Below are 44,576 nucleotides of genomic sequence, written 5' to 3' on the forward strand. Positions count from 1 at the left end.
CGACGACCATCGCCTCGGTCCGGTCGATCACCAGCGAACCGCCGCTGGGCAGCCAGACCTTGCGGTCCAGGGCCTTGGCGAGCTGCTCGTCGATCCGGTAAGTGGCGAAGACGTCGACCTCGGAGGTCCACTTCGACAGACGGTCGGCGAGGTCCGGCGCGACGTGCGCGACGTACCCGTGGATCGTCTGCCACGCCTCGTCACCGCTGACGACGACCTTGGTGAAGTCCTCGTTGAAGATGTCGCGCACGACCCGGACGGTCATGTCCGGCTCGCCGTACAGCAGCGTCGGGGCGTTGCCGTTCTTCGCCTTCTTCTGGATGTCCTCCCACTGCGCCTGCAGCCGCTCCACGTCGCGGCGCAGCTCGTCCTCGCTCGCGCCCTCGGCCGCGGTGCGCACGATCACGCCCGCGTCCTCGGGGACGATCTTCTTGAGGATGGTCTTCAGGCGCGCCCGCTCGGTGTCGGGCAGCTTGCGGCTGATGCCCGTCATCGAGCCCTCGGGCACGTAGACGAGGTAGCGGCCCGGCAGGGAGACCTGGCTGGTCAGGCGGGCGCCCTTGTGGCCGATCGGGTCCTTGGTCACCTGGACCAGGACCGACTGGCCGGACTTGAGGGCGGCCTCGATGCGCCGGGGGCCGTTGGCCATGCCGAGCGCCTCGAAGTTGACCTCACCGGCGTACAGGACGGCGTTGCGGCCCTTGCCGATGTCGATGAAGGCGGCCTCCATCGACGGCAGCACGTTCTGGACCTTGCCCAGGTAGACGTTGCCGACGTACGAGGTCGACTGCTCCTTGTTGACGTAGTGCTCGACGAGCACGCCGTCCTCCAGGACGCCGATCTGCGTGCGGTCGCCGTGCTGGCGGACGACCATCACCCGCTCGACGGCCTCGCGCCGGGCCAGGAACTCGGCCTCGGTGATGATCGGCACCCGGCGGCGGCCCTGCTCGCGGCCCTCGCGGCGGCGCTGCTTCTTCGCCTCCAGACGCGTCGAGCCCTTGATGGACTGGACCTCGTCGGACGGCTCGGCGGCCTTGCGCGGCTCGCGGACCTTGACGACGGTCCGCTCGGGGTCGTCGTCGGACGACTCGGCGTCGGAGGCACCGTCACCGGCCCGGCGACGGCGGCGACGCCGACGGCGGCTGCCCGCGGTGGACGGGCCGGAGTCCTCGCCGTGCGCCTCCTCGGCGTCCTCTTCCTCCTGCTCGGCGGTGTCCTCGGCGTCCTGCTCGGCCTGCTCGGCGGCCTGCTCCTCGACGTCGGACTCGCCGTCCGCGCCCTCGCCGTCACCGTCGGCGGCGTCGCCCCGGCGGCGACGGCGGCCACCCCGGCGGCGGCGGCGCCGCGAACCGGTGTCCTCGCTGTCCTCGCCCTCGGCGCTGTCCTCGGCGTCGTCGGCGTCCTCGGGCTCGTCCGGCTCCTGGGCGGCGGGCTCGGGCGCGCGGGCGGTCTCCGGCGTCTGGAACGTGGGCTCGGGGGTCTCGTCGCCCTGGGCGGCGCCCCGGCGACGGCGGCGGCGCCGGGACCCGGCGCCCTGCTCCTCGGGGAGCTCCTCGGCCTCGGGGGCCTCGGGCTCCGCCACGGCGGCAGCGGCCTCGGCGGCGGCCCGCTCGGGCGTCTGGAAGCTCGGCTCGGCGAACACCGGCTGCTGGAACACGGCCACGGCGGGCCGGGCCGGACGGCGCGGGGCGTCGCCCTCGCCTCCGCGCTCACCGGCGCCCCGGGCGGGCTCGGAGAAGCCGGCGGCGGCCTTGCGGACGACCCGGCGGCGGCCCCGGCGGCCGGTCGTCTCCTCGGCGGCCTGCTCGCGCGCGGCCGGGGCCTCGTCGGCGACGGGCGCCTGCGCGGCGGTGCCGGCGGCTGGCGCCGGTGTCGCGGAGGTGTCGGCGGGCACGTCGGCGGCGGCCTCGGCGGCCTCCGCCTCGTCGGCGCGGGCGGCGGCGGTCTCCGGCGCGGACACCCGGCGGGTGGCGCGGCGGCGGGAGCGGCGGGGAGCGGCGTCCTCGGCGGCGGGGGCGTCGGCCTCCGTGACGGCGGGCGCCTCGGCGGACTCCTCCGGCACGGCGACGGGGGCGTCGGCCTGCGGGTCACCGACGGCCTCGGCGGTCTCGGCGGCCTTCGGCGCACCGGCGGGCGCGGACGCCCGGCGACCGGCGCGACGGCGGGTGCGGGCCGGGGGTGCCGCCTCGTCGGCGGCGGCCTCGGTGGTGGACGGCGTGTCCGCAGCGGTGGCCTCCTCGGCCACGGGGGCCGCGGGCACGACGGTCTCGGCGGCCTCGGCCGCGGCGGGGGCACCGGCGGGCGCGGAGGCGCGGCGGGTGGCCCTGCGGCGCGAGCGGCCGGCGGGCGCGGGCTCCTCGGCGGGCGCGGAGACCTCGTCGGCGGGCGCGCTCACGTCGGCCGCGGGGGCCGGGGCCACGGCGGGCACCACGGTCTCGGCGGCCTCGGCGGTGGCCGGCGCCCCGGTGGGTGCGGAGACGCGGCGCGTGACCCGGCGCCGGGCGCGGCGCGGTGCCGCCTCCTCGTCGGAGGCGACGGCGGCCGCGGGGTCGGCGGCCTGCGCGGTGTCGGCGGGTGCGGGGGTGTCCGTCACCGCGGCGGCAGCGGAGGCCTCCTCGGCCTCGTCCGTCTCGGTGTCCCCGTCGGCCGGTACGGCCGGCAGGGTGGTCTCCGCAGGCGTCCCCGAGGCCCCGGCCGGCGGACCGGCGGGGCGCGAAGCGGCCCTGCGCCGGCGGCGCGGCGGCAGGGTGCCGCTGGGGGTGTTGTCCTCGGAGCCCGTGGTGGACTCGGTGGGTTCGGTCGGCTCGAGCATGCGGGCGTTTCTCCCGTCAGGCTCCCGGGCGCCGCACCTGGTCCGGAGCCGATCCTGGGATCGGCCACCGTTGACGTCCGCGGCTCGCGCGATGCGCGGTGCCGCCGTCCGGGGCGCGGGCGCCGCACGGGAGCTCTCTGTGTCCTGTCTCGCCGGTTCCGTACGCCGATTTGCGTACGGCCTGGCGAAAGTCTTCTGGTCGGTGCGCTGCCCGACCCAGGTGGCTCCCGAGTCCGAGGGCGGCGCTACGACGTCCGTCCTTCGCGGGACCTTCTACGCCGGCGCCGACGCGGCGGCGGCGTGATCGGCCGTGTCGAGGGCCGTCGCCGCCTCGCGGTCGGGCGCGAGCGGGTCGGTCACCGTGCCGGTCTCTTCATCGAGCAGCCCCTGCGCCAGCCTGGTCACCGCAGCGGGGACCGGCGGCGCCAGGTCGGCCACGGCGCGGAGACCGGACAGGACGTCGTCGGGTCGTACGGCAGGCGTCACGTGCCGAACAACCAGCCGCAGTATCGCACAGGGCTGGTCGCTCGGCCTATCAGCCCGCGAACTGTGCGTTTCCGTCGCGGGCAGGCTCTGCAGGTCCACCACGGCGGAACGGGCGTCGAACGTGCGGACGCCGTTCTTGGTGAGGCGCTGCACCTCGACGGTGCCGGCCGCCCGGAAGGCGGCCACCGCGCGGTCGGCGTCGGCCGGGTCCACGCCGTCGAGCCGCAGCTCCCACACGGAAGCCGTCAGCCGGTCGGCGAGCCCCGACGTGTGCGCCTCGACCGCCTCGACCACGTCGAGCCCGGGGGGCAGCGACTCGTCGAGGAGGACGCGCAGCGTCTCGGGGTCACGCGCCGCGGTGAGCGCGATCTCCAGGTACTCCGCCTCACTGCCCGTGCCGGTGGGTGCGGCATTGGCGTACGACACCTTCGGGTGCGGCGTGAAGCCGGCCGAGTAGGCCATCGGCACCTCGGCACGGCGCAACGCGCGCTCGAAGGCGCGCTGGAAGTCACGGTGGCTGGTGAACCGGAGGCGGCCGCGCTTGGTGTAGCGCAGTCGGATGCGCTGCACCGCGGGTGCGGGCGGCGGGCCTTCGGGCTGTCGCTTGCCCAGTGTCCTAGTCCTTCGTGAGATGCGTGAGTGCGGTGGTACTGCCATCAAGAGTACGTCCCGCGGGCCGCCGGGGTTCCCGGGAGGCCGGGGCGTCCCTCTGCGGGAGTTCCCCGAACAGCGCGCGACGAACATCGGCGCGGGCCTGCCGGACCGTCTCGCGGGCCGCCGCGAGGGCCTGGCGTGCGGCCCGTCCGGCGCCGCGCACCGCCTGTGCGGCGGGCCGCAGCACGGCGTCCCGCACGACGTGGCCCACCGGGGTGAGCACAGCGCGGTACACCCAGCGGACCGGTTCGACGACGACCCACCGGAAGAGGGCCGCCAGGAACCGGCCGACGGCCGGCGAGACGTACCCGGCGACCCGCCACGCGTGTCCGAGGGCCTGTCCCAGCTCACGGCCGACGACCCCGAGGACCCGTCCGACGGGCACGAGCACCCACCGCCGGAGCGCCGCCGCGGGCGCCACCAGGAGGACCCGGCCGGACCAGAGAAGCGCGGCCGCGCCTCCGGTGAGGACCACCCCGACGAGCCGGGCCACGCCCCGCGCGCACGAGGCGAGGGCACGACCCGCCGGGGTGAGCACCCGGGCGTACAGCCAGAGGGCGGGCACGGCGACCAGGTAGCGCAGGAGCCAGCGCACCGGCACGACCACGAGATGGCGGCCGAGCCACACGGCGCCGGCCCACAGGCCGGTCCCGACGGCGGCGAGGACGGCTCCGCCACTCCTGAGCAGCCACCACCCGCCCTGCCCCAGGGGCGTCAGCACGCGCGCGTACAGCCACACCAGTCCCCGTCCCAGGGGCGCGAGCAGATACCGCTGCGCCCACCTGGCCGGCACCACGACGAGCATCCGCGCCAGCCACGCGAGCCCCCGCCCGGCCGGTACCAGCACCCACCGCCACAGCGCGACGAACGGCCACACGCACACCGCCCGCGCCAGCCACACCAGCGCCCGGCCGACGGGCCGCCCCACCGTGCGGTACAGGAACCGCCCGGCGGCGGCCAGCGCGTCCCAGGCCATCCGCACCGGCACGACCAGCACCAGCGCGACGATCCGCACGGGCATCCGGATCGCGACGACGAGGCACCCCTCGGGCGCCCCCGCCCCGCCCGGTCTTCGACCGGACGGCCCCTGCGACCGCTTCTCCAGCTCCACGTGGTCCATACCGACACAGACGCGGCGGGGGACGGGACGGATGCAGGTCGGCCCGGGTCGGCCGGGGCGCGGGCGGCGCCGTCAGGCCGGGGCGCCCGGCGCCGTCGGGCGCAGGGCGAGCAGGGCGATGTCGTCCGTGGTGTCGGCGCCGAACGCGATGACCAGCTCGTCGCAGAACACCTCCAGCGGGTCCCCGGCGTGGGCGGCGGCGTGCCGGCCCAGGCGGGTCATCGCGTCGGTGAGGGACTCCCCGCGGCGTTCGATGAGCCCGTCGGTGAACAGCAGCAGGGTCGAGCCGGGCGGCAGCGGCTCGCACGCGGAGGGGCGGGGCAGGTCGGGGTCCATGCCGATGAGCACGCCCCGGCCCCCGTCGAGGTAGCGGGCCTGTCCCGCCGGCGTGATCAGCAGCGGCGGCAGGTGGCCGGCGGAGGAGTGGTGCAGGACCGTCGCCCCGCCGTCGAGCCTGACCAGGGCGTACACGCACGTGGCCGTGGAGCGCTGGTCGAGGGTGTGGCTCGCCAGGTCGAGGCGACGCAGCACGTCGCCGGGCGGCTCCTGCCGGTCGACGGCGATGCCGCGCAGCATGTTGCGCAGCGCGCTCATCGCGACGGCCGCCTTCAGGTCGTGGCCGGCCACGTCCCCCACGACCAGCGCGGTCTCGCCGCCCGGCAGGAGGAAGGCGTCGTACCAGTCACCGCCGACCTCGGCGGTGCTGCGGGACGGCAGGTAGCGCGCGGCCAGCTCCAGCCGGTCGCAGCGGGGCAGGGTCGGCAGCAGGGCACGCTGGAGCTGTTCGGCGCTGGAGTGGACGGACTGGTGCAGCCGCGCGTTGTCCACCCCGAGCGCGATCCCCCGGACGAGTTCCGCGATCAGCGGGACGTCCCGCCGGGTGAAGGGGTGCTCGTCCCGTACGCGCACCAGGGTCAGGGCGCCGAAGATGCGTCCCTGCGCGCGCAGCGGCGCGACGACGGCGCTGCTCCCGCCGAGCTGGTCCACCAGCGCCCGTTGCCGTGCGTCCACGCGGCTGTGGCCCCGGCCGAGCGGCGGGGAGTCGGTCAGCAGCAGCGGGCCCGCACCGCGCAGCACCCGCGGCAGCGGGCCGCGGGCGTCGGCGGTCAGCGGCGGGAACCTGCCGAAGTGCTCCCCGGCGACCGTGACCCGGTCGTCGCGGTGGACGATGCAGACCCGCACCAGCCGGCCCTGCTCGTCCAGCAGGTCGGCCGTGCACCAGTCGGCGAGCGACCGGGTCAGGACGTGGCAGGTCCGGCGCAGCCCCTCGTCCAGGTCGAGGGTGCCGGCCAGTGCCTGGCCGGTGTCGGCGAACAGCTCCAGCCACTCCGGCGCCGCGGTGCCCGCGCGCAGGGCGGCCCGCGTCCGGTGCGGCGTGGCGGGCGGGAGCCCGGCGGACGCGGCCGGCCGGGTGGCGGGCCGGTCGTCGGACGGGCCGCCGGGCGGGGCGGGGGGCGCGGTCGTCGCGGAGAGCTGGGCGACGAACACGGTGCGCCCGTCGACCGCCTCCTGCGTCTGGACGGCGAGGCGCACGGGGATCTGCCGGCCGTCGCGGTGCAGGGCGGGCACCGGCACGGACCGGCCGAGGATGCGGGGCTCGCCGGTCAGCAGCAGCGAGGTGAAGGCGGTCACGTGGCGGTGGCGCAGGTGCTCGGGCATCAGCACCGTCAGCCGCTGCCCGACCAGTTCGTGCGGCTGCCAGCCGAGCAGGCCCGCCGCGGCCTCGTTCACCGCGATGATGCGGTTGCGGTCGTCGGCCGCCACGGTCGGCACCTGGGCGGCCTCGGCCTCGCTCGCGTCCCACGGCCCCAGGTCCCTGCTGACCGACCCGGTCACACCGGACGCCAGGGTCCACGCGGTGGCGGGTCCGCCGGAGAGCTGGCCGGCGATCTGGTCGAGCAGCCAGTGGCGGAAGGCCCGGATCTGCGGCAGGGCGGGCAGGGTGAGCAGGCTGCCCTGCTGGGCCAGCGCGTCGGCCCCGTCGAGGACCCGGCGCAGCGTGGCGACCGCGCCGGCGGAGTCGGCGGGGAAGGCGACGCGCAGGGAGAGCGTCGAGCTGTCGGGGGTCTCCTGTTCGACGGCGGCCGTCATGCAGGCGCCGATCGTGTGGCTCATGTCCTGCGCGACGACGAGGTCCCGCGGCGACACGCCGGTGCCGGTGCCCGGCGCCCCGTCGGTGGCGGCCCCGGCGAGGTGCGTCTCGCGCAGCAGCGCCTCCCAGTGCTGCTGCGCCGCCCCGTACAGGGCGTAGGGTACGTCGTTCAGCGTCACGGTCACCCGTGCGGCGGGTGGCGCCACCGTCTCCCAGGGGGACAGCGGAGGCACGGGCGCGCCGGGCCACAGCTCGAACCAGACCGTCTTGCGCTCCGCGCCGCTGTGCACCCCGTGACCGGAGGACAGCTCCTCCACCAGCGCCAGGCCCCGGCCGGTCGTGGCGTAGGGGTGGCGCTCGTGCGGCACCAGCCCGCGGTCCGGCCGCCGGTCGGCGACCCGTACGTGGGCCTGCCCGTCGACCTGCCAGGCCCAGACCTCCGCCTCGGTCCGCGCGTGCAGGATCACGTTGGTGACCAGCTCACCGGCCAGCAGGGCGGCGGTCTGCACCACGTCCGGGTCGACCCCGTCGAGCGCCGCCCGTACGAACGAGCGGGCCGCCGCGACGTTCGCCGGCTGGGGAGCCAGGCGCCGCGACGGCACGCCGGGAGGGATGGGGCTGCCCATGACGGCTGGGTGCCCAGAAACACCCGGACGAAAAGGGCACAAGCGGCAGCCGGGAGGCGGCCCTCAGTGCGTGTGCCCGCTCCCCGCCGGCTGCTTGACCGTCAGCGGCAGCAGCTTCTTGCCCGTCGGGCCGATCTGGATCTGGGTGTCCATCGCCGGGCAGACACCGCAGTCGAAGCACGGCGTCCAGCGGCAGTCGTCGACCTCGGTCTCGTCGAGGGCGTCCTGCCAGTCCTCCCAGAGCCAGTCCTTGTCCAGGCCGGAGTCGAGGTGGTCCCAGGGCAGGACCTCCTCGTAGCCGCGCTCGCGGGTGGTGTACCAGTCGACGTCCACGCCGAACGGGGCCAGCGCCTTCTCCGCGCACGCCATCCAGCGGTCGTAGGAGAAGTGCTCGCGCCAGCCGTCGAAGCGGCCGCCGTCCTCGTAGACCGCCTGGATGACCGCGCCGATCCGGCGGTCGCCGCGGGACAGCAGGCCCTCGACGATGCCGGGCTTGCCGTCGTGGTAGCGGAAGCCGATCGAGCGGCCGTACTTCTTGTCGCCGCGGATCTTGTCGCGCAGCTTGGCCAGGCGGGCGTCGGTCTCCTCGGCGGAGAGCTGGGGCGCCCACTGGAACGGCGTGTGCGGCTTGGGCACGAATCCGCCGATGGACACCGTGCAGCGGATGTCGTTGGCGCCCGAGACCTCGCGGCCCTTCTGGATCACGCGGGTCGCCATGTCGGCGATCTGCAGGACGTCCTCGTCGGTCTCGGTGGGCAGGCCGCACATGAAGTACAGCTTCACCTGGCGCCAGCCGTTGCCGTAGGCCGTCGCGACCGTCCTGATCAGGTCCTCTTCCGAGACCATCTTGTTGATGACCTTGCGCATCCGCTCCGAGCCGCCCTCGGGGGCGAACGTCAGGCCGGAGCGGCGGCCGTTGCGGGTCAGCTCGTTGGCCAGGTCCACGTTGAAGGCGTCGACCCGGGTGGACGGCAGGGACAGGCCGATCTTGTCGTCCTCGTAGCGGTCCGCGAGGCCCTTGGCGATGTCGCCGATCTCCGAGTGGTCCGCGGAGGACAGGGACAGCAGGCCGACCTCCTCGAAGCCGGTCGCTTTCAGGCCCTTCTCGACCATGTCGCCGATGCCCGTGATGGAGCGCTCGCGCACCGGGCGGGTGATCATGCCGGCCTGGCAGAAGCGGCAGCCGCGGGTGCAGCCGCGGAAGATCTCCACCGACATCCGCTCGTGGACCGTCTCGGCCAGCGGCACCAGGGGCTGCTTGGGGTAGGGCCACTCGTCGAGGTCCATCACGGTGTGCTTGGACACCCGCCACGGCACGCCCGACCGGTTCGGCACGACGCGGGCGATCCGGCCGTCCGGCAGGTACTCCACGTCGTAGAAGCGCGGGATGTACACGCCGCCCGTGCGCGCCAGGCGGAACAGGACCTCCTCGCGGCCGCCGGGCCGGCCCTCCGCCTTCCACTCGCGCACGATGCGCGTGATGTCGAGGACGGCCTGCTCGCCGTCGCCGATCACGGCCGCGTCGATGAAGTCCGCGATCGGCTCCGGGTTGAACGCGGCGTGCCCGCCGGCCAGGACGATCGGGTCGTCGACCGTGCGCTCGCGGGCGTGCAGCGGGATGCCCGCGAGGTCCAGGGCCGCCAGCATGTTCGTGTAGCCCAGCTCGGTCGAGAAGGACAGGCCGAACACGTCGAAGGCCTTCACCGGGCGGTGGCTGTCCACGGTGAACTGCGGGACGCCGTGCTCCCGCATGAGGGCCTCGAGGTCCGGCCACACGCTGTAGGTGCGCTCGGCGAGGACGCCCTCCTGCTCGTTGAGGACCTCGTAGAGGATCATGACGCCCTGGTTGGGCAGACCGACCTCGTAGGCGTCCGGGTACATCAGCGCCCAGCGGACGTCGCAGCCGTCCCAGTCCTTGACGGTGGAGTTGAGCTCGCCGCCCACGTACTGGATCGGCTTCTGCACATGCGGGAGCAAGGCTTCGAGCTGCGGGAAGACCGACTCGACAGACATCGCGGGATTACCTTCGTGAGCTGACAGGAGTGACCATCCAGCCTAACCCGCCCACGGGGCCCGCCCGACCGCCCGGCCGATCGGGCGTCACACCGCCGTCGCCCGCCGGACCTTCTCCCAGCGCTCGGGCAGCGCCGCCTCGCTCAGCGCCGCGCGGTGCTCCTCGCGGCCGTAGAGCACGCCGTACGTGAACGCGCTCTCCCCCGCCGCGTGCGCGACGGCGGCCAGCTCGCCCAGGGTCGTGCGGGCCATCACGCTGTCCTGGTGCTCGCCCAGCACCTTCTGCACCGACTTCACGGACTTCACCAGCTTGCGGGCCGGCGCACCGACCGCCGGCTCGGCCGCCTCGGCCGCGTACCGGGTGCGCTTGGCCCGCTTGCGGGCCTCGTGCAGCGCCACGTCGCGGTCCTGCCCCGCCGGCAGCCACAGGGCCTGTTCGACCAGCTCCGACAGCTTGCGGACGTCCTTGCGGACCGCCTTGGCGGCCACCTTCCCGGGCTTCGCGGCCGCCGCCCGGCGCAGCGGCGGGTCGGCGAGCAGGGCGTCCAGCGTGTCGAGCAGGGCCAGGTAGCGGGGGGACTCGAGGACGCCGACCAGGTGCCGCCGGGAGCCGCTGTGCCGCTCCCGGGCCCAGGTGCCCAGCCGGTCGCGGACCGGGCCGGCCACGAGGGTGCGGGGCAGGTCGTCGAGGGCGGCGGTGAGGTGCGCGGTCAGCACCTCGCGGTCGCGGTCCACGCCCAGCTCACCGGCCAGCCACTTCAGCTCCGCGCCGACCGGGTCGGTGACGGCGCGGTCGAGGACCTTGGCGTAACTGCGGAAGGCGCTGCGCGTGCGGCGGGTGGCGACCCGCATCCGGTGCACGGCGTCGGGCACCTCCAGCCGGACCGCCGGGTCGAGCGCGACGATCGCGTCCCGCTGCTCGCGCAGGTACGCCAGCACGTACTCACCGGCCGTGAGGTCACCGCCGGACGACTTCTTCTTGCCGCCGCCCTTGCCGGAGCCGGCGTCGCGCGGGGCGGGGTCCGTCTCCGCCAGGGCCCGTGCCAGCTTCGACGGGGACTTCGCCGGCCGTACGCCCGCCTTGCGCAGCCGCTCGTCGACCAGTTCCAGGAAGGCCGGGTCGCCGCCGTCGGCCAGCTCGACCTCGATCTCGGTCCACTGCGCCGTACCGCTGCCCCCGCTGAGCCGCTCGGCCCGCACCGCGTCCAGGCTGACCTCGGCGAGCAGCGCCCCGGAGCCGTCCACGAGATGGCGCACGTCGCGCGCGGAGCGCAGCCGCACCACGGGCACCGGCTCGCCGTCGCGGACGCGGGAGCGCACCAGCGCGGCCAGGGCGGGCGGGAGGGTGCCGGACAGCGGGGCCCGGATCTCGTCCCGGACGCCCGGGGAGACCGGGAGCTTGAGGTGCCAGCCCGCGTCGGAGCCTCCGGTGCGGCGGCGCAGGGTGACGGAGGCGGCGGCGAGCCGCAGGTCGGGGGTGTCGTAGTAGGTGGCGTCCAGTTCGGCGACGCCCTGGTCGAGGACGGCCGCCACCCCGGGGACACCGGTGAGGTCCGGGAGTCCGTCGTCGTCGGATGCGTACTTGCGTTCGATCTCGCGCTTCGTCTCCACCATGAGCCGACTCTAGTTCCGGCCGGCGGGCGACGGCAGTGCGCGGGCGGTGCGCCGGGGCGTCGCCGGCGCACCCGCCCTCAGGCCGACAGCGGCCGCTGCACCTTGATCGACTGCAGCAGTCCCACCGCCACCCACACGGCGAACATCGACGTGCCGCCGTACGACACGAACGGCAGCGGCAGGCCCGTGACCGGCATGATGCCGAGGGTCATGCCGACGTTCTCGAAGGACTGGAAGGCGAACCAGGCCACGATCCCCGCCGCGACCACCGTGCCGTACAGGTCGCTGGAGTCGCGGGCGATCCGGCAGGCCCGCCACAGCACCACACCGAGCAGCACGATGATCAGGCCGGCGCCGACGAAGCCCAGCTCCTCGCCCGCGACCGTGAAGACGAAGTCGGTCTGCTGCTCCGGCACGAACTGCCCGGTGGTCTGCGAGCCGTGGAACAGCCCGGCGCCGGTCAGCCCGCCCGAGCCGATGGCGATGCGGGCCTGGTTGGTGTTGTAGCCGACGCCCGCCGGGTCGAGCTCGGGGTTGGCGAAGGCGGCGAAGCGGGCGATCTGGTAGTCGTCCAGGATGTGCAGCTGCCAGACCGCGACCGCGCCCAGGGCGCCCGCGCCGAGCAGGCCGAAGATCCAGCGGTTGGAGGCGCCGGAGGCCAGCAGCACGCCCAGCACGATGATCACCATGACCATGACCGAGCCCAGGTCGGGCATCAGCATCACGATCAGCATCGGCACCGCGGCCAGGCCCAGCGCCTGCAGCACCGTGCGGTGGTCGGGGTGGGGCTTGTCGCCCGCGTCGACCCGCGCCGACAGCAGCATCGCCATGCCGAGGATGATCGTGATCTTCACGAACTCCGAGGGCTGGAGCGAGAAGCCGCCGCCCAGCACGATCCAGGAGTGGGCGCCGTTGACCGTGGAGCCCAGCGGGGTGAGCACCAGCAGGATGCCGAGGACCGACAGGCCGTACAGGACCGGCACCGCGTTGCGCAGGGTGCGGTGGCCGAGCCAGATCGTGCCGATCATCAGGGCCAGCCCGATGCCGGTGTTCATGGCGTGCCGGATCAGGAAGTAGTACGGGTCACCCTGGTTGATCTCGGTGCGGTTGCGGGTCGCGGAGAACACCAGCAGCGAGCCGATGAAGGACAGGGCGATGGCCGCGAGCAGTATCGGCCAGTCCAGCCGCCGGGCCATCGCGTCCCGGGCGAAGACCCGGGTCCAGCCGGCCCGCTCGGGTCCGTACCCGGAGACGGAGAAACTGTTCGCGCCGGTCATGAGCACGCCCTCCGGCTTCCTCGCCCGCGTCCTCTCCGGCGTTGCCGGCGCCGGGTGTCGCGGTTGGCTGTCCCGGTCGACCCCGTGGTCGCCGCGGGCTGGGTCCCGTCGGGTGCGGTGGTCCCCTGCGAGGTGGCCTTCTGGGCGGCCTCCTCGTCGGCCAGGGCGTCCTTCGCCGGGTCCTTGGAGATCTTCGGGGAGGTGATCGAACCGTCCGCCTGGATCTTCGGCAGGGCGGCCTGCGGGGCGGGGAGCAGCGCCTTCTTCTTGTCGATCGTGCCGTCCGCCTGGACGCCGTACATCGCGCTGTAGATGTTGCGCACGGCCTCACCGGAGGCGCCCGAACCCGTACCGGCCTGGGCGATGGTCATGATGACCGTGTAGTCCTTGGTGTAGGTCGCCAGCCACGACGTGGTCTGCTTGCCGTAGACCTCGGCCGTGCCCGTCTTGGCGTGCAGCGGGATCTGCTCCTGCGGCCAGCCGGTGAACTTCCACGCGGCCGTACCGCGCGTCACCACGCCCGCCAGGGCCTGGTCCATGCCCTTGAGGGTGGCCTTGGTGATCGGCAGCCTGCCCTGCTTCCTCGGCTTGATCTCGCTGACCGTCTTGCCGTCGGCGCTGACGATCGCCTTGCCGATGGTCGGGTGGTACATGGTGCCGCCGTTGGCGAGGGCACCGTAGATCACGGCCTCCTGGATCGGCGTGACGAGGGTGTCGCCCTGGCCGATGGAGTAGTTGATCTCGTCACCGGCGCGCATCTTGTTGCCCTCGAGGCAGTTCTCGTACGCGATCTTCTCGACGTAGCTGCCGTCCTTCTTGCCGGTCCTGCACCAGGCGTCCTTGTTGGCCTTCCAGTAGCTCTCCTTCCACTGGCGGTCCGGGACGCGGCCGGTGACCTCGTTGGGCAGGTCGAGGCCGGTCTCCTTGCCGAGGCCGAACTGGTGCGCCGCCTTGTAGAAGTAGTCCTTCGGCTCGCCCTTCTTCGGGTTGATGCCGCCGTCCTTCTTCCACTCGTTGTGCGCGAGGCCGTAGAAGACGGTGTCGCACGAGACCTCGAGGGCCCGGCCCAGCGAGATCGGGCCGAAGCTCTCGCCCTCGAAGTTGTTGAAGACCTGGCCGCCCACCGAGTAGGCGCTGGTGCAGGGGTAGTGGCCGTCGAACTCGTACCCGGCCTCGACCGCGGCGGCCGTGGAGACCACCTTGAACGTCGAACCGGGCGCCGCCTGACCCTGTATGGCCCGGTTGAGCAGCGGGTAGTCGGACTTCTTGCCGGTGAGCCGGGCGTAGTCCTTGGCGGAGATGCCGCCCACCCAGACGTTCGGGTCGTAGGTCGGCGCCGAGGCCATGGCCACGACCCGCCCGGTCTTCGCCTCCATCACCACGACCGCGCCGGAGTCCGCCTTGTAGTTGGTGCCGGTGATCTTGTCGAACTGCTGGCGGGCCTTCTTCATCGCGGCGTTCAGCTCGTACTCCGCGACCCGCTGCACGCGGGCGTCGATGCTGGTGACGAGGTTGGAGCCGGGCTCGGCCGGGGTCGCCTCGGCCTCGCCGATGACCCGGCCGAGGTTGTCCACCTCGTAGCGGGTGACGCCGGCCTTGCCGCGCAGCTGCTTGTCGTACTGCCGCTCCAGGCCGGAGCGGCCCACCTGGTCCGAGCGCAGGTACGGCGAGTCGGTGTCCTGCGCCTGCTGGATCTCGTCGTCGGTGACGGGCGAGAGGTAGCCGAGGACCTGCGCGGTGTTGGACTTGCCCGGCGCCGGGTAGCGGCGCACGGCCTGCGGCTCGGCGCTGATGCCCGGGAAGTCCTCGGCGCGCTCACGGATCTGCAGGGCCTGCTTGGGCGTGGCCTCGTCGGTGATGGGGATGGGCTGGTACGGCGAGCCGTTCCAGCAGGGCTGGGGGGTCTTGGCGTCGCACAGCCGGACCTTCATCATGACCTCGGCCGGGGCCATGCCGAGGACGGCGGCCAGCTTGGTCAGGACCGCCTTGCCGTCGTCCTTCTGCTTCAGCAGGTCGGTGCGGGACGCGGAGACGACGAGCCGTGTCTCGTTGTCGGCGAGGGGCACGCCGCGCGCGTCGAGGATCGAGCCGCGCATCGCGGGGTCGACGACCTGCTGGACGTGGTTGCCCGAGGCCTCCTTGGCGTACGCCGCGCCCTCCCGGATCTGGAGGTACCACAGGCGGCCGCCGAGGGTGCCGAGGAGGGAGAGGACGAGGATCTGGATCACGATGAGCCGGATCTGGACGCGCGGCGTCCGGCCGGTCTCGGGAATGTTGGTCACTGCGGCTGCCTCCCCCTCTCGACGCCGGACGGATGTGCGGTCGGTCGTGACCGCGTACGGATCGTGAACGAAGGGCCCGTGCGACCCGGTTCCGGCCGGGGCTCCCCCGTCCGGGTGAACTCCGCGCGCCTCACAGCCGCTTGACCCCCTTGATGCGCCCGGCCCGGGCGGTGCGCGCGCGGGCCGCCTTCGTGCGCAGGCCGCCGATGCGCAGTCCCGTGCCGGAGGCGAGCCAGCCGGAGGAGATGTCGGTGGCCTTGGCGGCGGAGGTGGTCTCGGCCAGCGGGTCGTTGTCGGCGCGGCGGGCCAGCGCCATGACGGCGGGCACCACGAACGGCGCGAGCAGCAGGTCGTACAGGGCGGCGCTGAACAGCAGTCCCGGCAGGCCCACGTGGCGGGCGGCGGTGTCGCCGACCAGGGCGCCCACCCCGGCGTACAGCAGGGTGGAGCCGACGGCGGCGCCGACCACCACGAGCATCGGGGCGGTCGCCGACTTCAGGCGGCCGTTCTCCGGCTTGACGAGCCCGGCCGCGTAGCCGATGACGCACAGCACCAGGGCGTAGCGGCCGGCCGCGTGGTCGGCGGGCGGGGCGAGGTCGGCCAGCAGGCCCGCGCCGAAGCCGACGAGGGCGCCGGCGACGTGACCGTAGACCATCGCGAGGGCGAGGACGGTGAGCAGCAGCAGGTCGGGGACGGCGCCGGGCAGGTGGAGGCGGGCGAGGACGCTCACCTGGACCACCAGGGCGACGACGACCAGCGCCGTGGAGAGCAGGATCCGGTTGACGCGCATGGGGGAAGTCAGCTCCTACTGCTGCTCTGGCTGGCCGTCTTGCTGCCCGCCGTTCACGGACGTCCCGGCACCCGGGGTGACCGTGACGGTGACCGTCGGGGTGGGCGTCGGCTTCGGCTTGGCGGGCAGGACCGTGTCGCGCGGGTCCTTCTTCGGGGCCTGGACGACGACGCCGACGACGTCGAGCTGGGTGTAGCTGACGTACGGCGTGACGTAGAGGGTGCGGGTCAGGTCGCCGCCGGAGGGGTCGACGCGGGAGACGACGCCGACCGGGACGCCGGGCACGAACGGCTTGTCGGCCTGCGAGCCGAAGGTGACGAGCCGGTCGCCCTTCTTCACCTCGGCCTTGCCGTTGAGGAGTTCGACGCGCAGCGGCCGGTCGCCCTGCCCGGAGGCGAAGCCGAGTTCGTCGGTGGACTCCATGCGGGTGCCCACGGTGAAGTCGGGGTCGTTGGCGAGGAGCACGGTGGCGGTGTGCGGGCCGACGGTGGTGACCCGGCCGACGAGTCCGTCGCCGTTGAGGACGGTCATGTCGCGCTGGATGCCGTCGTCGGCGCCGACGTCGATGGTGATGGTCCAGGAGAAGCCCTGGGCCGCTCCTATCGCGATGACCTGCGCGCCCTTGATGCCGTACTGGCCGTCACCGGCGATCTTCAGCATCTTGTCGAGCTGGGCGAGCCGGCTGCGGGTGCGGTCGTCGCTGCCGAGCTTCGCCTTGAGCGCGGCGTTCTCCTTCTCCAGCTCGGCGAGCCGGTCGTGGCGCTCCCCGGAGTCGCGGACCGCGGAGACGGCGTTGCCGACCGGGTCGACCGCGGAGGACACGCCGTTCTCGATGGGACCGAAGGCCGCGGCCGCGGCCTGCCGGGCACCGTCGACCGGCGAGTCCTGCCCTCCGCGGATGTCCACCGTGATCAGCGCGAACGCGACGGCGACCAGCAGCACCAGCAGCAGCCGGCTCTCTTTCGTGTCCCTCACGTGCGGCGGCCGTGCCCTTCCCTCTAGGAATTCGGGTGACCGGTCCCGACGGCGCGACGCCGACGGGACCGCGGGGTTCTGCGTGGGAGCTTATGCCTCGATAGCGACGATCCGCCGCACGAGAGGAGGTCGTCCCGTACGGCGGAATCGAAGCGTTACGTCATCTGCGCGGCGCGGCGTCCAGGACCTGCTGGAGGGCCTCGAACTCCTCGACGCACTTGCCGGAGCCGAGCGCCACGCTGTCCAGCGGGTCCTCGGCGATGTGGATCGGCATGCCGGTCTCGCGCCGCAGCCGCTCGTCCAGGCCGCGCAGCAGGGCGCCGCCGCCGGTCAGCACGATCCCGCGGTCCATGATGTCGCCGGACAGCTCGGGCGGGCACTTGTCGAGCGTGGTCTTCACGGCGTCCACGATGGCGTTGACCGGCTCTTCGATCGCCTTGCGGACCTCCGCGGCGGAGATGACGACCGTCTTGGGCAGTCCCGAGACGAGGTCCCGGCCGCGGATTTCGGTGTGCTCGTCGGTGTCGAGGTCGTACGCCGAGCCGATGGTGATCTTGATCTGTTCGGCCGTCCGCTCACCCAGCAGGAGGGAGTACTCCTTCTTGATGTGCTGGATGATCGCGTTGTCCAGTTCGTCGCCCGCGACGCGGATGGACTGTGCGGTGACGATGCCGCCGAGCGAGATGACCGCGACCTCCGTGGTGCCGCCGCCGATGTCCACCACCATGTTGCCCGTGGCCTCGTGGACCGGCAGGCCGGAGCCGATGGCCGCGGCCATGGGCTCCTCGATGATGTGCACCTGGCGGGCGCCGGCCTGGGTCGACGCCTCGATGACGGCGCGGCGCTCGACGCCGGTGATGCCGGAGGGCACGCACACGACGACGCGCGGCCGGGCGAGATACCGCCGCTTGTGGATCTTCAGGATGAAGTAGCGGAGCATCCGCTCGGTGATCTCGAAGTCGGCGATCACGCCGTCCTTCAGCGGGCGCACGGCGACGATGTTGCCCGGCGTGCGCCCGATCATCTTCTTCGCTTCGGCGCCGACCGCGAGGATGCCACCGGTGTTGGTGTTGATCGCGACGACGGACGGCTCGTTCAGTACGATCCCGCGACCCCTGACGTACACCAGCGTGTTGGCGGTCCCGAGGTCGACAGCCATGTCACGGCCGATGAACGACATTGAGTTCCCCATCAGGATTCGTCTGGCCTTCCCACTGGCTTTTGAGGGCTTTTCAGGTAGGCGAGGTGGGTGCTGTGACGTGAAGGCTTCCATCGTAAACGCGCCTGCACGAACACTGCGCGAGGGTCCTGGCCATTGTCAGCAGATGACCGGCCGGGCCGCTTGGTGAGACGACCCATCGGGGGCACGCGTTCCCCCGATCGGCACCGCATATGCCGAGCCACGGCCGAAAACGTACGCCCACCGCAGGTCAGACCGGCCACCGATCTGACGCACCCTCAGAAAGATCCACGAAAAATCCGTCCGGGGGGTGGGACGGCCCGGCCGTGTCGCCGGGACGGGGGAACCCGCGGGGCTCCCGGGGGCTCCCCGGGGCAGGGTCAGGCGTGGTGCGGGAAGAAGAGCTTGACCTCTCGCTCCGCGGACTGCTCCGAGTCCGAGGCGTGGATCAGGTTCTCGCGGACGATCACGCCGAAGTCGCCGCGGATGGAGCCCGGTGCCGCGGCGATCGGGTCGGTCGGGCCGGCGAGCTGGCGAACGCCCTCGATGACGCGCTCGCCCTCGACGATCAGCGCCACCACCGGGCCGGAGGACATGAACTCCACCAGCGGCTCGTAGAACGGCTTGCCGACGTGCTCGCCGTAGTGCTGCTCCAGCGTCGCCCGGTCCAGCGTGCGCAGTTCCAGCGCGGTGATCCGCCAGTCCGCCTTGCGCTCGATTCGGCCGATGATCTCGCCGGTCAGGCCACGACGGACGGCGTCGGGCTTGAGGAGGACGAGGGTGCGCTGGGTCACGGGGGGACTCCTTTTTCCTGCCAGGTGGTGCGGTGCGACGACTGGCCCTGAGGTTACAGGGCGTGTCGCCGCCGCTGTCACGCAGCGTCAGGACTGCCGGAGCCGGCCTGCGCCGCGAACCTCGCCTTCGCCTCCTCGACCTTGCGGCCGAAGTGCACCGAGGCCCACCACAGGGCCGCGAACACCACACCGAGGAAGAACATCATCGGCACGAAGAAGCCGGACGCCACCAGCGCGATCTGCAGCGCCCAGCCCAGCACCACGCCCGCGGGCCGGGTGACCACCCCGCACAGCGCGACGCACAGGAACATGGCGATCCCGCACACCGTCCACACCGTGCCCGTGGACAGGTCGGGGTCCTTCATGGCGACCAGACCGGCGAACCCGACGACGAAGAACTCGCCGATCAGCGTCGAGGAGCAAAGCGTACGCACTGTCGGACCTCAGCCCTTTCCCAGCAGCAGGCGGGCCTCGCCCACCGTGATGACGGAACCGGTGACGAGCACGCCCCCGCCGGCGAACTCGCCCTCCTCCTCGGCGAGCGTGATCGCCGCCTCCAGCGCGTCCGGCAGCCGCGGCTCGACCTGCACGCGCTCCTCGCCGAACACCTCGACGGCCAGCGCGGCCAGCTCGTCGGCGTCCATCGCACGGTGGCTGGAGTTCTGCGTGACGACGACCTCCGCGAAGATCGGCTCGAACGCCTCCAGCAGCCCCCGCACGTCCTTGTCGCCGCTCGCGCCGACCACGCCGATCAGCCGGCTGAAGTCGAACGCCTCGCCGACCGCCTCGGCGGTGACGCGGGCGCCCGCCGGGTTGTGGGCGGCGTCCAGGACGACGGTCGGGGACCGCCGTACGACCTCCAGGCGGCCCGGTGAGGAGACGCCCGCGAACGCCTTGCGCACGGTGTCGACGTCGAGCTGCCCGGCGCGCTGGGCGCCGACGCCGAAGAACGCCTCGACGGCGGCGAGCGCGACGGCCGCGTTGTGCGCCTGGTGGGCGCCGTGCAGCGGCAGGTACACCTCGGGGTACTCGCCGCCCAGGCCGCGCAGCGTGACGAGCTGCCCGCCGACGGCGACCTGCCGGGCGACGACGCCGAACTCCAGGCCCTCGCGGGCCACGGTGGCGTTCACCTCGACGGCCTTCTTCAGCAGCACCTGTGCGGCGTCGACCGGCTGCTGGGCGAGGACGACCGTGGCGTCCTGCTTGACGATGCCGGCCTTCTCCCCCGCGATCGCCGCGTGCGTGTCGCCGAGCCGGTCGGTGTGGTCCAGGTCGATGGGCGTCACGACGGCCACGTCGCCGTCGATGACGTTGGTGGCGTCCCAGGAGCCGCCCATGCCCACCTCGACGACGGCGACGTCCACGGGCGCGTCCGCGAACGCGGCGTACGCCATGCCGGTCAGCACCTCGAAGAACGACAGCCGGTACTCCTGCTGCGCGTCGACCATCTCGACGTACGGCTGGATGTCCCGGTACGTCTCGATGAAGCGCTCGGCCGAGATGGGGGCGCCGTCGAGGCTGATGCGCTCGGTGATCGACTGCACGTGGGGGCTGGTGTAGCGGCCGGTGCGCAGTTCGAAGGCGCCGAGCAGCGCCTCGATCATGCGGGCCGTGGAGGTCTTGCCGTTGGTGCCGGTGATGTGGATCGAGGGGTACGAGCGCTGCGGCTCGCCGAGGACGTCCATCAGCGCGGCGATCCGGCTGACCGAGGGCTCCAGCTTGGTCTCGCCCCAGCGGGAGGCCAGCTCCGCCTCGACCTCGCGCAGGGCGCGGTCGACCTCGGGGTCCTCCGGGCGGGCCGGCACGTCCGCCTGCTGCGCGCCGCCCTGGGTGCGCAGGGTGCGGCTGCCGGCCTCGATCACCGCCAGGTCGGGGTCGCGGGTGGTCTCCTCCGCGATGAGGTCCTCGAAGGCGTCGAGGGGGTCGACGGGGTCGGGCTGGTCGTCGGTGGGGTGGCTCACGGGGCCCAGTCTACGGACGTGACGGCGGTGTGCGTGCCGCGGCTCGGGTGCGCGGTCCGGGCGGGGATGTCGTCGTGGGTGCGCGGCTGTGGCCCCGTCGTGGCTGGTCGCGCAGTTCCCCGCGCCCCTGAGGCCGGCACGGCCGGGCCCGGTCACAAGTGGACCGGTTCTCCAGCGGAACTCGAGAAGGCCCCCGGCGTCTCGGTGCGCCGGGGGCCTTCTCGTGGGTGCCGTCGGCTACGCCGGGGGCAGCTTCTCCAGCTGGGACTGGATGCGGGCGATGTCCTCCTCCGCCTTGGCGAGGCGGGTGCGGATCTTGTCGACCACCTGGTCCGGGGCCTTCGCCAGGAACGCCTCGTTGCCGAGCTTGGCCGTCGCCTGGGCCTTCTCCTTCTCCGCGGCGGCCAGGTCCTTCGCCAGGCGCTTGCGCTCGGCGGCCACGTCGATCGTGCCGGACAGGTCCAGCGCGACCTCGGCGCCCGCGACCGGCAGGGTCGCCGTCGCCGTGAAAGAGTCCCCCTCCGGCTGCAGGCGCAGGAGCTGGCGGATGGCGGTCTCGTGCGGCGCCAGCGAGGTGCCGTCGAGCGCCAGCCGGGCCGGGACCCGCTGACCGGGCTGCAGGCCCTGGTCGGCGCGGAAGCGGCGGACCTCGGTGATGACCGACTGCAGGGTGGAGATCTCCCGCTCGGCCTCCGCGTCGCGGAAGCCGCTGTCGGCCGGCCAGTCGGCGATCACGATCGACTCGCCGCCGGTCAGCGTCGTCCACAGGGTCTCCGTGACGAACGGGACGACCGGGTGCAGCAGCTTCAGCGTGACGTCCAGGACCTCGCCGAGGACCCGCTGGGAGACCTTCGCGGGCTCGCCGCCGGCCTGGAAGACCGTCTTGGACAGCTCGACGTACCAGTCGAACACCTCGTCCCACGCGAAGTGGAAGAGCGCGTCGGACAGCTTGGCGAACTGGTAGTCGTCGTAGTACGCGTCCACCTCGGCGACGACCGAGTTGAGGCGGGAGAGGATCCAGCGGTCGGTGGAGGACATCGCCGAGGGCTCCGGCAGCGGCCCCTCGACCGTCGCGCCGTTCATCAGGGCGAACCGGGTCGCGTTCCAGAGCTTGTTGGCGAAGTTGCGCGAGCCCTGGACCCAGTCCTCGCCGATCGGCACGTCGACGCCCGGGTTGGCGCCGCGGGCCAGGGTGAAGCGCAGGGCGTCGGAGCCGTACTTGTCCATCCAGTCCAGCGGGTTGACCGCGTTGCCGAACGACTTGGACATCTTCTTGCCGAACTGGTCGCGGACCATGCCGTGCAGGGCGATGGTGTGGAACGGCGGGGTGCCGTCCATCGCGTACAGGCCGAACATCATCATCCGGGCGACCCAGAAGAAGAGGATGTCGTAGCCGGTGACCAGGACGGAGTTCGGGTAGAACTTCGCGAGCGACTCGGTCCGTTCGGGCCAGCCGAGCGTGGAGAAGGGCCACAGGCCGGAGGAGAACCAGGTGTCGAGGACGTCGGTGTCCTGGCGCCAGCCCTCGCCGCTCGGCGGCTGCTCGTCGGGGCCGACGCAGACGACCTCGCCGTCGGGGCCGTACCAGACGGGGATGCGGTGACCCCACCAGAGCTGGCGCGAGATGCACCAGTCGTGGAGGTTGTCGACCCAGTCGAAGTAGCGCTTCTCCATCTCCTGCGGGTGGATCGTGACCCGGCCGTCGCGGACCGCGTCGCCGGCGGCCTTGGCGAGCGGGCCGACCTTGACCCACCACTGCATGGACAGGCGCGGCTCGATGGTGGTCTTGCAGCGCGAGCAGTGGCCGACGGAGTGGACGTAGGGCCGCTTCTCGGCGACGATCCGGCCCTCGGCGCGCAGCGCGGCGACGATGGCGGAGCGGGCCTCCAGGCGGTCCAGGCCCTGGAAGGGGCCGTGGGCCGTGATCACGGCGTGCTCGTCCATGATCGTCAGGGACGGCAGGTCGTGGCGCTGGCCGATCTCGAAGTCGTTCGGGTCGTGGGCCGGGGTGACCTTGACGGCGCCGGTGCCGAACTCGGGGTCGACGTGCTCGTCGGCGACGACCGGGATGGAGCGGTCGGTCAGCGGGAGCTTGACCAGCGTGCCGACGAGGTGCCGGTAGCGCTCGTCGTCGGGGTGGACGGCGACGGCGGTGTCGCCGAGCATCGTCTCCGCGCGCGTGGTGGCGACGACGATGGAGTTCTCCCCGTCGCCGTAGCGCATGGAGACCAGCTCGCCGTCGTCGTCCTGGTACTCGACCTCGATGTCCGAGATGGCCGTCAGACAGCGCGGGCACCAGTTGATGATGCGCTCGGCGCGGTAGATCAGCTCGTCGTCGTAGAGCCGCTTGAAGATGGTCTGGACGGCCTGGGACAGGCCCTCGTCCATCGTGAAGCGCTCGCGGGACCAGGCGACACCGTCACCGAGGCGGCGCATCTGCCCGCTGATCTGGCCGCCGGACTCGGCCTTCCACTGCCAGACGCGCTCGACGAACGCCTCCCGGCCGAGGTCGTGGCGGGACTTGCCCTCCTTGGCCAGCTCCCGCTCGACGACGTTCTGGGTGGCGATGCCCGCGTGGTCCATGCCGGGCTGCCACAGCGTCTCGTGGCCCTGCATGCGCTTGCGGCGGGTGAGGGCGTCGATGAGCGTGTGCTCGAAGGCGTGCCCGAGGTGCAGGCTGCCGGTGACGTTCGGCGGCGGGATGACGACGGTGTACGGGGGCTTGTCGCTCTTGGCGTCCGCCTCGAAGTAACCGCGTTCCACCCAGCGCTCGTACAGCGGCCCCTCTACATCGGCCGGCGCGTACTGGGTCGGCAGTTCTGTGGTGGGCGCTGGCGGCTGCTGCGATGCGTTCTCGGTCACGGGGCTCAGTTTAGAGGTGTCACGACCCCGTCCCGAAACGCGTTTGTTCTGTAACGGTGGGCCCCCCGCCGCTTTGTGCCGCCTGTGCCTGGGTGAGGATGTCAGGAACACATAAGCTTTGGAGGGGAACGCAGGAATGAGTCACAACCAGCCGGGCCCGTACGGCGGGCAGCCCCAGCAGCCCGGACCGTACGGTCAGCCGGGCCCCTACGGCCAGCAGCAGCCGCAGGCCCCCCAGCCCGGTTACGGCTACCCCCAGCAGCCGCAGACCCCCCAGCAGCCGGGGTACGGCTACCCGCAGCAGGCGCCGCAGGGTGTGCCGCCGCAGCAGGGTCCGTACGGCCAGCAGCCCGGCACCCAGCCGATGGGCCAGCCCCCGTACGGCCAGCAGCCGCCCTACGGCCAGGCCCCTTACGGTGCCCCGCAGCCGCCGGCGTCCGGCGGCGGCAAGAAGAAGGCCGCGATCATCGTGGCCGCGGTGGCGGTCGTCGCCGCGATCGCGGTCGGCGCGACCCTGCTGCTGGGCAACAGCTCCGGCTCCGGCTCGGACATCGCCGACGACGGCCCGCACAAGCTGACCACCCCGGCGACGGTGCTCACCGAGTACAAGAAGTCCGACGACGTGGACTCCGGCGGCTTCGACGACAGCGACATCGAGGACGCCGAGAAGCACGGCGTGAAGAACGCCGAGGGCGTGCACGCCGGTTACCAGGCCGGGGACGAGAAGAACCCGCTCGCCATGAAGATGATCAACTTCATGGGCGTGTACGGCGACATCGACGACCCCGAGGCGGTCGTGGACGGCGTGTTCGCCGACACCAAGAAGGAGGCCACCAAGGACGGCGACGGCGAAGTCGTGGGCCAGCCGAAGGAGTTCAAGCCGGCCGGGCTCAAGGACGCGGTCCTCAAGTGCCAGGAGATGAAGGTCAAGGACGACTCGTCGTCCTCCTCCTCCGGGCCGAGCGAGATCAGCATGCCGGTGTGCATCTGGGGCGACCACAGCACGATCGGCGTGATCCTGCACGTCGACCTCGCGGACGCCATGGGCGGCAAGTCCGCCGACCTGACGGCGGCGGCCGACCTGACGGCCAAGTTCCGCAACGAGGTGCGCGTCAAGGCGTGACGCGGGACGGGCCGCCGGCCCGGAACGCGGAAGGGGCCCCGGTCGGTCGACCGGGGCCCCTTCCGTACGGGCTTCGCTACGCCGTCTTCTGCTCGCCCGGGCCGCGGCCGCGGGCGTCCCTCGGGATGAGGGTCGGGTTCACGTTGGAGTGGACGACGTCGGCCGTGATGACCACGCGGGCCACGTCCTTGCGGGAGGGCACCTCGTACATCACCGACATCAGCACCTCCTCCATGATGGCGCGCAGGCCGCGGGCGCCGGTCTGGCGCAGGATGGCCTGGTCGGCGATGGCCTCCAGCGCCTCACGCTCGAAGTCCAGCTCCACGCCGTCGAGTTCGAACAGCCGCTGGTACTGCTTGACCAGCGCGTTGCGCGGCTCGACCAGGATCTGCAGCAGGGCCTCGCGGTCCAGGTTGTGCACGCTGGTGATCACGGGCAGACGGCCGATGAACTCCGGGATCATGCCGAACTTGACGAGGTCCTCCGGCATGACCTCCTCGAACTGGTCCTTGGACTCCAGCTCCCGCTTGGAGCGGATCGTCGCGCCGAAGCCGATGCCCTTGGCGCCGGCCCGGGTCTCGATGATCTTCTCCAGGCCCGAGAAGGCACCGCCCACGATGAACAGCACGTTCGTCGTGTCGATCTGGATGAACTCCTGGTGCGGGTGCTTGCGGCCGCCCTGCGGCGGGACGGAGGCGGTGGTGCCCTCCAGGATCTTCAGCAGCGCCTGCTGGACGCCCTCGCCGCTGACGTCCCGGGTGATCGACGGGTTCTCGCTCTTGCGGGCGACCTTGTCGATCTCGTCGATGTAGATGATCCCGGTCTCGGCCTTCTTGACGTCGTAGTCCGCGGCCTGGATCAGCTTCAGCAGGATGTTCTCGACGTCCTCGCCGACGTAGCCGGCCTCCGTCAGCGCCGTCGCGTCCGCGATGGCGAACGGGACGTTCAGCATGCGGGCCAGGGTCTGCGCCAGGAGCGTCTTGCCGGAGCCCGTGGGTCCGAGCAGCAGGATGTTGGACTTCGCCAGCTCGATGGCGTCCTCGCGGCTCTGTCCCCCGCCGTTCTCACCGGCCTGGACGCGCTTGTAGTGGTTGTACACCGCGACCGACAGGGCCTTCTTCGCGGCCTCCTGCCCGACCACGTAGCCCTCGAGGAACTCGTAGATCTCGCGCGGCTTCGGGAGTTCCTCCCAGCGGACCTCGCTGGTCTCCGCCAGCTCTTCCTCGATGATCTCGTTGCAGAGGTCGATGCACTCGTCGCAGATGTACACACCGGGCCCTGCGATGAGCTTCTTGACCTGCTTCTGGCTCTTGCCGCAGAACGAGCACTTGAGCAGATCGCCGCCGTCACCGATGCGTGCCACGGTGTGCTTCCCCTTCGCCTGGGAGACGACTGGACGTCAGTCCAGCGGCTCCTGGTGCTGCCTTATGTCGACGGTACCTTGCCGGGCACCCCGTTCGGGCCCCCCTTGGCACGGTTCGCTTTGACGTGATCCGTGTCAAACCGTGCCAAGGGGCGTCAGACGCTTCGGTCTGCGCGTCAACGCAGGGACGCGTTGTTCATCTTCCGGGTGGAGATGATCTGGTCGATCAGCCCGTACGACAGGGCGTCCTCGGCCGTGAGGATCTTGTCGCGCTCGATGTCCTCGCGGATCTTCTCGATCGGCGTGGTGGAGTGCTTGGCCAGCAGGTCCTCCAGCTGGGCCCGCATCCGCAGGATCTCGTTGGCGGCGATCTCCAGGTCGGAGACCTGGCCGCGGCCGGTCTCGCTGTACGGCTGGTGGATCAGGACGCGGGCGTTCGGCAGGGCCATGCGCTTGCCCGGCGTACCGGCGGCCAGCAGGATGGCGGCGGCCGAGGCGGCCTGGCCCATGCAGACCGTCTGGATGTCGGGCTTGACGAACTGCATCGTGTCGTAGATCGCCGTCAGCGCGGTGAAGGAGCCGCCGGGGCTGTTGATGTAGACCGAGATGTCCCGGTCGGGGTCCATCGACTCCAGGCACAGCAGCTGCGCCATGACGTCGTTGGCCGAGGCGTCGTCGATCTGGACGCCGAGGAAGATCACGCGCTCCTCGAAGAGCTTCGCGTACGGGTCGTACTCGCGGATGCCCTGGGAGGTGCGCTCGACGAAGCGCGGGATGACGTAGCGGGACTCGGCCGTGGGGCCGGTGTACTCGGCGCGCGTGCGGTCGTAGAGGCCGGCGCCGGGGAAGTCGTTCACGGTGTCTCCTGGAAAAGGCTGGGGCGGTGGCTGGGGGGCTGCTGGAGCGCTGGGGGCCGTGCGGGGCCCTGCGGGGGATCCGTCGGGCCCCTGGGGGCCTGTCGGGCCCGCTGGGCCGTGCGGCCTCAGGCCGCCCCGGTGCCGCCGCCGCCCGGCATGCCGGCGGCCGTCGGGATGACGTCGTCGATGAGGCCGTACTCCTTGGCCTCGAACGCGTCGAACCAGCGGTCGCGGTCCGAGTCGCGGGTGATCTGCTCCACCGACTGGCCGGTGTGCTGCGCCGTGAGCTCGGCCATGCGCTTCTTGGTGTGCAGCAGCCGCTCGGCGTGGATCTTGATGTCGGAGGCCGAGCCCGCCAGGCCCGCGGAGGGCTGGTGGATCAGGATCTCGGCGTTCGGCAGCGCGAAGCGCTTGCCGGGGGTGCCCGCACTGAGCAGGAACTGGCCCATCGAGGCCGCGAGGCCCATGGCGATGGTCACCACGTCGTTCTTGATGAACTGCATGGTGTCGTAGATCGCCATGCCGGCCGTGATCGAACCGCCCGGGCTGTTGATGTACAGGTAGATGTCCTTGTCCGGGTCGGCGGCAAGGAGCAGCAGCTGTGCGGTGATCTTGTTCGCGATGTCGTCGTCGACCGGCTGGCCGAGGAAGATGATCCGCTCGTTGAGCAGCCGGTTGTAGACCTGGTCGCCGAGGCCACCACCGATGGAAGGCTCGCCGGCGGCGGAGGGCATCAGATTCGTCACGTATCCACCTGCTCGTCTTACGACGGCGCCGGGCCGTCTCACATTGTTCTGCCTTTCATGGACCCTAACGCGCGGGTCCCTTCGGCGAGTCCCGCAGAGTGAGGTGTTCGCCGGGGGCGTAGCGCCGTGCCGCGGGGCGGCCGGCGGGCCGCCGGGGGCGGGGACGCGAACGGGCCCCCGGTGAGGTCCGGGGGCCCGTTCTGCGTGCCGTCGTGCCTGGCTCCGTGGCCGTCCCGCGGCCCGCGGGGCGGGCGTCAGGGGGGCCGGGGGGCCGGTGCGGGGGGCGGTCAGCCCTCGGTCTTCTCCTCGGCGGCGTCGCCCGCCTCGGTGCCGGCGTCGGTCGCCCCGGCGGCGGCCTCGTCCTCTTCGTCGTCGAGGTCGATGACCTCGCCGTTGGTGTCCTTCACCGTGGCGGACTCCACGACCAGGGCCAGGGCCTTGCCGCGGGCGACCTCGCCGACCAGGAGCGGAACCTGGCCGCCCTCGACGACGGCCTGGGCGAACTGGTCGGGCGACATGCCGGAGGAGGCGGCACGGCGCATGAGGTGCTCGGTGAGCTCCTCCTGGTTGACGTTGAGCTTCTCGCGCTTGACGAGCTCGTCCAGGACGAACTGGGTCTTGATGCCCTTGACCGCGGCCTCGCGGGTCTCGGTCTCGAACTCCTCGGCGGTCTTGTCCTGGAGCTCCAGGTACTTGTCGAGGGTCAGGCCCATCTGGCCGAGCTGGTGGTGCTCGAGGTTGTGCTTGCGGGTGTTGATCTCGTCCTCGAGCAGCTTCTCGGGGACCGGGACCTCGACCAGCTCGAGGAGCTTGTCCAGGACGCGCTCCTGGGCCTGCGTGGCCTGGTCGAACTGCTTCATGTTCGCCAGGCGCTTGCGGCTGTCGGCCCTGAGCTCGTCGAGGGTGTCGAACTCGGAGGCGAGCTGCGCGAACTCGTCGTCCAGCTCGGGCAGTTCACGGGCGGCGACCTGGGTGACCTTGACGGTGACCTCGGCCTCCTTGCCGGCCGCGGAGCCGCCCTTCAGCTCGGAGGTGAAGGTGGCCTCCTCACCGGCGGACAGGCCCTTGACGGCCTCGTCGATGCCCTCGAGCAGCTCGCCCGAGCCGATCGTGTAGGAGACGCCCTCGGCGACGCCGTCCTCGAGGACCTCGCCGTCGACCTTGGCCTGCAGGTCCACCGTGACGACGTCGCCGTCCTCGGCGGCCCGCTCGACCGGGGAGGTGGAGGCGAAGCGCTCGCGGAGCTGCTCGACCGACTTCTCGACGTCCTCGTCGGTGACCTCGACGGCGTCGACCTCGACCTCGATGGAGGAGAAGTCCTCGGGGAGCTCCAGGGACGGGCGGATGTCGACCTCGGCGGTGAAGTTCAGCGTCTCGCCGTCCTTCAGCTCGGTGATGTCGACCTCGGGCTGGCCCAGGACGTTCAGCTCGGCCTCGTTGACCGCCTCGGTGTAGAACTTCGGCAGCGCGTCGTTGACGGCCTCCTCCAGCACGGCACCGCGGCCGAAGCGCTGGTCGATGACCCGGGCCGGGATCTTGCCCTTGCGGAAGCCCTTCACCGTGACCTGCTGGTTGATCTTCTTGTACGCCGCGTCGAGGCTGTCCTTGAGCTCCTCGAAGGGCACCTCGACAGTGAGCCGAACCCGGGTCGGGTTCAGGGTCTCCACGGCGCTCTTCACGGTTAGGTCTCCTTGTGGCTGACTGCTTGGGTTCTGCCGGGGCCAGACTGGTCCGGCGGATAGCCGCCCGGAGGAGTTCGTGGCCGATGAGGCCGGGACACACGGGCGCGCAGCTTGCATAGTAACCGCAGGGCGTGAGCCGCCCAAAAGACGATCAGCGCGGCACTGCGCGCGGTGATCGGGCAGGTGGTCGGGGTGGCGGGATTTGAACCCACGGCCTTCCGCTCCCAAAGCGGACGCGCTACCAAGCTGCGCCACACCCCGTCTGGTGCGACACGTAGGGTACATGCCCGCGGGCACGCCGACGGCCGAGTTCCGAGGGGCGTCCGCAGGCGCGTGCCGTGGCCGGTCGGCGGGGTGTGCGGCGAGGGGCACCGACCCGCTACGATGCCTGAGGCGCCGCGGTCCACCGACCTGCGGCCCACGTGTGCGGGCGTAGCTCAATGGTAGAGCCCCAGTCTTCCAAACTGGCTACGCGGGTTCGATTCCCGTCGCCCGCTCCAGTACGACGCAGGCCCAGGCGAGCGGGTGCTTTCCCGCTTCCTGGGCCTGCGTCGTTCCCGGGGCGGCTCCGCGGGCCGCCGTCCGGTCAGAAGCTGATCGAGTTGATCGTCTCCGCCAGGGAGTTCAGGAACCTGTTGATCGACGGGGCCATGCCGGTGGAGGCGAGGAAGAAGCCGAAGAGGATCGCGACGATCGCCGGGCCCGCCTTGATGGAGCCACCCCGCATCAGCACCACCAGGATGATCGCCAACAGCAGCACCACAGACAGTGAAATGGCCACAACTGATCACACCCTCGGTCGTCCGCTCTCCCGGCCCGGGGACGCACCCCCGCATGGACCATCGTGCCACCAACAGGGCCGCGCCATGCGGGTCATGGGACATCAGTCGTGATCGATGCCGGGGTGATCGTCCCGCACAGCAATTCGACAGCCGTACGGGCGAGTCGGCCGGGGGGAGTTCGGCGCCGTATCGCCGCCGTATCCGCACAACGTATGGGCGGGGAATGCGAATTGCCGGTACGGGATCGCGGAGCGAGGTCGTTTGTCCTCATTTGGCGGGGACTTGAGGGGATGAAAGTAGGTATATCGGAAGGGCAAGTGGTCCACGCTACACGTGTTCCTCGCGGAATTCCGGGTAGTCGGGAAGCTCTCGCTCCGCCTTCAACCCGGAATGACGTCAGGGGTTTCACGCAAACCCACGGACACCGCTAGGGTGCCTCAGATGTTCCATGCCGCCTCGTCCCCGATCCCGAGTCCCCGCCCGCCGCGGCCCGGTCGTGACGCGTTCTTCGACAACGCCAAGTACCTCGCGATCGTGCTGGTGGCCGTGGCCCACTCCTGGGAGCCGCTGAAGGGCGACAGCCGGACGCTGCAGGCCGCGTACATGGTCGTGTACGCCTTCCACATGCCGGCGTTCATCGTCGTCTCCGGGTTCTTCTCCCGCAGCTTCGACGGCAGCCCCGACCGGCTGAGACGGCTCATCACCGGCGTGGCCGTGCCCTACGTCGTGTTCGAGACGGCGTACCCGCTGTTCCGGCAGGCGGTCGACGGGCAGCCCATGGACATCACCCTGCTCGACCCCTGGTACCTGACCTGGTTCCTGGTCGCCCTGTTCATCTGGCGGCTCACCACCCCGCTCTGGAAGCTCGTGCGGTGGCCCCTGCCGCTCGCGCTGGTCCTGGCCATGCTGGCCTCCGTCACCCCCGGCATCGGGGACGACCTCGACCTCCAGCGGGTCCTGCAGTTCCTGCCGTTCTTCGTCCTCGGCCTGTGCCTGAAGCCCGAGCACTTCCGGCTGGTGCGGCGCGCCTCCGTGCGGATCGCCGCCGTCCCCGTGTTCGCCCTGGCGCTGGCGTTCGCGTACTGGGCCGTGCCGCGGATGAACACCGCCTGGTTCTACCACCGCGACGCCGCCCAGGAACTGGCCGCGCCCTGGTGGGTGGGGCCGGTCATGCAGCTCGCGCTGTTCGGCTGCTCCCTGCTGCTCACCGCGTGCTTCTTCGCGTGGGTGCCCGGGCGCACGCTGTGGTTCACCGCGCTCGGCGCCGGCACCCTGTACGGCTACCTGCTGCACGGCTTCCTGATCAAGGCCGCCGACTACCGGGGCGTGTTCGCCCGCCCCTTCTTCCACACCCACCTCGGCATGCTCACGGTGAGCCTGGCCGTCGCGGCCGCCGTCACCGTGCTGTGCAGCGGCCCCGTGCGGCGGGTGTTCCGCTGCGTCGTGGAGCCCCGTATGGACTGGGCGTTCCGCAAGGACCCCGTGCGGGCCGCGCAGGAGCGCGAGCCCCGCCGGGAGAAGGTCTCCGCCTGACGCGGGGTCCGCGCTGCGGTCAGCTTCCCTTCAGGTGCCGCATCAGGCGCTCGAAGTCCTGCCAGCCCGACAGGTCCGAGGCGTCGCCCGGGAACGGGTAGTACAGCGCCGGACGGGTCCTCGGGCCCAGCTCCCGCGGTGTGTCACGCAGCGGCGTGCGGCGGGCCCGGTCGCCGGGCATCGCGCGGACCTCCTCGGCGCCCAGCACGAAGGCGTACGGCACGCCCGGCCCCTCGAAGTGCGGCGGGACGGAGAGGTCGCGGCGGGCCCGGCGGACCTGGACCAGCATCGACTGCAGGTCGTGGCGGGTGGCCAGCGCCTCCGCGGCCCTCTGCACCGCCTCGGTCGGCGGCTCCTCGGCGGCGCCGTAGCCGAAGGCCAGCGTGACGTCCTCCTCGACACCCGCCGTCGTCCGGGTGATCCGCACCGTCGCGAGGCCCGGACGCTCCGGGGAGCCGACCACGACCACCCACGTCGGCTCCGGCGACCGCTCGAACGCCACGTCGGTGAGCTGGCGCAGCGACCAGGGCAGGTTGGCGGGCTCCTCGGTGCCCCAGCCGGCCGGGGGCTCGCCGGTGATCTCGCGCCAGACCGACTCCACGGCGCCGCCGAGCACCAGCCGGTCGTCGGCGGGGTGGACGCAGCGGAAGGAGACCGCGAGCTGGCGCTCCCCGGTGTCCGCGGCCCCCTGGGCGAAGGTCTCCGCGATGGGGGTGCGCGGGTCCTCGTCCGTCGCGCCGGGCGACTCCAGCGTCACGAACAGGCCGTTGGCCCACTGCAGGATCGCGCCGGACAGGCCGTCGTAGTAGCCGCACTTCTCGTCCTGGACCACCCAGCGCGACGGCCAGCCCGGCAGCGCGCCGCGCACCGCCGGCGACAGCCGGGTGCCGGCCGGGGTGACGATCTGCAGGCCCAGCTCGCCCTCGGCGGCCGCCCGGAAGGTGTCCGCGAGCCAGGAGGTCATCGCGACGACCGGCCGGTCCTGGATCACCACGGCGACCTTGTCGGTGAGCACGTCCACGGCGGGCTGCGCGGCCGCCGGCACCGGCACCGCCGTCATGCCCTCCGTGTTCACCACCCCGATCGAGGTGGCCACCCCGCGCGGCCAGGCGGTGCCGCCGACCAGCGTGGCGATCCGCCCCACGAAGGTCGCGGCGAGCGCCTCGGCCTCCTTCACACCGGTGGTGGCGCGCGCCTCGGTCCACCAGTACGGGACCTCCGGCTCGCTCGCGCCGAGCAGCCGCTGCGCCTCGCCCCTGACCTGCACGAGCAGCGGGGCCTCCACGGACAGCAGCGGGCGGCCCTGCTCGTCGTGCAGCCGCACCAGCGCCCCCTCCGCCTCGGCGCCCACCAGCAGATCGGGGCCGCCGGAGAGCAGGCCCGCGATCACGCTCAGCGGGTCCGGCATCTTCTTCGTGAGCGCGACGACGTCCTTCGTCATGGGTTCACCCTCTCCCCCGCGTAGACGGTCTGGATCAGCCGGTTCGGCTCGCCCCGGCGCACCAGCACGCCCCGGCCGGGCGGCTGCTGGGAGGCGTACACCCCGGTGAAGAGCTGGCCCTCGCTGCGGTCGCCGGTCATCACCAGCGCGGCGGCGCCCGACTCGCGCAGGCCCATCATCAGCGGCTCGTACAGCCCGCGCGAGGCGCCCGCGACGCGCCGGGTCAGCACGAAGTGCAGCCCGATGTCCTGCGCGGAGGGGATGTACGGCACGAACGGCGCGAGCGGCTGCTGGCCGGCGGTGGTCAGCACGTCGTAGTCGTCGACCAGGATCACGATGCGCGGGCCGGAGAAGCTGCCCGGCTCCAGGTCGGAAGCGTCGGCGCCGTCGTCGGGCAGCCGCTTGTCCAGCTCGGTGGCGATGCCCGCGGCGAGGGCGCCGCACAGCTTGGCGTTGTAGGCGTAACCGCCGCGGTACTCCTCGGGGACGGCGCCGCGCAGGCCGCGGCGCGGGTCCATCACGCCGAAGACCAGTTCGTCGTCGCCGTAGCGCTCGATGAGGCCCTGGGCGATCACCTTCAGCAGGTTGGTCTTGCCGCACTCGCTGTCGCCGAGGATCAGCAGGTGCTGGTCGTGCCGGAAGAGGTCGAGCATGACCGGCGCGAGGTGCGTCTGGTCCAGCGCGATGGGCACGCGGCGCGGTTCGGCGGCCGGGCCGGGCAGGAGCCGGGGTTCCAGGACGTGCGGCAGGACCCGCACCGGCTGGGCGACCTCGCCGGTCCAGGTGGCGCGGATCGTGCGGGCGGTGCGCTCCAGGACCGCGCCCAGGTCGGAGGTGTCGGCGAGGCCGTCGGTGCGGGGCAGCGCGACCTGCGCGAACAGCTTGCGGTCGGTCAGGACGCGGCCCTTCTCCTCCGGGGCGAGGGTCTGGGCGAGCTTGCGCTCGATGCTGGACTCGCTCGGGTCGTTCAGCCGCAGCTCGATCCGGGTGCCGAACTGCGACTGGGTCGCGATCCGCACGTCGTTCCAGCGCAGCATGCCCGCGACGACGTGGATGCCGTAGCCGCTGCCGCGCTTGAGGATGTCGACGACCGCGTCGTCCAGTTCCTCGAAGTCGTCGCGCAGGGCGCCGAACCCGTCGATCAGCAGCACGATCTCGGTGGACGCCAGCTCGGGCAGGCGGCCCGCCGCGCGCAGGGTGCGCAACTGCTCCAGGGAGTCGATGTTGTGGACGCGGAACAGCTCCTCGCGCTGGTCGAGCATGCCGCGCACCGAGTCGATGGTGCGGGCGGCGCGCTCCCGGTCGGCGCGGCCGGCGACGCCGCCGACGTGCGGCAGCCCGGCCAGCGCCTGGAGACCGCCGCCGACCAGGTCGAGGCCGTAGACGCCGACCTCCTGCGGGGTGTGGGTGAGCGCGAGGGACAGGGCGAGGGTGCGCAGCAGGGTGGTCTTGCCGGACTGGGGTCCGCCGATGACCGCCGCGTGGCCGCCGGCGACCGTGAGGTCCAGGTACCACTGGCCCTGCCACTGCTTGGTCGGGTCGTCCAGGAGGCCCAGCGGCACCTGGAGCGGTCCGCGCCGCTTGGCCAGCTGCATGCCGCGGGCGCCCACCTCCAGGGGCCCGGCGACCTTGTCGAGGGCGACCGCGTCGGGCAGCGGGGGCAGCCAGATCTGGCGCACGGGGCGGGCGCCCGCGTTCTCCAGCTGCTGCACCATCACGCCCATCTCGGTGGGCCCGGTCTCCCGGCGCCGCATCTGCGGCTCCTGCGGTGCGGCGCTCTCCTCCTCGCCGAGGGTGTTGTACGCCTCGTACTCCAGGGCGAGCGGCCCGGTGTCCTCCTGCTCGCGGCGCACGGGGCCGCGGTAGGCGCCGGAGACGTAGCCGGCCTTGAACCGCTCGTAGTGGCTGGTGTCGACCTTGAGGTAGCCGAAGCCGGGCAGCGGCGGCAGGTGGAAGGCGTCGGTGGTGTCCAGGACGGTGCGCGACTCGTCGGCGGAGAAGGTGCGCAGGCCCAGCCGGTACGACAGGTAGGTGTCCAGGCCCTTGAGCTTGCCGCCCTCGATGCGCTGGCTGGACAGCAGCAGATGCACGCCGATGGAGCGGCCGATGCGGCCGATGGACAGGAACAGGTCGATGAAGTCGGGCTTGGCGGTGAGGAGTTCACCGAACTCGTCGATCACCACGAACAGGTGCGGCAGCGGGTCGAGGTCGGGGCGCTTCTCGGCGCGCAGGGCCGCGTAGTGGCCGATGTCGGCGACGTTGCCCGCGTCCTTGAGGACCTGCTGGCGGCGCTTGACCTCGCCGGCCAGCGAGGCGTGGACGCGCTCGACGAGGCCGGCCTGGTTCTCCAGGTTGGTGATCACGCCGGCCACGTGCGGGAGGTCGGCGAAGGGGGCGAAGGTGGCGCCGCCCTTGTAGTCGACGAGGACCAGCGCGAGATCCTCCGGCGGGTGGGTGGCGACCAGGGCCAGGACGAGGGTGCGCAGCAGCTCGGACTTGCCGGAGCCGGTGGCGCCGACGCACAGGCCGTGCGGGCCCATGCCGAGCTCGGAGGACTCCTTCAGGTCGAGCAGGACCGGGTCGTGGGAGTCGCTGACGCCGATCGGCACGCGCAGGAAGGCGCGTTCGCCGCGCGGCGCCCACAGCCGGGCCAGGTCGAGGTCGGCGACGTCGTCGATGCCGAGGAGTTCGGCGAAGTCGACCGGGCCGCTCAGGGGGGCGTCGGCGGCCATCGAGTCGGCGGACAGGCGCAGCGGGGCGAGCATCCGGGCGAAGCCCTCGGCGAACGGCACGCCGATCTCGTCGACGGTGCCGTGGGCGCCGATCGGCTCCTCCTCGCGCAGGTCCTCGATGGCGATGCGCTCGCCGTCGACGGTGATCCGCACGCCGACGCTGCCCGGTTCCTGCACCCGCTCGTCGAGCAGGTGCAGCACCGTGACGCCCATGTCGCGCAGTCCGACGGCGTCGTCGGGCCGGGGCAGGTCGACCGCGTCGTCGCCGTGCGCGTCGGCGACGACGAGCAGCCGCGAGGTCATCGCGAGGGCGTCCCGGCCGGACAGGCCGCGGCGCACCTCGGCCGCGTAGGAGGCCCGGCGGCGCAGCTCGGGGCCTATCTGGCGGGCCAGTTGGGGCACGGAGGGCGCGATCCGGCGGGCGCTGACCGGCCCGTCGAACTGCTCGGGGTCGAGCAGGTGGGGCAGCCACTTGGCCCACTCCCAGTCGGCGACGCGGTCACCGGGCGCGGCCAGCGCCAGCGCCACGTCGTCGGGGGCGTGCATCGCGGCGGTCTGCACGAGCAGGGCGCGGGCGACCCGGAGGGTGTCCTCGCGGCGGCCGACGACGCTGACGTTGCCGACCCGGTCCAGCGGCACGGTCAGCGGCAGGTCGGTGCCGGTGCGGAAGCGGGCCATCAGCGCGGACGCCTCGTTCAGCATGAACTGGTCCGGCGGGGTCAGCACGGACGAGCCCTGCTGGCCGACCTTGAGGTCGCGCACGGGCATCTCGCCGGTGCCGACCCGCACGCGCAGGAAGTCGCCGTCCAGGCGGCGCCGTTCCCACAGCCGGGCCGGGTCGCGCACGACGTCGTAGAGGGCGTCCGGCGGCGGGTTGAGCACCTGGGCGGTCTCCGCGCGCTCGCGCTCCTCCCGGGACAGCTCCTCGCGCAGGTCCTCCAGGTAGGCGAGGTACGCCTCGCGCTGGGTGCGGCGGGTGCGCTGGGCCTTGCCGCGCTGGGAGAAGACCAGGGTGAGCGAGCCGGCCAGGGTGACCACGAGGATGATCGCGCCGAGCCCCGCGAACTGGCTGTTGCGCACGACCGTCATCATCACGACGGACGACATTACGCCGGCCACGGGCAGCAGCGACGTGGCGATGGAACCCGCCTTGCCCTCGGGCAGGTTGGGCGGCGCCTCTATGGTGCGCGGTTCGCTGGCGGCCGGCGGCCGGGTGGTGCGCGCCGGGCGGTGGATCAGTCGGGTACTCATCGTCGTGGCCTCTGTGGGGTCCCTCGGAGGGGGCTCAACGGCGCTTCTGGGACAGTTCGAAGACGTCCGCGGCGAGCCGGGTCACGGCCTGCCGGGTGGCGCGGGCGAGCAGGTCGGTGCGGATGGCGCCGCCGGCCGCGAGGTGCCGGTCGTAGGGCAGGGTCAGCACGCTCGCCCCGGTCGCCTCGAGCTGCTGGGCGGCCTTGTCCAGGTCGAGTCCGCGGTGCGGCACGGTCTCGGTGAGGACGACGACGGTCGAGGTGGTGATGTCCCGGGGCAGGCCGCGCATCCACTCCAGCACCGAGCGGGTGCTGGCGATGCCCTCCAGGGTGGCGGGCACGGTGAGCACCCGGGCCTGCGCTGCGGACAGCGCGGTACGGGCCACCTCGGCGGGCAGCGTCTCGCAGTCGACGACGGTCACCCCGAAGTAGCGGCGCAGCGACACCATGACCCGCTCGTAGCCGCGGGTGTCGAGCATCGCGCCCACCTGCCCCTGGCTGCCCGGCAGCAGCCAGGCGTTCTCGGGGAGCTGGACGAGGTAGCCGGTGATGTCCAGCAGCGACATCTGCGGCTCGACGAGGGCGGCGAGGTCACCGGTGGTCCAGCGCAGGCTCTCCGCGCCGAGCCGGACCGGCAGCGAGCCGAGCGCCGGGTCGGCCTCGACGATCAGCACCGGGTCCTGCCGGTAGTGCGCGTAGGTGGCGCCGAGCAGCGCGGCGACGGTGGTCTTGCCGGAGCCGCCGCGGATGGAGGTGACGGCGATCTGCCGGCCGGTGGTGACGGGCCGCTGCAGCACCTCGGCGGTAGCGGTGGCCCCGGCGACCTCGCGCGCGGCGGACGACGACACGGTACGGCGCACCGCGCGCAGGGCGCGGGCGGCGAACGGCTCGCCGTGGCGCGGCTTGAGCGCGGCGGCGGACAGCCGCTTGTCCACGACGGGGCGGGTGTCGGGCACGGAGCCCCGCCGGCCGGCGGCCGCGGCGGCGCCGGCACCGGCGCCCCGGGCGGGGGGCTGCGGCTGTGCGTGCGGCTGCGGGGCCGGGGCGGTGTGCTGGGCCGGCTGGGGGGTCCGGTGTCCGGGGTGGGGCTGGTGCTGGGCGTAGGGGGCGGCGGGTGCGGCGCCCTGGTCGCCGTGGGGCTGCTGCGGGCCCGGGGCAGCGGCGCCCTGGTCGCCGTAGGGCTGCTGCGGGTACGACGCGGCGGGCGCGGCCTGGTCGCCGTACGGCTGCTGCGGGTAGCCGTAAGCGGGGGCGGGCTGCTGGGCGGGCGGGTAGCCGTAGGAGGGCTGCTGCTGGGGGTAGCCGTAGCCGGGGCCGGCCTCGGGGGACGGGTCGGGGCGGCCCGGGTCCGGCGTGTTCTGCGCGGGCACGCCGGGGTGGGCCGGGGGCCGGGGAGCGGGAGCGCCCCCCTCGGGCCCGGGCTGCTGCGCGGCGGGCTGCTGTGACGGGGGTTGCTGCGCCGCGGGCTGCTGGGACGCGGCCTGCTGAGGTGCCGCGCCGGCCCTCAGGTCGCGCAGCACCTCGTTCTGCCAGTTCTCACCGCTCGGCATGTCGCCCTTCTCCCCTTGCGGCGGCCTCCCCCGGAGCGCCGCCGCGTCGTCCCTCGGAACTCAGAACTTGTCGAGCAACTGCCCGTAGATGCCGAACACGCCGACGGCCAGCGGGAACAGCCCGATCACGCCGAAGGACTCGATGAGATCGGCGAGCCTGCGCAGCCGCACCCGCACGTGCTCGGGCGGTTCGATCGCGAGGACCAGCAGCGGCAGCACCGCGGCCGCCGCCAGCAGGGCCAGCGCACCGGCCCCGCCGGAGTGGTCCAGCCAGAGCACCGCGAGGCGTACGACCAGCACGGCCGCCGCGCCGAACAACGCCACGACCTCCGCGACCAGCGGGAACGCACGGGCCCGCGACAGCAGCACCACGGCGGTGAGCGAGGCGAGGACCACCGTCCACACGGTCGGCTCGTCGGCGGTCGTCAGCAGCCAGCCGCCGGCGGCGGCCGAGGCGGCCGCGACCACGGTGGCCAGGGCCAGCCCGCGGTGGGTGGCGGCGAGCGCGTTGGAGACCTGGTGACGGCTGACCGAGACGCCCGAGGAGCGCCGGTCGTCCAGGCCGGTGAGCCCGGAGGCCATCAGGGCGAGCCGCGGCAGCAGGCCGAGCAGCACCACGGAGAACACGGCCATCACGGCACCGAGCCGGTCGGGCCGGTCCTGCAGTGCCGCGACCGCCTCCCAGACGAGGGCCACGGCGACGGCGGCGACGGCGCCGATCAGCCCGCCGCGGCCCAGCGGCGAGAAGTAGGCGAGCAGCACCAGGGTGAGCACCAGCGCGCCGACGACACCGGCCAGCCGTGCCTCGCCGGACCAGTCGTAGGCGTCGGCGGCGGTCCAGGCGGCGAGCAGGCCGAGCCCGCCGGCCGCCAGCAGCAGGGCGGTGGCGAGCCCCCGGTTGCCCTCGCCGACCTTCGCCACGACGGCACCGGCCAGCAGGAAGACCACGGTGGCCGCCAGCAGTGCGGTGGCGACGGACTCCAGCGCGAACTCGCGTCGCGCCAGCACCGCCGCGGCCACGGCGAACACGACGGTGGCGACCCCGGCGCTGACCCGGCGCGCGGCCGGACGCCAGCGCCAGGCACGCAGGTCGAGGTCGTCGGCGACCTGGTCGGTGACGTCGTGCACGACCGGCGCGGGGGGCGCGGCGTGGGCCCGCACGAGCTGGAGGACGGCGCCGTCGGCGACCTCGGCCGAGGACAGCGTGGCGTCGTTCGGCAGCACCGAGCCGTCGGAGGTGACCAGTTGCCGCGTGGTGGGCCGCGTGGCGACCCGGTCGTCGAGCAACCGCAGTATGTCCGGGAGCAGTTGGCCGATCGGCGTGTCCGACGGCAGGACGAGGTCGGCGCGCCGTCGTTCACCGATCAGGGTGACTCGGCTCAGCTGGGTCCGAGACGTCGTTGCAGTGCTCACCACTCACCGGAACCTATCATCGCGTCATTTCGGCCACGGGCCCTGTTTGAGGTGAACCCGCCACCCATGTCGGTCGTCTTCACCGCTTCTCCCCACTCGCGCCGGCGGGCGTCGCCGTACCGGAGGGGCCGTCGGAGGGGCTGCCCGAGGGGCTGCCGCCGGAGGGGTCGTACAACTGCTCCTGCTGCTGCCGCTGCTTGTCCTGCTCGGCCTTCTGCTTGGCCAGCGTGGCCTGGAGGAAGGACCAGCCGACGCAGCCGGCGCACAGCACGGCCGCGATGGCGATGCCCGCGAACACCTTGCCGAGCCGCTCGTCCAGCGTGCGGCGGCCGCGCTGGGTGCCGAACAGCAGCGCGTCGCGCATCCGCCGCCGGCGTACCGCGACCGACTCGAGCAGTTGGCTGTCGTAGTCCCGTGCCATTCGTCGTCGTCCCGTGCGTGTGTCGTCTGGTGTCGTGAGGTGCTGTCTGTCGCTGTCCGTCGGTGCCTGTGTCGCCCGGTGCCGGCCGGCTGGTGGGTCCGCCGGTGCGATCCTGCCCGCCGGGCCGGTCCGCCGGTGCCGTCAGTCGTGCGGGGTGAGGCCCAGGTACCGCCTCATGGCGCTGTACTTCCGCTCCAGGCGCCGCGCGGTCGCCTCGTCGAGGGCGGCGAGCCGGTCCGGGTCGGCGTTGTGCGCGAGGTCCGCCGCCTTCACCAACCGGGCGCCCGGGGTGGCGAGGATCCGCCGCGCGTACGCCTCCGGGGTCTCGCCGGGCCGTTTGGTCACGGCGCGGACCACGTCCTTGGTGCGCCGGTCGAGGTCGGCCGCGCGCAGCCAGTCCTCGCTCAGCGCGCCGTCCTCCACTGCGTCGTGCAGCCAGGCCGCGGCGACGAGTTCGTCACCGCCGCCCCGGGCGCGGACGCCCTCGGCGACGGCGCGCAGGTGCTCGGCGTAGGGCCGGCCCGCCTTGTCCGTCTGCCCGGCGTGCGCGGCCAGCGCGAGGGCCTCGACCTCGGCGAGACCCAGGCTCACGACGCGCGCCTTCCCTCGTGCCCGTGCCCGTGCCCGTGCTGCGGCATGCAAGCTCCCCCTTACTTTGCCCGTGCAACATAAGGCACGGGAGGGCGGGGAGTACACCCGGGGGTGCGGATCGGGGAACGGGCGGGAGCCGTGAGCCTCGTCGGCCGGCCCCTGGGTCAGGAGTTCCGCGTCAGCCCGGAGACGATCATGAACAGGAGCCACAGGACGGGGACGAGGCCGACGTAGGCGAGGGGCCTGCGGTGCACGGGGACGCCCGGGTCGACCTGCCGTCCGTGCTGTCCCGGCGCCGGGGCCTGGAGCTTCTTCACCTTGCGGGACACCACGAGGTTGTGGAGGAGCGTGAACGGGGTGAACAGGAACAGCGAGAACGGACTCCACCAGCCCTGCCAGAGCGTCTCCGTGGTGAGCGCCCGGTACACGGCGACCCCGCACGCCCCGCACATCGGCCCGTCCAGCTTGCGGAACGTCATGACGACCAGAAGCCCGCGGTGGGCCCGGAAGGTGACGGGGACGGCGGGGGAACCTCCACAGAACCTGCACGCGGGGGTGGGGGGTTGGGGGTGGCCCTGGTAGCCCGGGTGACCCTGGTGGCCGGGGTGGGCGTAGGGCTGGCCCGGGTGGGCGTAGGGCTGGCCGGGGTGGGCGTACGGGTTGGGGCCACCGGCTCGGGGTGCGGTGGCGTACGGGTTGCCCTGGGGCGGGGTGGCCATGGGCGGGTGACTTTCCGTTGAGGCGGCCAAGGTCTTGACCGCGTCGGAATTCGGGGCGGTGGTGAGCGAGTCGGGCAGGACGCGCCCCCGGTTGCTCTCCGGGGAGGCCAGCAGCTCGGCGAGCGCCTGGGACGGCAGGAGGCCCCGCTCCTTGGCGCTGCGCAGCCGGGCGTGCCAGTGCCCGCCGTCGGCGAGGGCCCGGCCTCCGGCGTCGTCGCGGGGAACCCACGCGGCGGCGTCGTCCTCGTCGCCGGCCCACACGTAGCAGAGGACGGCGCCGCTCTCCTTGTCGACGACCGTGAGGTACTGGACCGGCTTGTCGGTCCGGGCGCGGTACCTGGGGGGTCCCTCCCCCACGGAGTCGAAGTGCACGTCCTGGTCACGGCGTGCGGTGTTCCGGGCGGGCTCAGTCACCGGCGACCCGTTCCCGGAGGGCCGCGAGGGACGGGGCCTCGGTGAGGGAGCCGGGGACGGCGTGGCTCAGCTCGTTGTCGTTCGCGCCCTGCGCCAGCTCGGCGAGCAGGGCCGTGGGCGCCAGCCCCCGGGCCTTGCCGCTGCGCAGCGCCCGCAGCCACGACGCTCCGGCGTTCACCGAGCGCGGCGGAAGCCCCGGCGGCACCACCCAGCCGGCCGCGTCGTCGCTGGCGCCGGCCCACACGTGGCCGATCACCGTGCCCTGCGCGTCGGCGACCGCCAGGTGCGCGACGGGCCCGCCGGTCTGCCGGCCGTACGCCGGAGGCGCGTTCACCTCCCTGAACGGCAGGTCCTCGGCGAAGCGCGGGGCAACCATTCGTCCGCTGCTCACGGCCCCGGCGTCCCGTCAGCTCTCCTCGGCCAGTTCCTTCACGACCTGCAGGCTCGAGGCCTGGGTGAGGGACCCGGGGACGACGTGGCTGGGATGGGCGGGGTCGGAGTCCCGGAGCAACTCCGCCAGGGCGGCCGTGGGGGCGATCCCCCGCGCCTTGGCGTCCCGCAGCCGGGAGACGTAGAGGGCTCCGCGGTTGAAGGCCTCGTCGCCACCCGCCTTCCGCACCTTCCAGCCGGCGGCGTCGTCCTCGTCGTTCGCCCACACGTAGCCGAGGACGGTCCCCTGCCCATTGGCGACGGTCACGTACTGGACCGGCTTGTCCGTGGTACGGGAGTAACGGGCCGGGCCCGCCACTTCCTCGAACTGGAGGGGCTCGGTCAGGCGGGGCTGGACGTTCCGCTCCCGGCTCATGGTCGTTCTCCCTCTCCTCGCTACCTGGGCAGCACTTCGCCGTACACCTGGACCTGCCCATTCTCCATGAACACGCGGGTCACCCGGTACTGAGTCCCCTTGCCCAGCAGGACTTCCCGCTCGCCCATCCCGAACTTGCCGACCTTCTCCACCCACAGGGCGGGGGTGCCCTTCGGGACCCTGAGGTGGAGGATCGCCTCCGCATGGGCGAACGCGGCCACCGGGTGGTCACCCAGGGACGTCGACATGTAGGCCTTGTCCGTATAGGTGTTCCCCAGCATCTCGAGGGGATCGTCCAGCTGCAGGTGCCCGATTCCCGTGCCGCGGACCACCATGACGTCCTCCGGGACGGGGTGTCCCGCGAGGGCCGCGTCGACCTCGTCGATGTTGTGCTGGACGTACGGGGTCCACTTCGAGGCGTCGCCCCGCAGGAAGCCGTTCATCTCCTTGTACGTCGCCCAGCCGTCGGCGTGCGGCGCCGAAAGGCTGTAGTTCGGCTCGTCCGTGTAGTCCCACACCGCCTTGCGGCGGGCGTCCGGCATGTTCTCCGCGTAGTCGTTCCAGTACGTCTGCCCGTACTTGATGGCGTCCGTGTCCGTGGCGAAGGACCTGGTGCCGTCCGAGATCTCGGCGTACGCCACCCGGTGCTGTTCCGCGGGGGTGAGCCGGTCCCATTCCGCGTCGGAGACGAGCGGCTTGTACGCGAACGGCTCCTCGGCCACGCCGTGTCCCGGTACGTCGGCGTCCCCGTGTCCCGGCACGGCAGGAGCGTCCGCGTCGTGATGAGCAGCGGCGTCCACGCCGTCGTCGCCGGGGCCCGCGTGGTCGCCGGCGTCGGCGTCGGCGTGGTCGCCGCCTGGCGATCCGTCGTCGCCGTGGTGTCCGGCACCGTCGTGATGTCCGGCACCGTCGTGCGGGTGGCCGTCGGGCGTGTCGTGCGGGTGGCTGTCGGGAGCGTCGTGGCCCGTGGGGTGCTGCGTGTCGGGGACGTGGCCGTCCGTGTGCGGGGTCGTCGCAGGCGTCTCGTGCGGTGTGGTCGTCGGGACGTCGTGGGTCGCGGCGCCCGCCGGGGTGTCGTGGTACCAGGCGGACGGCGTCGTACCGGAGTGCCCGCCAGCCGAGACCGCGTCGCCCGTACTGTGCGGGATCCCGCCCTGGATGCCGTGGGACACGGGCGCCCCGCCGGTGTACGTCCCCCCGCCCCCGGTGGAGTGCGGGATGCCGCCGTGGATGCCGTCGGACGGCGTGTGTGCGGCGGGGGTGTGGGCGCCGCTGTCCGCCGTGTGCCCGGCACCGCCGGTGTGGGCCGTGCCGTCCGCCGTGTGCCCGGCCCCCGCGTACGCCGCGTTGTCGGCCGAGTGCGGGACGCCCGCGTAGGCCGGGGTGTGCGAGGTCGGGGTGGTGGTCCAGTGGTCGGGGAGGCCGGAGGGCGTCTGGTACGACGCCGGAGCCGTCTCGTGCGGGATCGGCGTGGTGTCGATGGTGCCGTCGGGCGAGACGAGGTTGCCGTTCGGCTCGAGGAGCCGACCGTCGGGGAGATGGACGGAACCGTCCGGGAGGGTGGGGACCTCGATCTTGCCGATGCCCTTGAGGCCCTTGGAGATGTCACCGATCTT

The 44,576-nt window shown here is 72.8% G+C and carries 32 protein-coding genes and 2 tRNA genes (1 of these 34 cut by a window edge); 3 read left to right on the forward strand and 31 right to left on the reverse strand.

Annotated features, from left to right (window positions below):
* The 15 genes from E4U92_RS01240 to E4U92_RS01310 form a co-directional block, all read right to left on the reverse strand.
* Window positions 1–2,812, reverse strand: partial view of a ribonuclease E/G gene (locus tag E4U92_RS01240; RefSeq protein WP_137298348.1) — the 5' portion only. The gene continues 1,454 nt to the left of window position 1, outside the view; only the first 2,812 of its 4,266 coding nucleotides appear in the window; the start codon lies at window positions 2,810–2,812; the stop codon falls past the left edge of the window.
* A 273-nt stretch (window positions 2,813–3,085) separates the two neighbouring features.
* Window positions 3,086–3,868: a TIGR03936 family radical SAM-associated protein gene (locus E4U92_RS01245; RefSeq protein WP_137298349.1), complete on the reverse strand. Its 783-nt coding sequence runs from the start codon at window positions 3,866–3,868 to the stop codon at window positions 3,086–3,088.
* A 46-nt stretch (window positions 3,869–3,914) separates the two neighbouring features.
* On the reverse strand, window positions 3,915–5,072 hold the full coding sequence (locus E4U92_RS01250) for an MFS transporter (RefSeq protein ID WP_229862301.1): 1,158 nt from the start codon (window positions 5,070–5,072) through the stop codon (window positions 3,915–3,917).
* Between the two features lie 72 nt (window positions 5,073–5,144).
* Window positions 5,145–7,790, reverse strand: coding sequence for a SpoIIE family protein phosphatase (locus E4U92_RS01255; protein ID WP_137298350.1), 2,646 nt, complete (start codon window positions 7,788–7,790; stop codon window positions 5,145–5,147).
* A gap of 63 nt (window positions 7,791–7,853) precedes the next feature.
* Entirely contained in the window at window positions 7,854–9,803 is a 1,950-nt protein-coding gene (locus tag E4U92_RS01260) for a TIGR03960 family B12-binding radical SAM protein (RefSeq protein WP_137298351.1), read from the reverse strand.
* Between the two features lie 87 nt (window positions 9,804–9,890).
* A complete protein-coding gene (locus E4U92_RS01265; RefSeq protein ID WP_137298352.1) occupies window positions 9,891–11,417 on the reverse strand; it encodes a CYTH and CHAD domain-containing protein in 1,527 nt (508 codons plus the stop codon).
* Window positions 11,418–11,494: 77 nt separating this feature from the next.
* A complete protein-coding gene (gene rodA / locus E4U92_RS01270; protein ID WP_137298353.1) occupies window positions 11,495–12,694 on the reverse strand; it encodes a rod shape-determining protein RodA in 1,200 nt (399 codons plus the stop codon).
* Entirely contained in the window at window positions 12,691–14,976 is a 2,286-nt protein-coding gene (gene mrdA / locus E4U92_RS01275) for a penicillin-binding protein 2 (protein WP_137298354.1), read from the reverse strand. The genes rodA and mrdA overlap by 4 nt, the downstream gene beginning before the upstream one ends.
* A gap of 130 nt (window positions 14,977–15,106) precedes the next feature.
* Entirely contained in the window at window positions 15,107–15,766 is a 660-nt protein-coding gene (gene mreD, locus E4U92_RS01280) for a rod shape-determining protein MreD (protein ID WP_137298355.1), read from the reverse strand.
* Window positions 15,767–15,781: 15 nt separating this feature from the next.
* Entirely contained in the window at window positions 15,782–16,741 is a 960-nt protein-coding gene (mreC, locus tag E4U92_RS01285) for a rod shape-determining protein MreC (protein ID WP_137298356.1), read from the reverse strand.
* 160 nt (window positions 16,742–16,901) lie between these two features.
* On the reverse strand, window positions 16,902–17,921 hold the full coding sequence (locus tag E4U92_RS01290; protein ID WP_110628156.1) for a rod shape-determining protein: 1,020 nt from the start codon (window positions 17,919–17,921) through the stop codon (window positions 16,902–16,904).
* Window positions 17,922–18,301: 380 nt separating this feature from the next.
* Entirely contained in the window at window positions 18,302–18,715 is a 414-nt protein-coding gene (gene ndk, locus E4U92_RS01295; protein ID WP_137298357.1) for a nucleoside-diphosphate kinase, read from the reverse strand.
* A 77-nt stretch (window positions 18,716–18,792) separates the two neighbouring features.
* Window positions 18,793–19,149, reverse strand: coding sequence for a DUF4233 domain-containing protein (locus E4U92_RS01300; protein ID WP_137298358.1), 357 nt, complete (start codon window positions 19,147–19,149; stop codon window positions 18,793–18,795).
* A gap of 9 nt (window positions 19,150–19,158) precedes the next feature.
* Window positions 19,159–20,676 carry a bifunctional tetrahydrofolate synthase/dihydrofolate synthase gene (folC, locus tag E4U92_RS01305; RefSeq protein WP_137298359.1) on the reverse strand — a complete coding sequence of 506 codons (1,518 nt, stop codon included), beginning with the start codon at window positions 20,674–20,676 and terminating at the stop codon, window positions 19,159–19,161.
* Window positions 20,677–20,913: 237 nt separating this feature from the next.
* Entirely contained in the window at window positions 20,914–23,538 is a 2,625-nt protein-coding gene (locus E4U92_RS01310; protein WP_137298360.1) for a valine--tRNA ligase, read from the reverse strand.
* 136 nt (window positions 23,539–23,674) lie between these two features.
* On the opposite strand from E4U92_RS01310, the gene E4U92_RS01315 reads away from it, so the two are divergent.
* On the forward strand, window positions 23,675–24,661 hold the full coding sequence (locus E4U92_RS01315) for a hypothetical protein (RefSeq protein WP_137298361.1): 987 nt from the start codon (window positions 23,675–23,677) through the stop codon (window positions 24,659–24,661).
* A 76-nt stretch (window positions 24,662–24,737) separates the two neighbouring features.
* Here the strand turns inward: E4U92_RS01315 and clpX are convergent, their stop codons facing one another.
* The 5 genes from clpX to E4U92_RS01340 all read right to left on the reverse strand — a co-directional run bounded on the left by clpX (window position 24,738) and on the right by E4U92_RS01340 (window position 29,570).
* Window positions 24,738–26,024 (reverse strand): ATP-dependent Clp protease ATP-binding subunit ClpX, encoded by a 1,287-nt coding sequence (clpX, locus tag E4U92_RS01320; protein ID WP_137298362.1) that lies wholly within the window; start codon window positions 26,022–26,024, stop codon window positions 24,738–24,740.
* A gap of 176 nt (window positions 26,025–26,200) precedes the next feature.
* A complete protein-coding gene (locus E4U92_RS01325; protein WP_067241118.1) occupies window positions 26,201–26,881 on the reverse strand; it encodes an ATP-dependent Clp protease proteolytic subunit in 681 nt (226 codons plus the stop codon).
* A gap of 125 nt (window positions 26,882–27,006) precedes the next feature.
* On the reverse strand, window positions 27,007–27,615 hold the full coding sequence (locus E4U92_RS01330) for an ATP-dependent Clp protease proteolytic subunit (RefSeq protein WP_055623941.1): 609 nt from the start codon (window positions 27,613–27,615) through the stop codon (window positions 27,007–27,009).
* A gap of 299 nt (window positions 27,616–27,914) precedes the next feature.
* Window positions 27,915–29,306 (reverse strand): trigger factor, encoded by a 1,392-nt coding sequence (gene tig / locus E4U92_RS01335; RefSeq protein WP_168725011.1) that lies wholly within the window; start codon window positions 29,304–29,306, stop codon window positions 27,915–27,917.
* 187 nt (window positions 29,307–29,493) lie between these two features.
* Window positions 29,494–29,570 (reverse strand) — tRNA-Pro (locus E4U92_RS01340).
* Between the two features lie 165 nt (window positions 29,571–29,735).
* Here E4U92_RS01340 and E4U92_RS01345 point away from each other — a divergent pair.
* A tRNA-Gly gene (locus E4U92_RS01345) sits at window positions 29,736–29,809 on the forward strand.
* An 86-nt stretch (window positions 29,810–29,895) separates the two neighbouring features.
* Here E4U92_RS01345 and E4U92_RS01350 read toward each other — a convergent pair.
* Window positions 29,896–30,090, reverse strand: a complete 195-nt coding sequence (locus tag E4U92_RS01350) for a hypothetical protein (protein WP_067241091.1) — start codon at window positions 30,088–30,090, stop codon at window positions 29,896–29,898.
* A gap of 442 nt (window positions 30,091–30,532) precedes the next feature.
* Between E4U92_RS01350 and E4U92_RS01355 the strand changes: the two genes are divergently transcribed.
* Entirely contained in the window at window positions 30,533–31,624 is a 1,092-nt protein-coding gene (locus E4U92_RS01355; protein ID WP_137298364.1) for an acyltransferase family protein, read from the forward strand.
* 19 nt (window positions 31,625–31,643) lie between these two features.
* Here the strand turns inward: E4U92_RS01355 and E4U92_RS01360 are convergent, their stop codons facing one another.
* The 10 genes from E4U92_RS01360 to E4U92_RS01410 all read right to left on the reverse strand — a co-directional run.
* Window positions 31,644–33,065 carry a DUF6177 family protein gene (locus E4U92_RS01360; RefSeq protein ID WP_137298365.1) on the reverse strand — a complete coding sequence of 474 codons (1,422 nt, stop codon included), beginning with the start codon at window positions 33,063–33,065 and terminating at the stop codon, window positions 31,644–31,646.
* Complete coding sequence (gene eccCa / locus E4U92_RS01365) at window positions 33,062–37,048, reverse strand: type VII secretion protein EccCa (protein WP_137298366.1); 3,987 nt, start codon at window positions 37,046–37,048, stop codon at window positions 33,062–33,064. Before eccCa ends, E4U92_RS01360 begins: the two co-directional genes overlap by 4 nt.
* Before the next feature lie 34 nt (window positions 37,049–37,082).
* Window positions 37,083–38,597: a nucleotide-binding protein gene (locus E4U92_RS36415; RefSeq protein ID WP_137298367.1), complete on the reverse strand. Its 1,515-nt coding sequence runs from the start codon at window positions 38,595–38,597 to the stop codon at window positions 37,083–37,085.
* 60 nt (window positions 38,598–38,657) lie between these two features.
* Window positions 38,658–40,013: a type VII secretion integral membrane protein EccD gene (gene eccD / locus E4U92_RS01375; protein ID WP_137298368.1), complete on the reverse strand. Its 1,356-nt coding sequence runs from the start codon at window positions 40,011–40,013 to the stop codon at window positions 38,658–38,660.
* A gap of 76 nt (window positions 40,014–40,089) precedes the next feature.
* Window positions 40,090–40,431 (reverse strand): hypothetical protein, encoded by a 342-nt coding sequence (locus E4U92_RS01380; RefSeq protein ID WP_137298369.1) that lies wholly within the window; start codon window positions 40,429–40,431, stop codon window positions 40,090–40,092.
* Between the two features lie 141 nt (window positions 40,432–40,572).
* Window positions 40,573–41,016, reverse strand: a complete 444-nt coding sequence (locus tag E4U92_RS01385; RefSeq protein ID WP_137298382.1) for an HD domain-containing protein — start codon at window positions 41,014–41,016, stop codon at window positions 40,573–40,575.
* Window positions 41,017–41,186: 170 nt separating this feature from the next.
* Complete coding sequence (locus E4U92_RS36420; RefSeq protein ID WP_229862302.1) at window positions 41,187–42,155, reverse strand: hypothetical protein; 969 nt, start codon at window positions 42,153–42,155, stop codon at window positions 41,187–41,189.
* Entirely contained in the window at window positions 42,148–42,546 is a 399-nt protein-coding gene (locus E4U92_RS01400; RefSeq protein WP_137298370.1) for a hypothetical protein, read from the reverse strand. The genes E4U92_RS36420 and E4U92_RS01400 overlap by 8 nt, the downstream gene beginning before the upstream one ends.
* A 15-nt stretch (window positions 42,547–42,561) precedes the next feature.
* Window positions 42,562–42,960: a hypothetical protein gene (locus tag E4U92_RS01405; protein ID WP_137298371.1), complete on the reverse strand. Its 399-nt coding sequence runs from the start codon at window positions 42,958–42,960 to the stop codon at window positions 42,562–42,564.
* Window positions 42,961–42,980: 20 nt separating this feature from the next.
* The coding region (locus tag E4U92_RS01410) for an ADP-ribosyltransferase (protein WP_277754745.1) at window positions 42,981–44,576 on the reverse strand (1,596 nt) is incomplete at its 5' end.

It is taken from the genome of Streptomyces galbus (assembly GCF_005280195.1).
Lineage (GTDB): Bacteria > Actinomycetota > Actinomycetes > Streptomycetales > Streptomycetaceae > Streptomyces > Streptomyces galbus.

Excerpts from the sequence above, each read along its gene's own strand:
- E4U92_RS01250 (WP_229862301.1), bottom strand. The coding sequence starts at position 5,072 with ATGGACCACGTGGAGCTGGAGAAGCGGTCGCAGGGGCCGTCCGGTCGA.
- E4U92_RS01255 (WP_137298350.1), bottom strand. The coding sequence starts at position 7,790 with ATGGGCAGCCCCATCCCTCCCGGCGTGCCGTCGCGGCGCCTGGCTCCC.
- E4U92_RS01260 (WP_137298351.1), bottom strand. The coding sequence starts at position 9,803 with ATGTCTGTCGAGTCGGTCTTCCCGCAGCTCGAAGCCTTGCTCCCGCAT.
- E4U92_RS01265 (WP_137298352.1), bottom strand. The coding sequence starts at position 11,417 with ATGGTGGAGACGAAGCGCGAGATCGAACGCAAGTACGCATCCGACGAC.
- rodA (WP_137298353.1), bottom strand. The coding sequence starts at position 12,694 with ATGACCGGCGCGAACAGTTTCTCCGTCTCCGGGTACGGACCCGAGCGG.
- mreD (WP_137298355.1), bottom strand. The coding sequence starts at position 15,766 with ATGCGCGTCAACCGGATCCTGCTCTCCACGGCGCTGGTCGTCGTCGCC.
- E4U92_RS01290 (WP_110628156.1), bottom strand. The coding sequence starts at position 17,921 with ATGTCGTTCATCGGCCGTGACATGGCTGTCGACCTCGGGACCGCCAAC.
- E4U92_RS01315 (WP_137298361.1), top strand. The coding sequence starts at position 23,675 with ATGAGTCACAACCAGCCGGGCCCGTACGGCGGGCAGCCCCAGCAGCCC.
- E4U92_RS01330 (WP_055623941.1), bottom strand. The coding sequence starts at position 27,615 with ATGCCCTCCGCCGCCGGCGAGCCTTCCATCGGTGGTGGCCTCGGCGAC.
- E4U92_RS01355 (WP_137298364.1), top strand. The coding sequence starts at position 30,533 with ATGTTCCATGCCGCCTCGTCCCCGATCCCGAGTCCCCGCCCGCCGCGG.
- E4U92_RS01360 (WP_137298365.1), bottom strand. The coding sequence starts at position 33,065 with ATGACGAAGGACGTCGTCGCGCTCACGAAGAAGATGCCGGACCCGCTG.
- eccCa (WP_137298366.1), bottom strand. The coding sequence starts at position 37,048 with ATGAGTACCCGACTGATCCACCGCCCGGCGCGCACCACCCGGCCGCCG.
- E4U92_RS36415 (WP_137298367.1), bottom strand. The coding sequence starts at position 38,597 with ATGCCGAGCGGTGAGAACTGGCAGAACGAGGTGCTGCGCGACCTGAGG.
- E4U92_RS01380 (WP_137298369.1), bottom strand. The coding sequence starts at position 40,431 with ATGGCACGGGACTACGACAGCCAACTGCTCGAGTCGGTCGCGGTACGC.
- E4U92_RS01405 (WP_137298371.1), bottom strand. The coding sequence starts at position 42,960 with ATGAGCCGGGAGCGGAACGTCCAGCCCCGCCTGACCGAGCCCCTCCAG.